The organism is Algibacter lectus (assembly GCF_004368925.1).
Classification (GTDB): domain Bacteria; phylum Bacteroidota; class Bacteroidia; order Flavobacteriales; family Flavobacteriaceae; genus Algibacter; species Algibacter lectus.
Genome location: NZ_SORL01000002.1, coordinates 1 through 55,657, shown reverse-complemented (window position 1 = coordinate 55,657; position 55,657 = coordinate 1). Strand labels below are relative to the sequence as shown.

Annotated in this window: 54 protein-coding genes and 1 pseudogene; 32 read left to right on the top strand and 23 right to left on the bottom strand. The window is 30.9% G+C overall.

Annotation, left to right across the window (positions count from 1 at the left end; translation table 11 throughout):
- Positions 1-560: 560 nt before the first annotated feature.
- From dnaN to DFQ06_RS00880, 4 genes are all read right to left on the bottom strand, one after another.
- Positions 561-1,679: a DNA polymerase III subunit beta gene (dnaN, locus tag DFQ06_RS00895; RefSeq protein ID WP_042501518.1), complete on the bottom strand. Its 1,119-nt coding sequence runs from the start codon at positions 1,677-1,679 to the stop codon at positions 561-563.
- A gap of 174 nt (positions 1,680-1,853) precedes the next feature.
- Positions 1,854-4,238, bottom strand: a complete 2,385-nt coding sequence (gldG, locus tag DFQ06_RS00890; protein ID WP_133965502.1) for a gliding motility-associated ABC transporter substrate-binding protein GldG — start codon at positions 4,236-4,238, stop codon at positions 1,854-1,856.
- 55 nt (positions 4,239-4,293) lie between these two features.
- Complete coding sequence (locus DFQ06_RS00885; protein ID WP_133965500.1) at positions 4,294-4,590, bottom strand: putative quinol monooxygenase; 297 nt, start codon at positions 4,588-4,590, stop codon at positions 4,294-4,296.
- Positions 4,591-4,644: 54 nt separating this feature from the next.
- On the bottom strand, positions 4,645-5,523 hold the full coding sequence (locus tag DFQ06_RS00880; protein ID WP_042506943.1) for an SAM hydrolase/SAM-dependent halogenase family protein: 879 nt from the start codon (positions 5,521-5,523) through the stop codon (positions 4,645-4,647).
- A 169-nt stretch (positions 5,524-5,692) separates the two neighbouring features.
- Between DFQ06_RS00880 and DFQ06_RS00875 the strand changes: the two genes are divergently transcribed.
- The 3 genes from DFQ06_RS00875 to DFQ06_RS00865 all read left to right on the top strand — a co-directional run bounded on the left by DFQ06_RS00875 (position 5,693) and on the right by DFQ06_RS00865 (position 8,426).
- Complete coding sequence (locus DFQ06_RS00875; RefSeq protein WP_042506941.1) at positions 5,693-6,646, top strand: PhoH family protein; 954 nt, start codon at positions 5,693-5,695, stop codon at positions 6,644-6,646.
- Positions 6,647-6,850: 204 nt separating this feature from the next.
- The gene (locus DFQ06_RS00870; protein ID WP_042501523.1) at positions 6,851-7,360 is read left to right on the top strand and encodes a hypothetical protein; all 510 of its coding nucleotides are present in this window, start codon (positions 6,851-6,853) and stop codon (positions 7,358-7,360) included.
- A gap of 121 nt (positions 7,361-7,481) precedes the next feature.
- A complete protein-coding gene (locus tag DFQ06_RS00865) occupies positions 7,482-8,426 on the top strand; it encodes a phosphoribosylaminoimidazolesuccinocarboxamide synthase (RefSeq protein WP_042501526.1) in 945 nt (314 codons plus the stop codon).
- A gap of 82 nt (positions 8,427-8,508) precedes the next feature.
- Here the strand turns inward: DFQ06_RS00865 and DFQ06_RS00860 are convergent, their stop codons facing one another.
- From DFQ06_RS00860 to DFQ06_RS00845, 4 genes are all read right to left on the bottom strand, one after another.
- Positions 8,509-9,156, bottom strand: a complete 648-nt coding sequence (locus DFQ06_RS00860) for an HAD family hydrolase (protein WP_042506936.1) — start codon at positions 9,154-9,156, stop codon at positions 8,509-8,511.
- Between the two features lie 20 nt (positions 9,157-9,176).
- Positions 9,177-9,962 (bottom strand): carbonic anhydrase, encoded by a 786-nt coding sequence (locus DFQ06_RS00855; RefSeq protein ID WP_133965498.1) that lies wholly within the window; start codon positions 9,960-9,962, stop codon positions 9,177-9,179.
- Positions 9,963-10,105: 143 nt separating this feature from the next.
- Positions 10,106-10,480: an RNA methyltransferase gene (locus DFQ06_RS00850; protein WP_042501530.1), complete on the bottom strand. Its 375-nt coding sequence runs from the start codon at positions 10,478-10,480 to the stop codon at positions 10,106-10,108.
- Positions 10,481-10,482: 2 nt separating this feature from the next.
- Positions 10,483-11,571, bottom strand: coding sequence for a heparan-alpha-glucosaminide N-acetyltransferase domain-containing protein (locus tag DFQ06_RS00845; RefSeq protein ID WP_074940579.1), 1,089 nt, complete (start codon positions 11,569-11,571; stop codon positions 10,483-10,485).
- 90 nt (positions 11,572-11,661) lie between these two features.
- Here DFQ06_RS00845 and DFQ06_RS00840 point away from each other — a divergent pair, with 90 nt between their 5' ends.
- The 3 genes from DFQ06_RS00840 (at position 11,662) to DFQ06_RS00830 (ending at position 15,174) form a co-directional block, all read left to right on the top strand.
- Positions 11,662-13,023 (top strand): alanine/glycine:cation symporter family protein, encoded by a 1,362-nt coding sequence (locus DFQ06_RS00840; RefSeq protein ID WP_074940581.1) that lies wholly within the window; start codon positions 11,662-11,664, stop codon positions 13,021-13,023.
- 185 nt (positions 13,024-13,208) lie between these two features.
- Positions 13,209-13,466, top strand: a complete 258-nt coding sequence (locus DFQ06_RS00835; protein ID WP_042506933.1) for a DUF4212 domain-containing protein — start codon at positions 13,209-13,211, stop codon at positions 13,464-13,466.
- Positions 13,456-15,174, top strand: a complete 1,719-nt coding sequence (locus DFQ06_RS00830) for a sodium:solute symporter family protein (RefSeq protein ID WP_174564439.1) — start codon at positions 13,456-13,458, stop codon at positions 15,172-15,174. Before DFQ06_RS00835 ends, DFQ06_RS00830 begins: the two co-directional genes overlap by 11 nt.
- Before the next feature lie 103 nt (positions 15,175-15,277).
- Here DFQ06_RS00830 and DFQ06_RS00825 read toward each other — a convergent pair whose 3' ends face one another.
- Together DFQ06_RS00825 and DFQ06_RS00820 are read right to left on the bottom strand one after the other, a co-directional pair.
- Entirely contained in the window at positions 15,278-15,862 is a 585-nt protein-coding gene (locus DFQ06_RS00825; protein ID WP_042506931.1) for a superoxide dismutase family protein, read from the bottom strand.
- 150 nt (positions 15,863-16,012) lie between these two features.
- Positions 16,013-16,930 (bottom strand): AraC family transcriptional regulator, encoded by a 918-nt coding sequence (locus DFQ06_RS00820; protein ID WP_042506928.1) that lies wholly within the window; start codon positions 16,928-16,930, stop codon positions 16,013-16,015.
- A 232-nt stretch (positions 16,931-17,162) separates the two neighbouring features.
- On the opposite strand from DFQ06_RS00820, the gene DFQ06_RS00815 reads away from it, so the two are divergent.
- The 19 genes from DFQ06_RS00815 (at position 17,163) to DFQ06_RS00715 (ending at position 35,843) form a co-directional block, all read left to right on the top strand.
- Positions 17,163-18,662, top strand: coding sequence for an aldehyde dehydrogenase family protein (locus DFQ06_RS00815; RefSeq protein ID WP_042506927.1), 1,500 nt, complete (start codon positions 17,163-17,165; stop codon positions 18,660-18,662).
- A 78-nt stretch (positions 18,663-18,740) separates the two neighbouring features.
- Positions 18,741-19,097: a DUF779 domain-containing protein gene (locus DFQ06_RS00810; protein ID WP_133965496.1), complete on the top strand. Its 357-nt coding sequence runs from the start codon at positions 18,741-18,743 to the stop codon at positions 19,095-19,097.
- A gap of 165 nt (positions 19,098-19,262) precedes the next feature.
- Positions 19,263-21,170, top strand: coding sequence for an acetate--CoA ligase (gene acs / locus DFQ06_RS00805; protein WP_133965494.1), 1,908 nt, complete (start codon positions 19,263-19,265; stop codon positions 21,168-21,170).
- A gap of 116 nt (positions 21,171-21,286) precedes the next feature.
- Positions 21,287-22,102 (top strand): hypothetical protein, encoded by an 816-nt coding sequence (locus DFQ06_RS00800; RefSeq protein ID WP_133965492.1) that lies wholly within the window; start codon positions 21,287-21,289, stop codon positions 22,100-22,102.
- A 163-nt stretch (positions 22,103-22,265) separates the two neighbouring features.
- Positions 22,266-22,661, top strand: a complete 396-nt coding sequence (locus DFQ06_RS00795; protein WP_133965490.1) for a hypothetical protein — start codon at positions 22,266-22,268, stop codon at positions 22,659-22,661.
- 499 nt (positions 22,662-23,160) lie between these two features.
- A complete protein-coding gene (locus DFQ06_RS00790) occupies positions 23,161-23,856 on the top strand; it encodes a hypothetical protein (protein ID WP_133965488.1) in 696 nt (231 codons plus the stop codon).
- Between the two features lie 155 nt (positions 23,857-24,011).
- The gene (locus DFQ06_RS00785; RefSeq protein WP_133965486.1) at positions 24,012-25,550 is read left to right on the top strand and encodes an RNA-directed DNA polymerase; all 1,539 of its coding nucleotides are present in this window, start codon (positions 24,012-24,014) and stop codon (positions 25,548-25,550) included.
- Positions 25,551-25,775: 225 nt separating this feature from the next.
- Positions 25,776-26,378, top strand: coding sequence for a hypothetical protein (locus DFQ06_RS00780; protein ID WP_133965484.1), 603 nt, complete (start codon positions 25,776-25,778; stop codon positions 26,376-26,378).
- A 164-nt stretch (positions 26,379-26,542) separates the two neighbouring features.
- Positions 26,543-27,010, top strand: a complete 468-nt coding sequence (locus tag DFQ06_RS00775; protein ID WP_133965482.1) for a type II secretion system protein GspG — start codon at positions 26,543-26,545, stop codon at positions 27,008-27,010.
- Positions 27,011-27,417: 407 nt separating this feature from the next.
- Positions 27,418-27,900 (top strand): hypothetical protein, encoded by a 483-nt coding sequence (locus tag DFQ06_RS00765; RefSeq protein WP_133965480.1) that lies wholly within the window; start codon positions 27,418-27,420, stop codon positions 27,898-27,900.
- Positions 27,901-28,063: 163 nt separating this feature from the next.
- Entirely contained in the window at positions 28,064-28,531 is a 468-nt protein-coding gene (locus DFQ06_RS00760) for a hypothetical protein (protein ID WP_133965478.1), read from the top strand.
- A 193-nt stretch (positions 28,532-28,724) separates the two neighbouring features.
- On the top strand, positions 28,725-29,231 hold the full coding sequence (locus tag DFQ06_RS00755; RefSeq protein ID WP_090841988.1) for a hypothetical protein: 507 nt from the start codon (positions 28,725-28,727) through the stop codon (positions 29,229-29,231).
- Positions 29,232-29,379: 148 nt separating this feature from the next.
- Positions 29,380-29,946 carry a hypothetical protein gene (locus DFQ06_RS00745; RefSeq protein WP_133965474.1) on the top strand — a complete coding sequence of 189 codons (567 nt, stop codon included), beginning with the start codon at positions 29,380-29,382 and terminating at the stop codon, positions 29,944-29,946.
- 193 nt (positions 29,947-30,139) lie between these two features.
- A complete protein-coding gene (locus DFQ06_RS00740) occupies positions 30,140-31,708 on the top strand; it encodes a hypothetical protein (RefSeq protein ID WP_133965472.1) in 1,569 nt (522 codons plus the stop codon).
- On the top strand, positions 31,701-32,357 hold the full coding sequence (locus DFQ06_RS00735) for a hypothetical protein (protein ID WP_042506707.1): 657 nt from the start codon (positions 31,701-31,703) through the stop codon (positions 32,355-32,357). Before DFQ06_RS00740 ends, DFQ06_RS00735 begins: the two co-directional genes overlap by 8 nt.
- Positions 32,358-32,550: 193 nt before the next feature.
- Entirely contained in the window at positions 32,551-33,531 is a 981-nt protein-coding gene (locus DFQ06_RS00730) for a hypothetical protein (RefSeq protein WP_133965470.1), read from the top strand.
- A gap of 144 nt (positions 33,532-33,675) precedes the next feature.
- Positions 33,676-34,695: a transglutaminase domain-containing protein gene (locus tag DFQ06_RS00725; protein WP_159140114.1), complete on the top strand. Its 1,020-nt coding sequence runs from the start codon at positions 33,676-33,678 to the stop codon at positions 34,693-34,695.
- Between the two features lie 152 nt (positions 34,696-34,847).
- On the top strand, positions 34,848-35,225 hold the full coding sequence (locus tag DFQ06_RS00720) for a hypothetical protein (RefSeq protein ID WP_128758811.1): 378 nt from the start codon (positions 34,848-34,850) through the stop codon (positions 35,223-35,225).
- A gap of 147 nt (positions 35,226-35,372) precedes the next feature.
- Positions 35,373-35,843: an SLC5/6 family protein gene (locus tag DFQ06_RS00715; RefSeq protein ID WP_133965466.1), complete on the top strand. Its 471-nt coding sequence runs from the start codon at positions 35,373-35,375 to the stop codon at positions 35,841-35,843.
- A gap of 375 nt (positions 35,844-36,218) precedes the next feature.
- Here the strand turns inward: DFQ06_RS00715 and DFQ06_RS00710 are convergent, their stop codons facing one another.
- The 12 genes from DFQ06_RS00710 to DFQ06_RS00660 form a co-directional block, all read right to left on the bottom strand.
- Positions 36,219-36,860 (bottom strand): DUF6266 family protein, encoded by a 642-nt coding sequence (locus tag DFQ06_RS00710; protein ID WP_115840013.1) that lies wholly within the window; start codon positions 36,858-36,860, stop codon positions 36,219-36,221.
- 137 nt (positions 36,861-36,997) lie between these two features.
- The gene (locus tag DFQ06_RS00705) at positions 36,998-37,438 is read right to left on the bottom strand and encodes a DUF6943 family protein (protein WP_133965464.1); all 441 of its coding nucleotides are present in this window, start codon (positions 37,436-37,438) and stop codon (positions 36,998-37,000) included.
- 249 nt (positions 37,439-37,687) lie between these two features.
- Complete coding sequence (locus tag DFQ06_RS19300; RefSeq protein ID WP_159140115.1) at positions 37,688-37,846, bottom strand: hypothetical protein; 159 nt, start codon at positions 37,844-37,846, stop codon at positions 37,688-37,690.
- An 811-nt stretch (positions 37,847-38,657) separates the two neighbouring features.
- Positions 38,658-39,086: a hypothetical protein gene (locus DFQ06_RS00700; RefSeq protein ID WP_133965462.1), complete on the bottom strand. Its 429-nt coding sequence runs from the start codon at positions 39,084-39,086 to the stop codon at positions 38,658-38,660.
- 1 nt (position 39,087) lies between these two features.
- Complete coding sequence (locus DFQ06_RS00695) at positions 39,088-39,528, bottom strand: Panacea domain-containing protein (protein WP_133965460.1); 441 nt, start codon at positions 39,526-39,528, stop codon at positions 39,088-39,090.
- A 181-nt stretch (positions 39,529-39,709) separates the two neighbouring features.
- Positions 39,710-40,585, bottom strand: coding sequence for an Abi family protein (locus tag DFQ06_RS00690; RefSeq protein ID WP_133965458.1), 876 nt, complete (start codon positions 40,583-40,585; stop codon positions 39,710-39,712).
- Between the two features lie 3 nt (positions 40,586-40,588).
- Entirely contained in the window at positions 40,589-43,201 is a 2,613-nt protein-coding gene (locus DFQ06_RS00685; RefSeq protein WP_133965456.1) for a DEAD/DEAH box helicase family protein, read from the bottom strand.
- A 10-nt stretch (positions 43,202-43,211) separates the two neighbouring features.
- Entirely contained in the window at positions 43,212-45,074 is a 1,863-nt protein-coding gene (locus tag DFQ06_RS00680) for a DNA methyltransferase (RefSeq protein ID WP_133965454.1), read from the bottom strand.
- 129 nt (positions 45,075-45,203) lie between these two features.
- Positions 45,204-46,100: a hypothetical protein gene (locus tag DFQ06_RS00675; protein WP_133965452.1), complete on the bottom strand. Its 897-nt coding sequence runs from the start codon at positions 46,098-46,100 to the stop codon at positions 45,204-45,206.
- Between the two features lie 5 nt (positions 46,101-46,105).
- Positions 46,106-46,390, bottom strand: coding sequence for a helix-turn-helix domain-containing protein (locus DFQ06_RS00670; protein WP_133965450.1), 285 nt, complete (start codon positions 46,388-46,390; stop codon positions 46,106-46,108).
- A 101-nt stretch (positions 46,391-46,491) separates the two neighbouring features.
- A complete protein-coding gene (locus DFQ06_RS00665) occupies positions 46,492-48,540 on the bottom strand; it encodes a hypothetical protein (protein WP_133965448.1) in 2,049 nt (682 codons plus the stop codon).
- Positions 48,541-48,543: 3 nt separating this feature from the next.
- Entirely contained in the window at positions 48,544-49,761 is a 1,218-nt protein-coding gene (locus DFQ06_RS00660; RefSeq protein ID WP_133965446.1) for a site-specific integrase, read from the bottom strand.
- A gap of 324 nt (positions 49,762-50,085) precedes the next feature.
- Between DFQ06_RS00660 and DFQ06_RS00655 the strand changes: the two genes are divergently transcribed.
- From DFQ06_RS00655 to DFQ06_RS00625, 7 genes are all read left to right on the top strand, one after another.
- On the top strand, positions 50,086-50,871 hold the full coding sequence (locus DFQ06_RS00655; protein WP_133965444.1) for a tetratricopeptide repeat protein: 786 nt from the start codon (positions 50,086-50,088) through the stop codon (positions 50,869-50,871).
- 158 nt (positions 50,872-51,029) lie between these two features.
- On the top strand, positions 51,030-51,521 hold the full coding sequence (locus DFQ06_RS00650) for a hypothetical protein (RefSeq protein ID WP_133965442.1): 492 nt from the start codon (positions 51,030-51,032) through the stop codon (positions 51,519-51,521).
- Positions 51,522-51,693: 172 nt separating this feature from the next.
- Entirely contained in the window at positions 51,694-52,470 is a 777-nt protein-coding gene (locus DFQ06_RS00645) for a hypothetical protein (RefSeq protein ID WP_133965440.1), read from the top strand.
- A 181-nt stretch (positions 52,471-52,651) separates the two neighbouring features.
- On the top strand, positions 52,652-54,115 hold the full coding sequence (locus DFQ06_RS19475) for a ligand-binding sensor domain-containing protein (RefSeq protein ID WP_194235719.1): 1,464 nt from the start codon (positions 52,652-52,654) through the stop codon (positions 54,113-54,115).
- 156 nt (positions 54,116-54,271) lie between these two features.
- Positions 54,272-54,691, top strand: coding sequence for a GCN5 family acetyltransferase (locus DFQ06_RS00635; RefSeq protein ID WP_133965438.1), 420 nt, complete (start codon positions 54,272-54,274; stop codon positions 54,689-54,691).
- A gap of 230 nt (positions 54,692-54,921) precedes the next feature.
- On the top strand, positions 54,922-55,149 hold the full coding sequence (locus tag DFQ06_RS00630; RefSeq protein ID WP_133965436.1) for a hypothetical protein: 228 nt from the start codon (positions 54,922-54,924) through the stop codon (positions 55,147-55,149).
- A gap of 8 nt (positions 55,150-55,157) precedes the next feature.
- Positions 55,158-55,484 carry a hypothetical protein gene (locus tag DFQ06_RS00625; RefSeq protein ID WP_133965434.1) on the top strand — a complete coding sequence of 109 codons (327 nt, stop codon included), beginning with the start codon at positions 55,158-55,160 and terminating at the stop codon, positions 55,482-55,484.
- A 48-nt stretch (positions 55,485-55,532) separates the two neighbouring features.
- Here the strand turns inward: DFQ06_RS00625 and DFQ06_RS19500 are convergent.
- Positions 55,533-55,657, bottom strand: a pseudogene (locus DFQ06_RS19500) (IS110 family transposase); the annotation flags it as partial.

The following is a 55,657-nucleotide window of genomic DNA, read 5'->3' as shown; positions in this document are numbered from 1 at the left end:
TTAAGCCCATTAGCGCCGATGGTACTGCATTTGTGGGAGAGTAGGTCGTTGCCTTTTTTAATCCTCAACATTTATTTGTTGAGGATTTTTTTTGTTTATTATTTATTGAAATAACGAATAGAGTAACGCTTAAGAGAACAATCTCCGTTATACTTCCGCGTAAGCGTTAGGATTTAATTTGTTATTTGAGGAGGTGCAATAGATATTTTGAAGCTTGGTTTAATCAAAAGAATTTGGTTTACATTCCATTGTGCCTCCTCTTTTATTTAAATTTAAGTAGTAGATAGGGTAAAATAATATTTGAGATCTCCTGAAAGTATTTAAATTTATTTAATATAGAATGTTATTTTGCGTGAAGTTGTTATAGTTAAGCCTAAATATGGCTTATTTTGTATTGTGTGCGTTGAAAGCTGGGCTTATTATATAGTTAGGTTTAATTATCAGTATATATCTATACATTAATACCATTTAAATATCTACTAAGCGAAAAAAGAGGTTATTTGAACTAAATCAAATAACCTCTTTTTTTATGTTGAAAATTTATTATTTTAATGTGTAAACTATGCGTTTAGCATAACTGGCATAACAAGCATAGTAATATGCTCACCTTCATCTAAACCATCAACAGGAGTTAAAATACCAGCTCTGTTTGGCATACTCATTTCTAGTTGAACTTCGTCTGAGCCTAAATTGTTAAGCATTTCGGTTAAGAAACGAGAGTTAAAACCAATTTGCATATCATCACCTTGATAATCGCAAGTTAAACGCTCTTCAGCTTTGTTGCTGTAATCTACATCTTCTGCAGAAATATTTAATTCTGCACCAGCAATTTTTAAACGAATTTGATGTGTTGTTTTATTAGAGAAAATACTAACACGACGAACAGAATTTAAAAATTGAGTTCTATCGATAGCTAATTTATTAGGATTCTCTTTAGGAATTACTGCTTCGTAATTTGGATATTTACCATCTATTAAGCGACAAATTAACTCTGAATTTTCAAAAGTAAATTTCGCATTACTTTCGTTATAGTCTATAGTAACTTCGTTTTCACTACCGGCTAAAATTCCTTTTAATAAGTTTAAAGGTTTTTTAGGCATAATGAATTCGGCTACTTGGTTAGCTTGCACATCAGCACGTGTATATTTTACTAATTTATGAGCATCTGTAGCTACAAAGGTTAAGCCTTCTGTAGAGAACTGAAAGAATACACCACTCATTACTGGACGTAAATCATCATTTCCCGCAGCGAATATTGTTTTGCTAATTGCTGTTGCTAAAATATCTCCGACAATAACTGTTTTACTTGGATCTTCTAAAGCTACAGCTTTTGGGAATTCATTTCCATCCGCATAAGCTAAAGCATATTTACCATGGTTTGAGCTAATTTCAACGGTGTTATTATCTTCTACCACAAAAGTTAGAGGTTGCTCTGGAAACGTTTTTAAAGTATCTAATAATAAACGTGCAGGAATGGCAACACTGCCTTCGCTGTCACTTTCAACGTCTAATGTCGAAGCCATAGTGGTTTCTAAATCACTAGCCGAAACTGTAAGTTTGTTATGGTCTAATTCAAATAAAAAATTATCTAAAATAGGTAAGGTGTTCGAACTATTGATTACACCACCTAAAACCTGTAATTGTTTTAACAAATAAGTACTTGATACTATAAATTTCATGTGTTGAATTATATTTTTTAGAGGTCAGGTGTTACATTTATTTTATAAGTCTAAAACAAGAAAAAAGTATGTTTAGTTATAAATGTTTCATCTATTAACTTAGTTAAAATTGTAATTATGCTACTTACAAATATATTCTTTAAGACTTATATTTGGAAACAAACTTATTAACATTTAAGCACTATATTTTTTCTTTCTATAGTAATTAAAGCTAAAGCCGAATATAGCCAACAAAATCAATGGTAGCGCAATGTTAATAAGTTGCCATTGTGTTTTTTCTGCTGATATTCTTTGTCTGTTTAAGAATGCTACTGCAATTTCTTTAGATCTAATGTTTATAAGTCCGTTATCGTCGAGTAAATAATTTACTGTATTCAATAAAAATTCTTTGTTACTGTAATTTTTTCCTGTCCATCGATCGAAGCCTAATTCTTGAGGTAAGTTTTTAATAACATCGTTCTTTATAACGTCACCATCAGCAATAATAACTATTTTGGTTGCTGTGCTTTTTTCTTTGCTATTTAATACTTTAAAAGGCTTAATTCTATTGCTATAAACGGATTGGAATTCACCTTCGAGTAGAATGGCTAAAGATTGTTTCCCTGAGTTAAATTCCTTAGGATTTTGTTCTTGAGTTACTACGTCTAAACTTATTTTTCTTGGTGTACCTTCTAATCGTGTTATTGGGGCTGTTTCTAAAAGAATGGTTTTTTCTATATCATTTTTTAGTGTATCAATTTGGTTTGCAAAATCGAATTTTACTAAATCTAAATTATTTACAATTGGGTGGTTGCTATTGGAACTACCAAATGGAGAATAAGGCCAACGTAAATTTTGAAATTGTGATTGGCTACCTTCACCTATGGCTACTGTAATTGGGGCAGAGTATATAGATGATACCATTACCGGGTTTATACGAATACCATATTTAAAGAAAAAATCGGTTAAATTTAAATTTCTTTTAATAGCAAAATTTTCTCCTAAAGTATTGTATAAACTATCTTTTTCAATAGAAACAGCATCGATAAGCCAAAGACTTTTTCCTCCATGCATGGTGTATTGATCTAATACAAGTTTTTCACTTTCTGTAAAAGCTTCGGTTGGTTTAGCTGAAATTATTAAATCGAACTCATTTAATTCGTTTAGTGTTGTTTGTGGTTTTTTTGCAACACTATCCAAAGTAAAAGGAGCTATTAAATAATATTCACCTAATTTTTTTACAAAATCGGCAATGTACTTATCTTCCAATTGCTCGTTACCTTTTAGAATTGCAATTTTCTTACTTTTAGGATTGGTAAGTTTACTAAACCCATCCGCGAAAGCGTATTCTAAATGCTGTACCGAGTTACTTACTAACTCTTGTTGGTTGGTGCCAATTTTGTTTTTAATTAACGGAATTGTCACCGTTTGGTTGTTATAACTAGCCAATGCCCAAGGAAAAATAATAGCTTGTGTTGAAGCTCCATTTTCTTGAACACTCATTTGCATGGGGGTTAAACCTCTTTGGGTAAGCTGTTCTATAATAATATCACGATTTGCTTCATCTTCCAACGGATTGAAAAAATTGAATATAATATTTGAATTTTCGGCTTCAAATTCTTCGAGCAATTGTCTAGTTTCAGTTTGTAAACGTCTAAATTCCGAAGGAAAATTTTCGCTTTCCAGAAACACATCAATTATTATGGGAGTGTCTACATTTTTAATAATATCTAAACTAGCCTCACTTAAGGTATAGCGTGAATCTTTAGTTAAATCGAAACGTTTATGTATTCCGTTAACAGCACTATTCAGGATAAAGAAAACAACAAAAAGACTAGCAATTTGTATCCACGATTTTTTCTGAAGTTTTTCATTTTTAATACCTTTTATGGATATAAAAATAAAAAAGGCCGTTATACTTATAAAATATAAAATATCGCGAGTATCTAGAACGCCACGACTAATACTTTTATAATGCGAGCTCATACCCAGCTGATCAATAAAATTGCTATAAGCAAAATCGGCAATACCTTCAAAACCAATATAAAACAAGAAACATAAAAATACTGAAGTTATAAAAGCTACAATTTGATTATCGGTAATTGTAGAAGTGAAAATGCCAATAGCTGTATATGCGGCAGCTAAAAAAAGTAAACCCAAATACGAGCCAAGTGTGCTACCAATATCTAAATTTCCGACAGGATTCCCTAACTGGTTTATAGTGTAAACGTATAGTAATGTTGGTGCAAGAGCTATTAAAATTAAAATAAAAGCTCCAAAATATTTACCTAAAACAATACGAGTGAGTGATGTTGGTTTTGTCAATAGAAGTTCTAAAGTACCTTGTTTTTTTTCATCGGAAAAACTTCGCATGGTTACCGCCGGAATTAGAAATATTAAAATCCATGGAGCTAACAAAAAGAAAGGTGATAAGTCGGAAAACCCGTAATCTAGGATATTGAAGTCACCTTTAAAGACCCATAAAAATAGTCCGTTTAGTAATAAAAAAATGCCAATTACTAAATAACCAATAGGCGATGCGAAAAATGAGTTTATTTCTTTTTTGAGTATGGCGAGCATATGTTTTACAAATGTAATCGCAATTATAAATTATTGCTTTATTATTATTTTACTATTAATCTAAAGTTTCCAATCTATCTAGACTCCAAGCCTCTGGTCTAGAACTAAAAAGCGGCTTTAAGGTTTTCCAAAGTGCTTTAAACTCTTTAGATTGTCTGTATTCTTGCAATTGGGCGTCACTATCCCAGTAGCTGTAGGTAAAAAGTATATTCGGATCGTTTTTATCACGATACAATTCTAAAAAAGTACAACCGTTAGAAGCTCTGATTCTAGTTTTATTATTTTCAAAACTTTCTAAAAAAACGTCGACATTCTGTCTGTAAAAAACCATTTTAACAATTCTAACTAACATATTTTACTGTTTTGGTTATTCCTCCAAAAGGATTGTATTGAGATGCTTTATTTTTTAAATACGACCATCTAGTGCAATTTGACTTTTGGCAATAACAGAAGAAGCACTAAAATTAACACTTACAGCATCCATAATGCCTAAACCTAATAAAGTAGATGCACTACCCACGGTAGATGGGTTACTTTTAAATACCGAAATTTCTAAAAAACCACCAGAGTTAAAAACTACTAACTTCCGCCCTTCGTCTTGCCGCTTTTCAGCAGGAATATCGAAGTTTACAATATCGCTATATTTTAGATGAATTTTTTTAAACTTATAATTTCTTGCCGAAATTTCAAAATCGCGTCCTTTTTGTACACTCTCAAAAAAGCTGCGTTTAATATTGGTAACCACGTTTCCATAATTATCAATATAAATTACACTACCAACAATTTGAGTTTTATCATCATTAACAAAAGGCTCAATATTTTTAATAGGCTTAATGCTATTTATGGTTTTTCCAACCACATCTAAAGTTCCGCCACGAGCAATATGGCAGGCTACTTTTACAAAAACATCTAAAACAGGGAAACTTGTTTGTATTTTATCGTGAATATTAATTTCAACAATTTTTTCAGGAACAATTTCCGAGCAAATCATACTCATAATCCCATTGTTGGCACAAATAAAATAATGCCCATCTAGTTTTACCGCAATATGTTTGTTTTCGGGGTTAATTTCTGAGTCAATACCAATAATGTGTATCGTGCCTTCAGGAAAACTACTATAAGCATTTTGGATAATATATGCCGCTTCTGGAATACTAAATGGCGATACATTATGCGAGATATCAACAATATTAACATCGGGCAACTCACTATAAATAGCACCTTTAGTAGCGCCAGTAAAGTGGTCTTTTAAGCCAAAATCTGATGTTAATGTTATTATAGCCATGAACGAAATTGTTGATATGTTTTTAGCGTTTTGTCCTCTAAAATTATGTATTTTTGAGATGAACACTTACGAGATACAAACCTACATAAATTTTTGTTTTCGTTTTTATATTTTAAATGAAAATTGAGAGGTTTTAATATCTAATTTAGTTAAAATTAAAACAACGCCTTTGAATGAAATCATCATTGAATTAGAAGAAATTACGCCTAAAGAGTTTTTTGGCGCACAAAATGTAAATATTGAACTTTTAAAAAAGTACTTTCCTAAATTAAAAATTGTAGCCCGGGGCAATCAAATTAAAGCTTTCGGAGAAGAGGAAATGTTAGACGAATTTAATCGTCGGATGACCATGCTCATCAAGCATTTTACAAAGTATAATAAGTTAGACGAAAACGTTATTGAACGTGTTTTAACAAGCCAAAGTAGCGACGATTATATTGCATCTGCTAAAGGAGGCGAAGTTATCGTGCACGGTGTAGGCGGTAAACTTATTAAAGCCCAAACTGCCAACCAACGCAAATTGGTAGAGCTTATGCATAAAAACGATATGGTTTTTGCCATCGGCCCAGCCGGAACAGGAAAAACATATACTGGTGTAGCATTGGCGGTACAAGCTCTAAAGAATAGAGAGGTAAAACGTATAATTTTAACAAGGCCTGCTGTAGAAGCTGGCGAGAATTTAGGTTTTCTGCCAGGCGATTTAAAGGAAAAGTTAGATCCGTATATGCAACCACTCTACGATGCACTTCGTGATATGATTCCTGCTGAAAAACTAGCACAGTATATTGAGAATGGTACTATACAAATTGCGCCATTAGCTTTTATGCGTGGTAGAACTTTAGATAATGCTTTTGTTATTTTAGATGAAGGGCAGAATACAACACACGCCCAAATGAAAATGTTTTTAACTCGTATGGGGAAACACGCTAAGTTTCTATTAACTGGAGATCCAGGACAAATAGATTTACCTAGACGAACTATTTCTGGACTGAAAGAAGCACTTTTAATTTTGAAAAACGTAGAAGGTGTTGGTATGATTTTTCTAGATGATAAGGATGTTGTACGCCACAAGCTCGTTAAAAAAGTAATTGAAGCTTATAAAAGTATTGAGAATATAGATTAATATCTATACCAGTTATTTAATACATAAAGAAAAAGCCAGTTTTTAACTGGCTTTTGTTATTTCAGCCCTTTTTAATTATAACATATTGACTTAGTGTTTCTAACAGAAATACATCCTATAATTCTATAAATATTACCTAAAATCCTGTAACTTTTTTGAGTATAAGTTTTGGAAATTTGCATATAATTATAAACGAAATATATTATGAAAAAAATACTTTTAGTAGCAGTGTTATTAGGTTTCAACTCAGTTTTTGCACAGGAAGATGTAGAAATAACATCGGATAATTCTTGGTTAAAGGCCGGAATAATAACAGGAATACCAGTAGGTGATGCAAGCGATGTATCTTCTTATTCTTTAGGTTTAGATTTAAGAGGGCAATATTTAATTAATCCTAATATTGCAATTGGAGTAGCATCAGGTTATAATCACTTTTTTGGAAAAGATAATATTGATGATTTTGGAGTAATTCCTGCAGCAGGTTTCTTCCGTTATTATTTTACACCAAATGGTTTGTTTTTAGGAACAGATGTTGGGTACGGTTTTTTAACGAATGTGGAAAATAATGATGGAGGACTATATGTTAATCCGCAAATTGGTTATCACAATAAAGATTGGAATTTCTATGCTTATTATCAAAATACGTTTGCAGAATATGATGTGGATGTACAAAATGTAGGCGTAGGCGTTACCTATAATATTAGATTTAAATAATTCAACATAGTTATTTAATAATACTTAAAAGGAGAAATGTATATTTCTCCTTTTTTTATTTAGATTTGTTTGGCGATAGTAAACAAATTACATTTGCAAAACAAACAACATTCTACTTCTAATGAACACAATTACTGATACTAATTTCAATTTTCCTGGACAAAAAAGTCTTTATAAAGGAAAAGTAAGAGCCGTATATAATATTAATGATAACGAGTTAGTGATGGTAGCTACCGATCGTTTATCTGCCTTTGATGTTGTTATGCCAAAAGGCATTCCTTACAAGGGACAAATATTAAACCAAATTGCTACAAAAATGATGGATGCCACTAAGGATATTGTCCCTAATTGGTTAACCGCAACACCGGATCCAAATGTAGCAGTAGGGCATTTATGCGAGCCTTTTAAAGTAGAAATGGTAATTCGTGGTTATATGTCTGGTCATGCAGCACGTGAGTATAAAGTAGGTAAACGCATACTTTGTGGCGTTGCCATGCCAGAAGGGATGAAGGAAAATGATAAGTTTCCAAACCCAATAATTACGCCAGCAACAAAAGCTGAAATGGGTGATCATGATGAAGATATTTCTCGTGATGATATTTTAAAGCGGGGTATTGTTTCTGAAGAGGATTATGTGGTTTTAGAAGATTATACGCGTAAATTATTTCAAAGAGGAACAGAAATAGCTGCTTCTCGCGGATTAATTTTAGTAGATACAAAATATGAATTCGGAAAAACTAAAGATGGAAAAATCGTCTTAATAGATGAAATTCATACACCAGATTCTTCACGTTATTTTTATGCCGATGGTTACCAAGAACGTCAAGAAAAAGGAGAGGCTCAAAAGCAACTTTCTAAAGAGTTTGTACGTCAATGGTTAATAGCTAACGATTTTCAAGGTTTAGAAGGACAAACGGTTCCTATTATGAGTGATGAATATATCCAATCGGTATCTGATCGTTATATTGAGCTTTATGAAAATATTACAGGAGAAACCTTTGTAAAAGCTGATGTATCTAATATTGAAAAACGTATAGAAGCTAATGTTTTGGCTTATTTGAAGTAGTGTAAAATATATTTAATAAAAAAGGTCTTATATTCTAAGGCCTTTTTTTTATCAATAATTTCACTTTAAGTTTTAGAGTAAATTATAACAACGCAACTAAATCCATTGGAGTATTTAATATATGTTCCGCTCCATTATCGATTAATTCTTTTTTGTCTCTAAATCCCCAAGCTACACCAACTGCTAGCATGTTTGCGTTGTTTGCAGTTTGCATATCAATATTAGTATCTCCAACAAAAATAGTTTCTTTAGGTAATGCATCTAATAACATACATATCTCCAATGCTACATTAGGATTCGGCTTTTTATCAGCTTCAATTTTTAATCCTAAAACAATTTCAAAATAGTCTATAAATAATGTGGACACTACTTTTTTGGTAAGTACGTCTGCTTTGTTAGATAAAATTCCTAATTTTAATTGTTTCGATTTTAAACGATTTAAAAGTTCAATGATATTCTTATAGGGCTTGGTTTTATTAGTACAGCGTAGGCTATATACCTTCATCATAGCTTCAAAACACGTGTTTATCTCTAATTCACTTCGATGATATTCGGGTAAAGCATTAACGACTAAATTCTTTATACCGCTACCAACTAAATTCTTATAGTTTTCGTAGCTGTGTGTGGGGTAATTGTAGCTTTTAAGAACAGTATTCATAGCATCGGCTATATCTTCTATAGAATTAACTAATGTGCCATCCAAATCAAATATTACTGCTTTATAGATCATTTAATTTTAAATAAATAAGGTTAATAATTCAATTTAACTTTACGATCGTTTAGGGGTTGCTCATTTCTATAATTGTTAATGGGCATATTATTTCTTAGTTTTAAAACTTCTTTTTCCGATAGTATAAAAGGTTGTTTAAAAACGAACCAGTTTACACCTTCGCTACATGGTGGCGTAGTTAAAGATCCGCCATATGAATAGTAGTTTTTATCTTCTAAAAACAGACTAGATAAATCTATTTTTTGATGAATAGCTTTTGTTTCTCCATTACTAATAGGTAAAAAACTTTCGAAAAATTCGAATAATTGACTGTCATTTCCTTCTTCTCCCATAATACCTAAAACGGCAATTCGGTTTGATTTGCTAATATGTACCAAATGCATTTCTATGGGATAGATTATTCCATTTATTTTATGTTCCGATGGTTCATGAAAATGAATTTGCTTTAAATAGAAATTTTCATTCTTGTAATTTATAGAATCACCATTCTCAAAATCGAACTGAACGGAATGTCCGTTGTTTATTACTTTACTGATATGTGTAGACGGCGTATAAAGTATTTTTAAATCGCCTTTTGTAGCCGATGAGTCTGCATCTTTATTAATAATATTTATAGGCGATTGGTGTTTGCCATTACAATCGGAATTTTTTTCAATCTCAATCCAATGTTCTGGCGAAGTTTCGCCAGCATAGCTCCAATGAGAGACTTTTGCTATTTCATTCGAGAGGTCTGTTTTATTATAATCTTTGCAGGATATAAAACATGCTAATAAGGCAAACAGAGGTAAAGAGGTTTTTTTTATCATTTTGCTAAGTTTTACCTTGCAAAATTAGATATGTATTTTTATATAAAACCTTACATTTATCATGTGTTTTTATGATTAAAGCTTGTAAGTATATCTTAGATGAATAATTTGGTTTATAGTGCAATGTTAGATTTCTGAATATACTAAAGCGGTTTTTTCTTTTTTGGCTTACTAGCTTTTGCCAAAGGATTATAGTTAAGGCATAATTGTATCCAATATTCTAAATCGTCTTCGGTATCAAAACCTTCAGGAGTTACATAAATATAACCTTTCATAGCGCGTCCTGTAAAATCCATAGATAAGCATTCTGGTTTTTTAAGCTCATCTAAATAAACACTTTCACCAATTCGTGCCATAATCAAACTATCTCCATAGTTTTTATTGATAAAAATTGCGCAAAGCATTTTGTTATCAACTTTAAAACAGAGACCACCCATCATTTTTAATTCAGAAAAATAGATTTGTTTATCATTTAGAACGCGCCGTATTCTATCGGCTAAATAAGCATCGTAAGCCATAATTAGTTTTTAAATTTTCCTGAAAGTTTTCTAATTAAATTATAAATGAAGGCGTTTGTTTTAGCATAATAGAAGGCAATAAAACAAACCACCATTATAAAAACAATTGCACCTAGTACAGCTTGCGTAGGGTCTAAAGATTTTCTGAAAAACCTATTTAAACCCAAGCCTGTAAAACTTCCGTAAAGAATTATAAAATGAATAACATAGATGGATAGTGTTTTTTCGCCTATTCTAGTAATTATAGATTGTCTTAAAAAACGCTCTAAACAGTAAAAAACACCAAATAAAATTAAGGTGTCGCCAAGTCTAGTAAAAAGATAATTATAATAGGCACTTTGTTTTAGTAACTCAATATCTGTTAAGAGATATAGTCTAATTAGCATTGGTGACGATTGAAATATAAGGAAGAACCCAGTAGCGAAAAAAGTTATAATCGCTATTAATTCAAAATGTTTACGATGTAGATGTCTAAAAAACACAGTAGACAAAAAAGCTCCAAAAAAGGAGTAGCCTATCCATGGTAAAATAGTGAAAACTGAACCGTTTTTTGTTGTAATGTAATTGGCTAAAACGAGTGGTGTATTAGGTAAATCTATTGATCGATATAATGGTTCTGAGATAAAACATAAACAACCTAGCGTAAAAAGTACGAACGAGAATAGGTAATTGTATTTTTTAAAAATTAAATGTAGTCCCGCTAAAGTGATTAAGGCAAGCCCGATACATTGCAACACATCAACTATAAAAAAGCGATTGTTGAAATTTCCGGAGAGCCAGTTAAAAATATCTAAGCGTAAACTATAGCCAATAAAAAGTAATAACAAACCGCGAAATAATCCTTTTTTAATTCTAGGTTTATCGTTTCCTTTAGCATGAGCACGTAATAGTAAATACGAAAAAACAAGCCCGGAAATTGTAAAGAATGTAGGTGCAGTAAAGCCACGGAAATAAACCCAAATATTATAAATAGTATTTGTGTCGCTTCTGTATGCTCGAGCGAGTAAATTATCAATAAAATGCCCTTGGAGCATCATTAAAATGGCAAATGCTCGAACGGCATCAATAAAATATATTCGGTTGGTTTGCAATAAAAATGAGTTTTGAAATATAAATATACTTTTAAAAAATGTAAAGGTCGTGTTTGTAAATTGATATATTTATAAAATCAACTTGAAAGCATGGAACAAATTATAAAAATATTTTCAGATTACGCCTGGGGTTTACCTTTGGTTTTGTTATTAATAGGTGGCGGTTTTTATTTATTAATACTCTCAAGGTTTTTACCATTTAGGTATATTGGTCATGCTATTCAGGTATTAAGAGGGAAGTATGATAATCCTGATGATCCTGGAGAAATATCACATTTTAAAGCCTTAACCACAGCATTATCCTCTACCATTGGCATGGGAAATATTGCTGGTGTAGCCGCAGCTATTTCACTAGGCGGACCAGGTGCTATGTTTTGGATGTGGGTAAGCGCCATTGTTGGTATGTCTACAAAATTCTTTACATCATCATTAGCCGTTATGTTTCGAGGTAAAGATAGTAATGGCGATTTACAAGGAGGCCCGATGTATTTTATCACCGAAGGTTTAGGTAAATCTTGGAAACCGTTAGCTATCATGTTTAGTGTGTTTGGTTTAATTGGGGCTTTGCCTGTGGTAAACGTAAACCAATTAACGCAGGCTGTAAACGATATTCTTTTAAAACCAAATGGTATTGAGGTTGGGTTAAAATCAAACCTTATTTTGTCATTAATTTTAGTGAGTTTAACTTCCGTTATTATCCTTGGAGGTTTAAAACGAATTAGTAATGCAGCATCAAAATTAGTTCCAGCTATGGTGCTTTTATACTTTGCTTTAGTGCTTTTTGTTCTAATTTCGAATTACCAAGTTGTTCCAAAATATTTTATGATGATTTTTAGTGATGCCTTTGCGGCGAATAATTTTAAAGGTGAACCCTTTTTGGGAGGTGTTGTTGGAGCCTTAATTTTGTTAGGTATTCGTCGAGGTGCATTTTCTAACGAAGCCGGAATTGGTACGGCTCCCATGGCACATGGTGCTACAAAAACGGCAGAGCCAATTCGAGAAGGGTTAGTGGCTATGCTAGGGCCAGCAATCGATACATTGGTGGTCTGTACACTTACAGCATTAGCTATTTTAGTTACAGGTGTTTGGCAAACTACGGAAGATAATGGAGTGAGTTTAACAGCTTCTGCATTTAGCGAATCTATGCCAATTTATGGTAAGTATTTATTAATGGTTTGTGTGGCTGTGTTTAGTATTTCTTCGTTATTCTCCTATTCTTATTACGGTTCAAAATGTTTATCTTTTTTAATAGGTGCTGATAAAAAACACTATTACAACTATATCTACATTTTAAGTATTGTATTAGCGGTAACCACACCTTTTAGCGTAATGCTTAATTTAATTGATGGAGTATTTGCACTTATGGCAATACCAACGATGTTAAGTACCATTATTCTTGCTCCTAAAGTTTTAAAGGAGGCAAAGGCCTATTTTAAGAGATTAGAAGCTTAGAAATAGTATTCATTTTTTTTAAAAACAGCGAAATGTGTAACTAAAAAAAAGCTAATTAATTGTTTTTGAAAGAGTCACGTGTTTTATATTAATTTTATGTGTAGATTTAGCGTTACCAACTGGTAGCATTTAACTTCTAAACGTGAATGTTACCTGCTCACTTTACCAACTAACTAAATTACACCATGACAGACAAAGACCGGGCGAAAGCCTATTGGAAAGAAAACATTAAATATGTGCTTCTGCTATTATTTATATGGTTTATAGTTTCTTTCGGCGCAGGAATTATTTTTAAAGATGCGTTAAACACCGTTAGACTTGGCGGTTTTAAACTCGGTTTTTGGTTTGCTCAACAGGGTTCTATGTATGTATTTGTTGTGCTAATATTCGTTTACGTTCGTTTAATGAATAAGTTAGATAAAAAATACGGGTATGATGTATAGCGGTTTTCTCGCGGGTTTAGGCGTTCAAAATTGGACATACATTTTAGTAGGTATTACATTTACTATTTATATTGGTATATCCATTTGGGCTAGAGCTGGTTCTACTAAAGAGTTTTACGTTGCCGGAGGTGGTGTTTCACCTTTAGCAAATGGTATGGCAACAGCAGCCGATTGGATGAGTGCTGCCTCGTTTATTTCCATGGCAGGTATTATTTCTTTTGCAGGTTATGATGGGGCTGTATATTTAATGGGATGGACAGGCGGATACGTGTTGTTAGCTCTATTGTTAGCACCTTACTTGCGTAAGTTCGGTAAATTTACGGTTCCAGATTTTATTGGTGATCGTTACTATTCTAACACCGCACGTTCTGTTGGTGTCTTTTGTGCACTAATTGTATCTTTTACTTATGTTGCAGGTCAAATGAGAGGCGTGGGCTTAGTTTTTTCGCGTTTTTTAGAGGTAGATATCAATACAGGTGTTATTATTGGAATGATAATCGTTTTATTCTATGCCGTTTTAGGAGGAATGAAAGGTATTACATATACGCAAGTCGCTCAATATTGTGTACTTATTTTTGCTTTTATGGTTCCGGCAATATTTATATCGATTCAAATGACGGGGAATCCTATTCCGCAATTAGGTTTTGGTAGCCAGTTAGCCGATGGTTCGGGAACTTACCTATTAGATAAACTTGATGGTTTAAGCACTGATTTAGGTTTTGCTGAATACACAGAAGGATCGAAATCTATGATTGATGTGTTTGCTATAACACTGGCTTTAATGGTTGGTACAGCAGGATTACCTCACGTGATTGTTAGATTCTTTACAGTGAAAAGAGTAAAAGATGCAAGGAAATCGGCTGGTTTAGCATTATTGTTAATTGTAATTTTATACACAGCAGCACCAGCAGTATCGGTTTTTGCGCGTACAAACATGATAGAAACCGTATCGAACCAACCATATGCAAATATGCCAGAATGGTTTACAAAATGGGAAACCACAGGTTTAATTGTTTTTAATGATAAAAATAACGACGGTATTATTCAATACGTCGCAGATGAAAGTAAAAACGAACTTATTGTCGATAACGATATTATGGTTTTGGCAAATCCGGAAATAGCAAAATTACCAGACTGGGTAATTGCTTTAGTTGCAGCAGGTGCATTGGCAGCAGCCTTATCTACAGCAGCAGGTTTATTATTAGTAATATCAGCATCAGTATCTCACGATTTAATTAAAAAAATGATTAAGCCAGATATTAGCGAAAAAGGAGAATTAATTGCAGCACGCCTTGCAGCAGTAGTCGCTGTTTGTGTAGCTGGTTATTTCGGTATTAATCCGCCAGGTTTTGTGGCGGCAACGGTTGCGTTAGCTTTCGGTTTAGCGGCAGCTTCATTTTTTCCTGCTATTATTTTGGGTATTTTCTATAAAAAAATGAATAAAGAAGGCGCCATTGCAGGTATGGTTGTCGGTATTTTTTCGATGTTGTTTTACATGACCAAGTTTAAATTTGGTTGGTTTGGTGGTGGTACAAAAGCCGATTGGTGGTTTGATATTTCACCAGAAGGATTTGGTACGGTAGCCATGGTAATCAATTTTGTAGTTTCTGTAGTTATTATGAAGTTTACCCCAGAGCCACCAGAATATGTTCAGGAAATAGTTGAAAATATTAGAATACCAAGTGGGGCGGGAGATGCGACACATTAAAATATAATTGTTTGCCTTACTACAAGAGTAAGCGTAAAAAAAACTGGTTGTATATATCTTTTAAAGATAAATGCAACCAGTTTTGTTTTTAATAATCTGCGAGTTATTGAATAATACCAGCACAGCCAATACGAGCACCGGCGTCGCCCGAGGGTTGAGATTTCATATCATCTACACCTAAATGTACAATAATAGCTTTACCCAAGATATCTTTAGTTTTATCACCACAGCCCATACACCATTCGTCTGTGGTTTTTGTAATGGTTGCAATTCCGTTCGCATTTGCTGTTAAGTTTCCTATATCACCTTTATGATAACCTGTGGAATCACCCCAAGCACCATGTGGTTGTGCAGTAGGATTCCAATGTCCACCAGAGGATTTCCCATCATCCGAAGAACAGTCTGCTTTTTCATGAATATGGATGGCGTGTTTACCAGCTTCCAGTCCAGAAATGGTACCGTTCATGGTTACTTGTCCGTTTTCTTCAGTAAAATTAAGTGTTCCTTTAATATCACTTCCGCTCTTTGGCGATAATAAAATGGATAAATCTTTATTCTCTACTATGGTGTTTTCAACGTTTTTAACAGCTTCAGTTTCTACAGTGGTTTCATTTTCTTTTTTAGAATTTTTACAAGAAATGGCAAATACAAGCGTAAATGCGAGTACTACTAATTTTAAATCTTTCATAATTTTTCTGCTTTTTAGTAAAGTTAAGAAGATAATTAGTCTATTACAAGTTGTAGCTTGTTTCTTTAATTATAACGTTTTTTGTGTTTTTTGGAGGCTAGACTTTTTTTACTTTGAAATTTTACGATTTTAAAAGAAGATATGGTAAACTTATTTACTTAATGACGCCTTGAATTGCTGAGGAGTTATAAGTTCTACTTTTTTAAATTGGCGGTTAAAATAACTCGTGTTATTAAAGCCAGATTTAAAAGCCACTTCGGCCATTCGGAAATCTTTAGATTCCTTAATTAGTTTTTTAGAGAACTTTATTTTTTCAGAATTTATATAATCGATAGGAGAGATGCCTAGGGTGTTTTTAAATTTCTTATGAAAATGAGATGTACTCATACATGCTTTTTTAGCTAGTAAATCGACACTAATATCCTTATTAGTCAGGTTGTTTTTTATAAACTTAATAACCATACCAATTCGGGTATCATTAAAAATAGATTCGGTATCGTTAAGTATAAAAGCCTTGGCTTTAGTTTGCAGTAAGCGTACCACAAGTTCTTGTATCATTAAATCGAGCAACACATCTTTAGAGGTGTTGTTATTAGTAAAGGTGTAAACTAAGCGTTCCACAAGGTGATTTACATCGGTGTTATTAATAAGGTGCGATGCATTTTCGTCTAGTTTCCAGGTATTGTTTTCATTTTCTATAGCAACATGGTGATTAAATTTTTGAACAACTTCGTCTATTTTACTACCATCAATGCCTAGAGCTAAACATTGCGTTGGGCTATCTAGGCTTGCTAAGGGGAAATCAATAACCATTTCTTTGTTGGTTGGCATGACTACAGATTCTCCGGGGAAAAAATCAAAAGACTCTAAACCGTCAATATGCATTATTTTCTTTCCGGTAAGCATACTCGCAATTATCGGAAAATCGAATTTAAGCGCTACTTTTTCCGCGTAAGCGTGTGTTTCGTAAATGTTTAATTCGGCATACTCCGCATTGTACGTGGTTCGGTTTTCAACTAAAGTTGTAAGTTTTCTAGTGCTTCGGTGGTGGTTTAGTAGCTGGCTCATAATCAATAATACAAAAAAAGATGCGTGTTAATGGCTATATAATAGATACGTTCAATGTTTCGATAATTATGTTCAACTCGTTCGTGATTTGATAATATAACTTTATCGAAACTAAGTATTAAGCAATTTATTAATAATAAAAATATGAATATGTTAAAAATAAAGTAAATTCATGTTAATTATTGAGAATTAAATTGATAGATGTTTAACCAACAACAAAAACTGAGAACAAATGAGTTATTCTAAACCAAAATTTAAGGAATCGTATTCTAATTTTATCAACGGAAAATTTGTACCACCAATTGGAGGTGAATATTTTGAGAATACATCGCCTATTGATAATAGTTTAATAGCAAAATATCCGAGATCGCAAAAAGAAGATGTAGACTTGGCGCTCGATGCGGCTAATGCTGCAAAAGAATCTTGGGGAAATACGCCAGCCGCAGAACGTGCTGCGTTGCTAAATAAGGTAGCCGATATTATTGAAGCTAATCTTGAAGAATTTGCCTTAGTGGAAACCTGTGATAACGGGAAGCCTATACGCGAAAGTTTAAATGCCGATATACCTTTGGCAATAGACCATTGGCGTTATTTTGCAGCTTGTATTCGTGCCGAAGAAGGTAGTGCCACCGAGCTAGACGCAAACACACTATCTATGAATATTAAAGAACCACTAGGTGTGGTTGGGCAAATAATTCCGTGGAATTTTCCTTTGTTAATGTTATCATGGAAAGTGCCACCAGCTTTGGCTACAGGGAACTGTGTGGTTTTAAAACCGGCAGAACAAACACCATCATCGGCTACATTATTAATGGAGAAAATTGCCGATGTATTTCCTCCTGGTGTTTTTAATATTGTACATGGTTTTGGCCCAGAAGCGGGAAAACCGCTAGCATCTAGTCCAAAAGTAGATAAGGTTGCCTTTACAGGGGAAACCACAACGGGGCAATTAATTATGCAATATGCTTCAAAAAATCTAAATCCGGTAACCATGGAATTAGGCGGAAAATCTCCAAATGTATTCTTTAATTCGGTAATGGATCATGATGATGCCTTTTTAGACAAAGCTATTGAAGGCGCTGTTTTATTTGCTTTTAATAGTGGGGAGGTTTGTACGTGCCCGTCTAGAATATTAGTGCAAGAAGATATTTATGATGCTTTTATGGAACGTGTTGTGGCTAGAACAAATGCCATTATTCAAGAGAATCCTTACGATGTGAATACCATGCTTGGTGCACAGGCATCTAATGATCAATATGAAAAAATACAGGCTTATTTAAAAATTGGTAAAGAAGAAGGTGCAAAGGTGTTAACGGGCGGCGATGCTAAAAAGCTAAGTGGTGAATTTGCAAACGGATTCTACATTCAGCCAACTATTTTAGAAGGGCATAATAAAATGCGAGTCTTTCAAGAAGAAATTTTTGGTCCTGTTGCTTGTGTTACAAAATTTAAAGATGAAGCCGAAGCATTGGAAATTGCTAATGATACACTTTATGGTTTAGGTGCTGGGGTTTGGACGCGAGATGCACACCAATTATATCAAATACCGAGAGCTATAAAAGCTGGTCGTGTTTGGGTGAATTGTTACCATGCTTACCCAGCGCATGCTCCATTTGGAGGTTATAAAAAATCCGGCTTCGGTCGTGAAAATCATGTGATGATGATGAATTATTATCGTCAAACAAAAAACATGCTCATTTCTTATGACAAGAATAAGTTAGGTTTCTTTTAGAATGAAATTAATAGTTTAAGACTTAAAAGGTTGAACCATGCAGTGTTCAGCCTTTTTTGTAAAATTCAATTTAAAATTATGAAAAGAGTAGAAATCACAAAAGAAGCAGCAGTTGTAGTAGAAGCGTTGAAGGCAAAGCATGGCGAACTTATTTTTCATCAAAGTGGTGGTTGTTGCGACGGATCGGCTCCAATGATTTTTGAAAAAGACGATATGTATCTCGATGAAAGCGATATTTTGTTGGGTAGCGTAGCAGGAGTTAATTTTTATATGAATCAAGATCAGTTCGAGTATTGGAAACACGCCCATTTAACAGTAGATGTCACTGAAGGACGAGGCGCAAGCTTTTCTTTAGAAATACCATTAGGTCTCCGTTTTTTAATTCATTCGCGTTTATTTGATGAAGCAGAACAAGCGTTTTTTAAAACCGTTTAAAATTTAATTGTTTTAAACACACTTATTTTGTTAACAAAACCTAAAAACAAAGTCAAATACATATTATTTTGCTATTTTAGAAGTCAGAACTGAATAGCTTTTTTAAAAGTAGAATTTAGTAAAGTATTTCCACTTTTTTTGTTAAAAACCAACTAAAAACATATCATGAGTAATTATCACATAAAACATTTAGAAGAATATTATCAAGTCTATAGAAAGTCGGTTAGAGAACCCGAAAACTTTTGGGAAGAAATTGCTGAAGAGCATTTTATGTGGCAAAAAAAATGGGATAAAGTTTTAAGTTGGGATTTCTCGAAGCCAGAAGTAAAGTGGTTTGAGGGTGCACAATTAAATATTACAGAAAACTGTATCGATAGGCATTTGCCAACACGAGGCGATAAAACGGCTATTTTATTTGAGCCTAACGACCCGAAGGATCCAGCTGAGCATATTACGTATAACCAATTGCACGATCGTGTAAATCAGTTTGCTAATGTTTTAAAAAATAGAGGTATTGCAAAAGGCGATCGCGTTTGTATTTACTTACCAATGATTCCCGAATTGGCTATTGCCACTTTAGCATGTGCTAGAATTGGTGCCATTCACTCGGTGGTATTTGCAGGTTTTTCTGCTACAGCATTATCAACTCGAATTAACGATTCCGATTGTAAAATAGTAATTACTAGCGATGGTTCTTATCGTGGCTCAAAAACTATCGATTTAAAAGGTATTGTAGACGAGGCTTTAGAGAGTTGCCCTGGAGTTAAAGATGTTTTGGTTGCTAAACGAATTAATACAGATATCCATATGGAAGCTGGGCGTGACCAATGGTTGCAACCACTTTTAGATGCAGCATCTACCGTTTGCAAAGCTGAGGTTATGAATGCTGAAGATCCGTTGTTTATTTTATACACATCAGGTTCTACCGGAAAACCAAAAGGCATGGTGCATACCACAGCCGGATATATGGTTTATACAGCTTATACTTTTAAAAATATATTTCAATATAAAGAAAACGATGTGTATTGGTGTACTGCCGATATTGGTTGGATTACTGGACATAGTTACATTCTCTACGGTCCGTTAACAAATGGGGCTACAACTGTATTATTTGAAGGTGTACCAAGTTATCCAGATTTTGGACGCTTCTGGGAAATTGTAGAAAAACATAAGGTAAATCAGTTTTACACCGCACCAACAGCAATTAGAGCGTTGGCAAAACAAGGTGTGGAAATAGTAGAAAAATACGATTTATCATCATTAAAAGTGCTTGGTTCGGTAGGCGAGCCTATAAACGAAGAAGCTTGGCACTGGTATAACGATAATGTCGGGAAAAAGAAAAGCCCTATTGTTGATACTTGGTGGCAAACAGAGACTGGCGGAATTATGATTAGTCCAATTCCATTTGTAACACCAACAAAACCAACTTATGCCACGTTGCCGTTTATTGGTATTCAACCGGCTTTAATGGATGAAGAAGGGCAGGAGTTAAAGGGTAATCAAGTCGACGGACGGTTATGTATAAAATTCCCTTGGCCAAGTATGGCTAGAACTATTTGGGGAAACCACCAACGTTATAAAGATACCTACTTTTCGGCTTACGAAAACAAATATTTTACAGGCGATGGCGCCTTGCGTGATGAGGTAGGTTATTACAGAATTACAGGTCGTGTAGACGATGTTATTATCGTTTCTGGTCATAATTTAGGTACCGCTCCTATAGAAGATGCTGTTAACGAGCATCCAGCAGTTGCAGAGTCTGCTATTGTTGGCTTCCCACACGATATTAAAGGAAACGCACTTTATGGTTATGTTATTCTGAAGGATTTTGGTGAAACTAGAGACCATAATAACCTAAGAAAAGAGATTAATCAAATGATTACCGAGTCTATCGGGCCAATCGCGAAACTAGATAAAATTCAGTTTACCGTAGGATTGCCAAAAACGCGTTCGGGTAAAATTATGCGACGTATTTTGCGTAAAATAGCAAGTAACGATACTAGTAATTTAGGTGATACAAGTACATTATTAAACCCAGAGGTTGTGCAGGAAATAATGGATAACGTACTGTAGTTTAATTTATCAATCATTTAAAAATAAATCGTTAATAACACCTTTTTCTAAAGGTGTTATTAACCCTAAAATAGATATATAGTTAGTACTAACTATATACAATTGTTACCCAACATTTGAGAAAAACGATTTTCATATTAAACTTTATTTTCAGCACATTAATTTTTGCTCAAAATCCTGAATCTTCAACTCTATTTGAAAAAGAGTATTATGATTTAGTAACTTATATTCCAGAAAATTTAAAATCTGATTCAATTCATCAACTCGAAAGTCCTCTTTTTAAAGGAAGTTTAAATACAATTGGAAGTCTAAAACTCTACAATGGATTTAGACAAGATTTTAATCTATCTGAAAATGATATTAAATGGTTGGAAAATAGAATTGGCCAAATGGCAACCGAACTATTTATTGACGGAAAAAGAATTTTGATAAGTGCAGTTGGAGGTTATTCTGGTTGTCCCGAAAAAATGATTGACACCATTAAATTAAACAATATTAAGATTACTAATTTAAAATTTTGCCACAGTTGTACTGACTCTTATCGAGACGAAAATTTCATCGAAAAATTTAATAATAAAATGTATTCTTTGATGGGAATTGAACCACCAAATAGAAAAACACATAGATTCTACGGAAAATTTATTGGTTACGGCAAGAATAATAATGGAATTGAATTAGTTTTAACCGACGACAGAACATTCAAATTTTGGAAAAGAAAAGGGCACAGTTCTGATTTTACCGAAGGTTTATGGAAAAATAGAAATGATACGCTTATTTTAAATTCTAAAACTTTGACCAAAAATGATAGTTTGACATATGCTTTGTCTAGTGCAAAGTGGGTTGAATTTAATGATTTAGTGTTTAGGTTAAAAAAAGAAAAACTGACTGAATTGAATAACGGAAAGCAGAAATTAAAAAAGATAACCGAATAAAAACGTTGGGTAACACCGTATATAATTAATGGCTAGTTTCAGCTTACTTACGAAAATCCTCGCGGATTTTCTATCTGGTTTTTATTTGCTAAATTAGGTGCTTAACCACGCCACTAATCATATACAATCCCGTTGTAACACATTGCCAAAAAAACTACTGAATTTGAGGGATTTAATTTTATTTTTTACGACTGTTTTATTAATTGGATGTAATAATAATGAACTTGTATTTGACTCTAAAAAGTGGAAATCTGACAAAATAGGACATAAAAACCTGAGATTAAAAATGGTAAAAGATTTAGTTGATTCTGAACTCTTAATTGGAATTAAACTAGACTCAGTAGTCGAATTATTAGGCGGAGAATACTATCCTCAAAAAAGTGAACTAAATAATAAAGTTTCATTTACTATAAAAGAAAGTTATGGATTTGACATAGACCCAAAATACTGCTCACATCTAATAATTGAAACAGATATATCAACAAAAAGAGTTTTGAAAGTGGAATATATAGAAACAGAAGACAGACGAACATTAATTGAAAAAATATTTACTGAATAAAAATGTTTCCAACAGACAACGAATTTACAATCCTATACATTACATATTTTACAATGTTAATATTTATGATTTTTGGTTCTTTAAAATCAAAAAACAAGGAATTTTATAAATGGAATTTTGTTGTTTTCGGAATTTATTTAACAATAATGATTTATCTATTTTCAGATTCAGAAAATTTCAAATATGGTAATTCACTTGTTATTCTATTTTATGGAGGTTTATTTGTGATTTCACATTTTATAATAATCGGACTGATAAAATTATTTAAATCAGTTACGAAAAAATAAAACGTGTTACAACAAGGGCTATAATTAATACGGGGTTTGTTACTTAATCCAAAGTTTAGTGTATTTTTATAAAATCCGCCAAATCTTTTTGATTTGGCTTTTAAAATGAAAAAATTAAAACAAAATAAAAAGTTTTGGCTAACTGCTTAATCGAAAGTTAACTACTTTTAATTCCCGTACTAATCATAGCCGAGACGTTGTAAAACATACGAATGAACAAACTGCTAACATTAAACATTCTGATTTTATTACTTGTTTCTTGCGTTAATAAAGAAAAAAGTGAATCGGAATTTTATGCAGAAAATAAAACCTCATTTTTCGATTTAAGAAACTCTGATTGGACAAAAAACACGTGGATTAGAAAACCCGAAAATTTAAGAACAATTCACGAATCATTTAAAAAATTTGGTTACGAAAAACTCGAAAACCTGATTTTTAAAAGCGAAAATAGTTTTCTAATCGAAGACATTTACATAAAACGAAATTTCGGAAATTTAATGGACAGTTTGCAACTGACTTACAACAAACCTGAAATACAAACCAAATATTACGCTGAATTTTGGAATCGCAGAAAAGTGGAGAAAAATGACTCAATCGTTTATGAAATTCTTAAAGAATTAAACTCTGTGAAATTGGACAAAAAACGACTGAATTATGAAAAGCAGTTTGTAAATGACACTTTAGTTGACCTTTTAAAAATTGAATTTGACAACGACAATCTGAATACCGAAATAGCAAACTCGGATTTTGATATATTAAAAAAATACGGATTTCATCAATCAGCTTATAACCTACTTTTTGAAAGAGCAGAATATTCTGAATTGAATTTAGACCGAGAAAAATTAAAAAAGAAATTGACCAAAACAAAGGAATTTAAGCAACCTTGGTTAATTGATAATGAAAAATAAGTACGTTTTACAACACCGTATATAATTTATTGCTTGGTTCTCGCCTACTTACGAAAGTCCTCGCGGACTTTCTTGGTTGGTAATTATTTACTAAATTAGTTGCTTAAAACACGCAACAAACCATATACAAAAACGTTACCACCAATTAGAAAAAAATGCAACTACCAAGAAAACACTTCTTTGAAACAAAAAAGCTTTTAAAAAGTGTTCCTACTGAAAAAGTTGCAAAATGGTTATTAGAAGAAGGTTATTTTCCAGAGCAATATATTGTTCCTCCAACATTTAAAGTCTCTAAATTTGACTTAAATCCAACTCCATACATCGAAGTTGACACAACGGGAGCACATCCAAAATTTGAAGTTGTTAAAAGTGAATTAATAAATGTCTCATTTCCTAAAACACAATTGACAGATAGGACATTTGGAATTATTGAACCAAAAATATATCACGATATCGTTTGGTACTTAATGAACGAATGGAATTTAATAATAGACCATTTATTTAACTCAAAAAATAAAATCTATTGTTACAGCTTCCCTATTCCTGTTACTAAAAAAAATGAAGGTGAATTAGGTCATTTAAGAGCTGGAAGAATGATTTATGAGTTTTTAGAAATGGCTGAAAATGATTTAGTAGCAGAAGCTTTTAATTACAAATACATTTTAAAAACAGACATTAAAAACTTTTATCCTTCTATTTACACACATAGTATTGCTTGGGCAATTCACACAAAAAAAGTTATTAGAACAAGTGGAAACAGAAGTGCGTATCATAAATTTTTAGGATTAAAACTGGATAAACTAATACAATATGCAAATGATGGTTGTACTAATGGAATTCCTATTGGTCCTGCAATTTCAGATTTAATTGCAGAAATAATTTTAACAGCAGTTGACACAGAAAGTTCAAAAGAGATAGAGAAACTAAATATTGATTTTTTAGCAGTACGATTTAAAGATGATTATAGAATTCTATGTCAATCAAAAGAAGACGCAAATAAAATAATACGAATACTTCAAAAGAAATTAAAAGACTTCAATTTATCACTAAATGATGACAAATCAGTAGTGAATGAATTACCTGAAGGTCTATTCAGAGAGTGGACAGCAGATTACCAACAGTTTTCATTGCGCTATAAGAACAAAATCACTTATAATAGATTTGAAAAATCATTAAGAGGAACTTTAAAGGTAGACAAGCAACATAAAGGAACTGGTGTAGTTGACCGATTTTTAAGTGAACTTTCTTCAAACAATTTCAACTTAAAATTAGACTTCAATGAAAAGAATTTGATGAAAGCAATTAGCCTTTTACTTTTATTGAAAGAACGCAGATATAAATCATTCCCTCAAATTCTTGCAATAATTGAAAAAATAGTTGATAAATACTCTACAAATAAGTCAGTAATGGCTAAAATTGAAAATGCAATTGAGAAAATATTCAATGAGAAAATGAAGAATATTGAGGGCAATCAATATGATTTAATATGGTTAATTTACTTCATTAAATCGAATGAACTTTTTACAATTAAGTTTCCTAAACAAATTAAATCTCCACTTATAAAATGTTTAAAAGCCAATCGAAGTGAATTTTTTAAACCTTTACCAAGTGGTATAAAAATATTTGAAATAATTAAAAAGAAAGGTAGTAATAAATCTATGCTTGAACATTTAGCAGTATTCAAAAAAGAATAACTGGTGGTAACACTATATAAAAAACATAGGGCGTTTGTGCTAAATCGAAAGTTGGTTGTCTATTTGCGAGGTCGCCAAATATAAAATTTGGCATTTATAGCCGAAAAGATAAAAGCAAAATATTTATATTTGGCTCAGTAACAAACCGAAACGACAGTACTTTTAACCGCCCTACGATTTCTTATATTTAACGTTGCCATTAATACCCAAAAAACCTAAAAACGAATGCAGAAATTTTGGAAAATAAGTGATTCTAAATCTAATAAATTGATTTTCATAAAAGATAAAACTATTTACAAAGGAAATCCGAAACAAGAAGAACTTAATAGACTAAATTCAGAATCAACCAATCTATCTTTTTTAGAAAATATTTTTAGCATTCCATATTCTTATATAAAAGAAATTCAAAATCAAAGCGGAAAAAATGAAATTAAAATATTTTTCGGAAATGATTCTGAAGAAGAATTAATAATAAAAGATAAGAATACTAAAAACGAAATATTTGAATTTATAAAACAAGATAATCCGAATTTTAAATATAGTTCCGAATTACCAAGTGTTCTAAAATATGCGAAACCACAATTTTTTGCCTTATTATTTATGACAGGGATTTTTTTATGGTCTCTTTATTTAGCAATTCAAATGGAAAGTGGAGTTGAATACTCAATTATAGGAAGTGGTCGCAGTATAACGGGAATTGTTTTGTTTTTGGCAAACTTTGGCATCGTCAAAAATATTATTGGTTATGTTATAATTCTATTAATTATAATTTTCTCTTTGACTAAAAGGTTGAAATCAAGGAGTGAAATGGAAATATTAAAAAGATAAAGTACTAATGGCAACACCGTGTATAATTAATTGCTTTGGCAAGTGCTTATCTGGAATATTCCTTCGGAATATTCTCTAGTCCGTATTTGTTTACTAAATTAGTTGCTGAACCACGCAACTAACCATACACAAGACCGTTGTAGCACATTTACCAAAACAACCGAATGATTGAATTATTACTATCGACTTTAGCTGAATTTGGACTCATTCGAGAAGATTTTAAACATCATAGAAAAATCTCGAAAATGGAAAAAGCTGATGGAAAGAAACGACATTTCCAAAGATATTTTCTACAGCCGAGTTCAATTATGGTTATTTCTGTTTTAGTCATTGGGAGTTTAAGTGCTATTCTGTTTTTTACTTATCAAAGAAAATCTGTGTTTCCCGAAAAAACAAAACAAGAAATATCGGAAATGAGTGACAGAATGGATAATTGGAAAGAAAATTTAGGAAAATATCCAACGGAACTGAATGAATTAATCGGAAATAGTCCTTTAAGACAAGATTGGAAAAAAGACGCCTGGAATCGAGAATATGAATTTACGATTACGGAAAACGGAAAAGGATTTTTAATAACGTCTGCTGGTTCAGATGGAAAATTTCATACTGACGATGACATTAAATCGGAATAAAAGAAAATTTCAAATTATAAGACTTTATGTAATTAGTTTAGTCTGTATTGCCTGCTTCTTTTTGTTAGAGAATTCTAACATCATTTCTGAACTTGTTCAGATATCGGAAAAAGGTCGTTATGGTGGATTTCCAACATTTTTTTTAAGTGGATTATTTAAATACGGATTACTAATAGTTGGAATAAGTATTATTACAATTATGAGTTTTCTGTTAATCAGAGAAAGAACAAAAAAAACGATTGAATAAATAAAAACGTGCTACAACACCGTATAAAATTAATTGCTAGTTTTAGCCTACTTACGAAAGTCCTCGCGGACTTTCTATCTGTGATTTATTTGCTAACTTTAGTGCTTAAAACACGCAACTAATCTTATACAAAACCGTTAGCACCAATTTGAGAGCGACAATGAGAAAACCAATATTTTTAGTTTTGATTTTAATGATCTTTTCTTGCCAAAGTAAGAAATCTGAAAAAACGCAGAATGCGGAATTGAATACTGAAATAGAGATTATTAAACCTGAAAGTTTAGTGCTTAACGATACAGTTGTCTATTTAAGTGGAGATAACGATTTGGCTCTTATAAAGCTGACTTTAATTCCGAATGGAACTTTTGACTTTTATATGAGCATTTATCCCGAACCAATGCAAGACGCTGAACCTGAATCTGACATAATAAACTCAAACGGAATTTGGAGCGGAAATGGAAAAACTGTGTTGCTGGACTTTGCGGAACGAAAAAAAGATACGCTGAATTTAAATGACCTTTTTGACTCAAACTATAAAGAAGGAAATGAATTTAAAGTTATTAATCAAAATACGGTTGAGATTGACTATTCTTTGGACAAATTAAATATTTGGGGAATTAGTTGTCATAAATCGGGAAAATAAAAACTGGTGCTAACACTGTATATAAAAAATTGCTGGTGTTAGTCTTAAACAAAGGTCGTTGCACGTTTGCTACGTCTGAATTTCCTTCGGAAATTCCTCGCACGCAAACCCGCAACTTTCCATATACTAAACCGTTGTAGGTAATGTAAAAAACAGAACGCAAATGAAAAATAATTTGATTTTACTCTTTTTAACTTTCACTATTGGATTGTCTTTTGGACAAACTAATAAAGTGACTGAAAAATCTTTTCCGACAAACTTTGACCAAACAAAATTTAATAAGATTAAAAAATTTACGAATAGAATTATTGCGTATGACGCGAATATTCTTGAAATAAAAAATAGCAGAAATAATACACCTTTTTACAAATTAGAGTTAGGAGAAGGAAATTATTTATGGACTATCTTAATGTTCAAAAATGAGGAAAATGTGATTGGAGATAAGATTAGAGTTGTTGGCTATTTAAATAAAATTGACTCAAAAAATACTGATGAGGAATACTTAGCAGGAGAAAAATATATGGTTATAGCATTAGGTTTAGTTGATTTTGAAAAAGAGAATTTTCTTTTTGTCAGTTCTGGCTATAAACAGAAAGAACAATGGATTAAAGGCGAAATCCCTAGTCAATGAGAAACACTACCTACAACACCGTGTATAATTAATTGCTTGTTTAAAGCCTACTTACGAACATTCCTGCGGAATATTCTATCTGTGATTTATTTGCTAACTTAGTTACTTAAATCACGCAACTAACCATACACAATCACGTTAGCATACATTAAAACCGAATCGTAATCGAGAACCAAAATTGAAATATTAAAAAGTGGAAAAAGAAGAAATTAGAATTGCTTTTAATGAAATTAAAGGATTTCTCGATAAATATTTTCCTGACAATTATAACGAATCAGAAGAATATGAGGAATGTTACCACATTAATGTTTACTCCCAAGACGAAGAAGATTCATCAGTTTGGTTTGAATTTGATATTGGAAATTCGGAATTAATTGTTGGTTATGGAATTAGTCATATTCATTATGGTAAACAATACGGAATAGAAATATCAGAAGGACTAAATCGACTTTTAGATTTTTTTACCACAAAAATGAAAAGGACTGATTATTATAAAGGCAAGGTGAATTTTAAGAATGTGTATGAAATGAAAAGAGAAAATGGAACTTATGAAAATTTAGGAACAAGTTCTATGCTATTTCTCTATCCTTTTTGGAAAGAAACTACTAAAAAAGTGACTGAACATTCTGAATTAATAAAAGACGAAAATATTAAAACGGAACTTGGAAAAATAAGAGACCGAATAAATAACGTATGCTAACACCGTATATAAAAAATTGCTGGTGTTGGGCTTAAATAAAGGTCGTTGCACGTTTGCTACGTCTGAATTTCCTTCGGAAATTCCTCGCACGCAAACCCGCAACTTTCCATATACAAACACGTTGTGTTTAATTTGACAGCAGAATTCAATGAGAATAAAATCTAATGCCTCACCAGACGAATTATCCTCACCTTTTTTCAAACTAAATGAGGAATTTTGCTTTGATTTTGAAAGTTTTGTTGCAAATAAAAATGGAAAAGTAAAAGGAAATTACAATGCTTGGTCATATCTGATTTTCGGTAAAATATCAAATCCTACAAATTGGAATTTGACTTATAAAAAATCAACCTTTACTTCAACTGGAAATTTATTGCTTTCATCAAAATATCAAAGTTTACTTGTTTTGGCGGAATGGGAAACTGAAAGAAAAGGAACTCATAATTCGGAATTTACAATACGAAAAAAAACACGAACTGACTTTTTAAAAAAAATGGTAAGTGTATCATTGTCTGAACTCGATTTTTCTAAAAAGTATATGCTTGAAATGAAAAATGAGAAACCAAAACTGATTTTCAAACTGACAGAAATATTAAAACCACTTTTCCAATCTGGAGAAATATATAAGATTGAACATAAGAATGATAAATTGAAAATTGAAATGAGAACTGAAAAACATCATTTTGAATTATTTGACAAATTAATAAGCGAAATATAAAAAACTAAACACAACACCGTATAAAAATAATGCTTAGTTTAGTGCTTAATCAAGAGTTCGTGCGCTTTTGTTACGTCTGATTTTCCTGCGGAAAATCCTCGCACACAAAACCGCACTATTCTTATACATAACCGTTGTGGTTTATATAACTAAACAACAAACATTATTACTAACTTTAAAACTTTAACGGTTTATGAAAAAAATTAATGCTTATTTTAACATCGGAATTCTAACATTACTAACCTCCTTTATGTTTACCAACTGTGAGAAAGAAGAAAATGAACAACTGGAAGTGAATACTATTTCTACACAATTACTAACTTATTTTAACCAAACCGATTATAACGAACTTATTCCATATGATTATACCGTAGATTGGAGCAGCGCAATAAAACAATACTCAGAAGAATTAGAATTATCATATTATGAAGTCCCTATTAACTATACTAATGCGTTTAATCCAAATGAATTAAACAAATTTAAAAAAGAAGGATCCTATTATATTAAATATAAAATTTTGGCAATAGAAAATAATGACGAATCATTTAGTTTTTATGCAGCAAAATTTTATCAAAACGTCAATCCCTTAAACAATGTCTTAATTAATTCCGATATTTCATTTAGCTACCTCAATAGTTTTACCGGAATCGTTCATTTAATTAACAATCAAAAAAAAATAGTGTATAAAAAACAATTGAGCGAAGGCATGCTTATTATGTCAACCAAGTTTAATAACAAAAAAGGAAGCAATACTAACAGTTCATCTTTATATGGAAGATCCTCCGCATCTTGCCCAACAATTACAGTACCCATGTATACAGATTGGTATTCCAATAGTGGTCCTGGTGGTTCTTTCGTTTATACCCATACACAACTTACAGGCTATAGAACCATAAATGTTTGTGAGGGAAGTAGTGGCTTACCCGAAATTAACAAGTATGGTTCAAACGGAGAAGGTATTTATGTTAAGAGAAAGGGTAATGGTGGGGTTTATGATGATGATGACTCCAACGAAGACGACGAAAATATTGTTTTAATTGAGGATGAAATTAGTAATTGTGGCCCAGGATTATTTCCCAATGCAAATGGAGATTGTGTTGCTGATTTGCATGATGATAAAATTGACTCTAGTGAACTTACTGGGAAAGATAAATGTGCTTATGAAATTTTAGAAAAAACAAATGGAAACCTTTTCAAAAAAACTATAGGTTTATTTGGAGTCCCTGGATCTAAATATGATTTAAATTTTACTTATGATTCTTGCAGTACTGATGGTGAAATGTGTACAAGCGCTAAAGATTTAGCAAATAACAATATAACTATAAAAATAAATAATACTTCAGGTTTGTCAATTCTTGAAATAGCCACTAATTTTTTGCATGAGGGCATTCATGCAGAAATATATAGATATGTCCATGAAAATGGCGGAAATGTAGACCCTAATGATAGAATTAATTTATATAATTCATACATAGCAGCAAAAGTAGAATCTGGAAGCCTTGCAAATACAGACGAGGCCCAACATCAACACATGGCAGATAGATATGTTTATCCAATAGCAAGAGCCATAAGAGAGATAGATAACAAAAGGTTTAGTGTGGAGCACTATTTACCATTTGGCTGGATAGGGTTAAGCGCCTACGGGAAAGATGGTTACTATAATGAAAACATAGACTATGTTTTTTTCGATTTAAATGATATGTGGGCTAAAATAAAACAAATTGCAAATACTTCAAACGCAGAAAATGGTTGTAATGAATAAAACATATAGAACTTTAATTGGCTTATTAGCGTTAATAACTTTTATTGGTTGTAACAATAAAAAAACGCTGCCAGTAACCAATAAGAGCACTAATACTAGCGAAATAATTAGTAAAGTTATAGATAGTGTGGCGGTACGTCTATCCCCTAGAAATTTATCGCCAATTAATACTAAAGGTAGATTTACAGTTAAAGATTCCATTAGAGTCCATGAAAAACTAATAGACTACATTAATGAATTCAGAACCATAGCAATAGACACAAGCTTAGCATTAAATATACCCAATTTTGAGTTGATTGAAGATATGTTTTTTGAAGATAAGTTTTCAGGTTTTACAAAAGTTTATGACAATAGTAGAAGCATACATATTGATATAGATAAAATAAAAATAAAAAGAGTAACTAACACTTTTTATTTTGATTCCATAGTATATTTAAACCCTTCTGACCATATTGGAAAATATAGAGATTATAAAAACATTGATTACAGGTTTAATTTTTCAAAAATTGTATATAATGACAAAAAAGATAAAGCTGCTATTCGATGTCAGTATCGATTTGAAGATAGATCACCTAATATGTCATTATTTTATTTAGAAAAAACGAACAACATTTGGGAAATAAAAAAATCATATCATTTTATTTTTTAAATCTAAAACACATTTAAATTATCCTAGCACAAATTAAATACAAACCACAACACGTTATATAAAAAATAGCAGTTAAGAGCTAAACCAAAAATTTGGTTCTTTTCTGCTATCTTTATATTTTAATTAAAAATAGGCACATACAAATCTGCTACTTTTCATATAACCAAACGTTGTAAAACATTTGACCAAACCAATGAACAGACTATTAATCATCATATTTTTTGCCTTTAATTTTTCTTTTGGACAATCGATTCAACACGAACCAAGAAAATTATTTGTAGCGACTTTAAACGTTCCTCAAAATACAAGGAATATGAATATAGCTTTTACTGACTTCGCACAAAATAATAACATAAAGCGACTTCTTTGCTATAGAAATGGACTGACTTCATCCGACATCAACTTTGACAAAAACGGAAATGTAATTTCCAAAATTGAGAATGATAACACAATTATCAACAAAAGCGAATATCAATACGATGAAAAAGGGAGAGTTATCAAAACATCACATTATTCTCCAAATGGAAATTTCAAATATGGTTATGAATATGAATACTTGGAAGACTCAAAACTGACTTATGAAAATCCTGGAAGAATACTTAAAAACAAAGACGTTTTTTTAAAGGACAAAAACCAAAAAATTTCCATCGATTACGGAACCGATAATGAAATTGTTTCTAAAAAAATAGAAATGTTTAATGAAAATGTAGAATTAAAACAAAAACAGGAGTTTTCCAACGGCAGATTAAACCGAGAATTTATTTATTATTCAAAAGACGGAGAAAAATACGAGGACAAAATATTCTACCCTGAAAACAGAGAAAAAACTATCGAGACAAATAAAATATTAGACAATGATGTGCTTGACAAGAACGGAAATACAATCATTAACTATTTTGGTAATTTTAAGGTGTCTGAACACAAATACAATTCTGCAAACCGATTAATCTCATCTGACTTTTATTCAACGAAAAATGGACATTGGAAAAATGAAACTTACGAATATAAGAATGATACGATTTTAATAAATAATTCAGAAAATTACATATTAAAAGGCAAAATCAAATCTTATCAATTCATTTACAATAACGTCGGATTTTTAGAAAAAGTAATTAAAATTGACGGAACTGAAAAACAAATATTTGAGTATAAATATCAACTGAACGAAAAATAAAAACGTGCTACAACACCGTATAAAAATAATTGCGGTTTAGTGCTTAATCAAAGGTCGTTGCGTGTTTGTAACGTCTGATTTTCCTTCGGAAAATCCTCGCATACAAACCCGCAACTATTCTTATACATAAACGTTACCACATATTTGAAAAAAACAGCATTCTACATATTGACAATCTTGCTTTTAGTAGCAACAAACGGATATTCTCAATCGGATTTTACGAAAATAGATGAATATGCGCGAAGTATAATTTATAATTCAGATAAACCATTAGCAAAAGAACTCACTAAAAACTTAAAGACGGATTTAGAGAAAGTGCGTTCAATTTTTGTTTGGATAACTGATAATATCAAATATGACGTTAAGCGTTTTAGAAATCCAGAACTTTATAGTAAATCGAAAGATTCAACAACTGACATTATTAAAAATACATTAGACACAAATATGGCAGTTTGTGGCGGATATGCTAAACTTTTCAAAAGCCTTTGTGATGACGCTGGAATTGAATGCGTTTATATTGTTGGTCTGTCAAGACAATATTTAGAAAGCAATGAAGAAAAAACAGTTCCCGACCACGCTTGGAACGCTGTTAAGATTAATGGAAAATGGTTTTTGTTAGATACAACTTGGGCGAGTGGTACTGTATTCGGGAATCGATTTGAAAAGGCTTTTGACGAATATTGGTTTCTTACGAATCCCAAAGAATTCTTTTATTCCCACTATCCAACTGAACAAAAATGGACTTTGCTAAACGAAAAATATAATCGTGAAAAGTTTTATGATTTACCTGCGACAATTTCCCATAATCTCTTCACTCAAGGAATAACTGTGATAAATCCCGAGAATGGAACAATTAAAATTGGAACTGATAACAAATTTGTATTTGTTGTAAAAGTTGATAATATCGAAACTGAAATTTCACTTTTGGGTTCGCCTTGGGAAACTTATGCTTCTCTAAATAATTTACCTAAACCAAGTAACGAAGAATATCTAAATGACATTGACAAATACAGTCTGTTAATTCCGTCAATTGAATTGACCAACAAAACAATAAAAGGAAATATTATAACTTTAGAATATAAAGTAATACATCGAACTTTAGAAAATATTTCATTATCTGTTAACGGAACACAGACAGCGGATTACAAAGTAGAATGGAAATAAAAACGTGTGGTAACACCGTGTATAATTAATTGCTAGGTCAATGCCGACTTACGAACATTCCTGCGGAATATTCTATCTGTGATTTATTTGCTAAATTAGTTGCTTAACCACGCAACTAACCATACACATCAACGTTGTAACCAATTTGAGCAATGAAACGCATACTATTCGGAATTGGAATAATCTTAATCGTCGGAATTTTAATATTGCGATGTAATATTCCTATGACGAAAAATAGTGTAGTCGGAATTTATGCAAATACCAATTACAGAAACGAACCTTGCTGTGTTGAAACACCTCATAAAGCGGACACTCTGAATTTAAAATCTGACGGAACTTTTTCGAGCGAATTTTACGGAGACGGAACTTATGATGTAAACTACGGATTGCTAAACTCTGAAATTGAACTACATTATGAATATGAAATGGGAAAAGCAGGATATCATACGTACTTCAGCAATAAGATTTTTGAGAAACCTAAAATTATTTTGAATTACGATTTGAATCATTACTATGAAAAAGTGGAATAAAAAACTGGTTACAACAATGTATAACCGCAATTACGGCGGATTCGACTACGTCCGAATCCACTCGGAATTGCTAAAGTCAGTGCTTAACCGAAAAACATTAACTTTAAATCCGTAACTGACGGTTATACGAGACCGTTGTAAACAATTATGAACGAACGCGAAGACTACTTTAGGATTTCCAAAAATGGACACGTTCATACGTTGAGTGACCGAATTCCTTTTAAGTGGAAAGAGTTAATTGTTTGGACTTCTGCTTCATTCATATTGTTGATTTGGTTGCTCGGAATTGGAATCGGAATTTTTGTGGCGATTTTGACTTTAATTGGATACACTCTTTATCGATTTGCATCTTGGATTTATTACTCGGAATTAAAAATTGACGAGAACAGCGGAAAAATAATTCGACTAAAAAAAATACTCGACCGAACTCAAAAAACGGAATTGATTGCCGAAAAATTTGACCCAAACCGATTTGAATACTCGGAATTGACTCGTAGCGGAAAAACGAAATTCCTAATGAATTATCGGACTCATAAAAACAATGAACTTCTGATTTTAAAAAATAAAACGGACAAAGAACTGATTGAAAAATATATCGCTGAACAAATAAAAATTTAATTGACAACAATGGTTTTTACCAAAGAATCAAAAGACAACGAACTATATGTGCATATGAATGGAAAGCTCATTTATAAAAGATGGTTAAAAACTGGACAATCGAAAGTTTTTGATTTAATTGCTCATGACAAATACACAGAATATTCAATTAATGAAAACAAAAAATAACTGTTTACAACACCGTGTTGTGTAGATAACACTCTGTATGTATTGATTTTATTGACTTATTTGTAAATAAATTAAAAATGGTACAACATAGGTACAACTTTTTAAACTATATATTTGATAAGTAAAAATAGTGATCTATAAGCATAAAAAAACCGTTACAAATATACTGTAACGGTTTCTTTTTGAATGTATTTATGCTTAAAGTTATTAAGCTGCCGTACCAGAGCCTAAATACACACTATTCGATACTTGTGTACCATCAGCAGAAACAAACGCCATAAATAGCTCTACTGTATCTCCTGCATAAGTGCCTGGTATGGTAACCACTTGAGAACCTACAGTTCTATCAGCACCATCAAGAATAGAAATTGATTCTTTCTTACTTGGATTATAAACCAATACCATTGCTTTATCCGTTGCATTTGCATTTCCTTCTGCTGAGTTGTCACCCCAACCAAAAGAAACTTGTCCTGCATTGGTTAAATCAGTTGTACCATTTAAAACACCAGACAAACCACCTCTACTTAATAAAGCTAAAGAATAATCAATCGTGAAGTTAGGTGCAATACCGCCTACTGCATTATTTAACACATAAGACATCGCAGCATTAAATTCCGTTTTCTTGGTTGCAAATGACTTATAACCGATTTTAATAAAATCTTTAGTCGCTTGCAAATACTCCAATGTAATGGTAAATTTATTACGCTGATTCACTTGTCCCTCTGTACGAGGATTTGCCACACTTGCTGGCTTAATTCTGATGTAGTCGATACCTTTCCAACTACCTCCAATAATACTACCTACCTTACCCGATAAGCTTCCTAAAATACCCTGTGGAATTTTTCCCATCTCTATTACAATTTAAAATTAATATTTGTTCGGATTTGGTACGGACTTGATATTGCTTTTAAACTTTGTTTACTCTTCTAATATAACTAAAATAATGCCATTTTGTTACTGTTTTAAGGCTTTACGATGCCTTTGCGTTAGGCTTCTTTGCTTTGCATCAAGTTGAAACAATTACGTATATATGCGACCTTTAAAACTGCCATTTTTTCAATGACATTTTGTAACTCTTTTTCTTTTTTACTGATAACCTCAACCGCTTTAATATGTTTTTGCATCATATCGTCTACATTACAATTTGATTTTAAACTACTTTTAAGCGTTTTTCTGCAATCATCTATTGAGATAAACGGAATAACACTTCCTTTTAAATAATAAGCGTAAAAACCGCCTATTTGTAGCATCATAGATAAATGAAAAAGCGTGTTTTTTTCTTTTTCGGTTGAAGTTTGCAATACAAAACAATTAGGACAAGGATTTGAGAGCGGTTTTCCGCTGTTAAGCCCTTTGTTTAGGATGAAAAAATGAGGGTTTGAGTAAGTTTTTCCTGTACGGTGTGTTTTCAGTTCAAAAGTTGACATAGCTATCCAATTTAAAATTGCTCGCTACGCTTCGCTACATTATTTTTTTTGAAAAGAATAAAAAGATAGCCATAGTTGTTGTGGCGTGGGTAAGGCTGTCAAGGTTTTTGGATAAAAGTTTTTTGAGTTAAAATGTTTAATGAAAAAGAAAAAAGTTTGTAAAAAAAGTTTTATTCAAAACCCGTAGGGCTTGACCTTTATAGCCTTGTGCGGCTGGCAGAGGAAGCCACATATATTTGCTACCTTTTTTTATTTTAATCCTATAAATGCGAATATTACTATAATTATCAGCATAACTATTGTGAAAACTTTTGTTGTATATGAATCGTCGCCTTCAGGATTTTCAATTTCAATACCGTTTTCATCTATATCTTTTGGAAAGAATAAATCAAATAAATCTTCAATCATTTTTTTCATACTATAAATTTAACTTTTCTGGGGAATTAACACTTAAAAAAATAGGTTTTAATCTTTTACTGTGCGGTGGATGAAGCGTTTGTATGGGTATTGGTTTAAATAGTTGTTTGATAAAACAGCATTTAAATTAATACTTATACAGGACTTTTAGACGATAGCTTTTTGTTTTTTTGAGGTACGAGAAAAAGCAATATGCTATGGCGTAGTACTAACTTTCTTAAACCTATTTTTTTATATCCTATTACTTGGGTGGTGGGGAAAAGTGGACTTTAATATTTGTTAGTGAAATGAAACAAACAAAGACTTGAGTTAAGGAATACTTGGACTTAATGATGGTTTTGTGCAGTTGAATGAGATAACGAATATTATTTTCAATTATCTTAATCCTTTAATTGTTCGATTGTTTAATGTTTGTTCAAAATGTGGTTATATGTTCGGATGTGAGCGTTGGATGAGCGGATATTTTACATAGTAGTAGTTATAGCTACGAAAACATAAAAACTTAGCGTAGCGTACCATTGAAAAGGTTTTTGCTACTATAACTTCTATTATGTAACTTAGCTTTGGGTTGGTTTTGTGGCGGAATAGTTGTTTTTAGCGTTGGCAATAGCTCTTTGCTTTTTTATTGTACTAATTTATTAAAATAGATACTTTTAAATAAAACAAGCAATGTGCTATTATAGCTTTGGCTACAACTATTGTGACATAAAACCAACTAAGTGGTGGCGCGCGGAACAACACAAAAGACAGAGGATTTTGAGGTACGAAAAAACTGGGTTTTGGGTTGTGGGGAAATTATAAACTAACCGTGATTATATGCTGAAAAATTATAATCAATAGCAATAATATGAAGTATAGCACTATTTGGTCTACGATAGGCTAAAAAGGGATTCTTTTTACCATTGTATCTAAAAGCATAAAGAAAATCTACATCATCAGTTATGAAATTTGGAAGTTTAAAACTTAACGAATTTTTTGCTATTTTTTCGCTACCATATTGATGTCTACCAGATTTATTTATTTCTTCAAAACCTAATGCGGTTAGTTTTGTAAGTCTTGTTATAAATTCTTTTTTATGCCTATTATCGCACTTATCTAAACAATACTTTTTATGTAAGTGTTTAAAACAAAATATTGGGTAGTCAAAATCATATACATTATCTGAAACTGGATATTTAAAGGATTGAGAATCATTAGACTTGCTCTTTTTCGAATAATCAAATTCGTTCATCTTATGCAGTTAAAAATTTCTCAAAATGATTTTTAAGTTTATCTAATGTTATTTCATTAGTAATTTGAGTAGAAATCCAAGGTTCTTCCGAATGAGTCATATTCATTAGTTTAATTGCAGAAAACTGATTAAAATAATTAAAAACCTCATCAACCATTTTCATTTCATTTACAGTAAGAGTAGCAATCTTATCAACTACAGCTAAAGGAATACCGTTTGAACCAAAATTTTTAAAACTATGATAGACATCCTTTACAACAGGACCATACTGCCAAGCATAAATATTGTCTTCAAAAAGTTTTTCGCCGAATTTTGCATAATAGAAACCTTGGCAATAATAAAGTAACTTTTGAAGTTTCATATTACTTAATAGTTCACCTCCTTCTTCTGGATTAGTTTTAGAAATTAAGTATTTTGATATGTCTAATGCTGAATATGGCATTACAGTTTTATTTTTTACAAATATGTTATAAATGAAACATTTTTTTACCTAATAACAAAATATATATCAAATAAAAAAACCCCAGATAGTATCTAGGGTTGTTTATTTTTTTTAAGTGCACCATAAATGCAAATGAAGTATAGGACACTATTATTCTGCAAATATACAAATAAAAAACAAATTAACAGCTATATGTGTACCCTAATTTATCTTCAATAATAGATTTTATGGTATGATTTGCTTTGAATTTATCAAACAATTTGTACAGTTTTAACTCTAATTCATTTTTCCTATCTAATGATATAAATTCCATAACATATAATAGAGCTTTTATTGCTGCATCTAAACTATGACTATAATCATTACTAAATTTGTATGATGACATTTCTACCACACCTTCATCTATATGTAAATCATAAATAACACCACTATGAGCACAACTATTTCTTACAAAAACAAGCGTATCAAGTATATTTTGAAGTTTATATGGTTTTTTAATGTTGTACTGTAAAGACACTTTTTTTCTTACGTCATCATCAATAATATGCTCATAAACTTTAACGATTGAACCAAAAGTATAATATTCAAAAGTTTTCCAACAAGGTGCAAATCTATCGTCTGGGTTATTGATATGATGTTTATTAATTAATAAATTCTTCTTTTTAAAATTTTTATTATAATGAGATTTTATATCTTTTAGATAATCTCCTGACATAATTTTTGCATCTGTATACCAAATTGGATTATTATCATAATGAGTAGAAACCCAATAAATTAAATTAGTTCTAAAATTCAATTCAAGACGATTTATATACTTTATTAAAATATACCTCAAATCGACATCTAAATAATACAAATCTATAACGGTAGAAAACTTTGTGCCTTTTTCAAAATTATGATCAGCATCAACTTCAAAAGGATACCAATAAAAGCCTAGTCTATAATAACCAATATCTAATAAGTGTTCTTTTACTTTTTCAACTTCAATATCCAACTCCATACCTCTTGAAAGAAGTTTTTCAATTTGAACATCAACTGTAGTTGCTTTATCTCCCATAAACTACAAAGAATTTAATTTCTCAATAAATGCATCTTCTCTATTAGCTTTATTATAGAAAGGCATACCAATTAATTTATATTGTTGACTTTCGTATAACTCTATAACTGCTTCTTTTTCTATCTCTTGAAGGAATTGTTCTTTCCATTCGTCATTGTATAGTAGGTGGTCTCCTTTAGGCTCTATGAATAGTTGATATACTACTTCTTCATCTGAATTTTTATCTGTCATATATAAGACAAAGTCTGGTTCTGTTGCCTTTGCATCACTAAATCTATAAAGCTTGAAAAACCTTTCGTTTCTTAATAGGTATATCTCTTTGAACTTTTCTTTTAAATCGTCTATGTTATCGTGGAAATACTTTACTAAAAACTTTTCTTCGGATGAACCAAAATTCTCGTTATAAGCATACCAATCTGCTTTATTAAGGTCAACAAAATACTTTTGATCTATATCATTACGCATTGTTGGTTTTCCTGTTTCTGCTGTTGTATTCGTATTTACAGAAAATGATAGCTTCTTGTTTTTAAAATACTTTCGTAGTGGTTCTCTGTAGAATGATTTTGTACCTCTATAATCGCCAAACTTAGTTGATATTTCATTAGCTATTTTGGTTGCTACACTTATAACAATTTCTAATTTTTGGTGTGCTGATAAGTTATTAGTGTCCTTTTGTAAGCCTGTTACCTCTACTACTATACCACCAAAATATTTTTCATCTGTAATAAAATCATTCATAGATTTTACACTAGGAAAAAAACGTCTAATATTACTAAAGTGATAGAAAGGTATCTTGTTAAGACCTTTTTGAATTAGGTTATTATCCCAAACAGAAAACAAATGCTTATTAGCATAATTAGCTTGTACTTTATTTTGTTTAACAGATTTGTTGTCTAAAATAGTTGTTGAAGCTGAACGATTTGTTCTTAATGCGTATGTATGTTTTTTTACTATTGTTGGTTCTTGATATTCTAATAGTGTTTTAGGATTGTTCTTTACCTTTTTATTTAAAAATATAAAACCACTTCTGTATAATGCAGTTTCCTTAAATTCATCTTTTAAAATTAAATCTACTTCTACTTTTTCTTCAGGAAACATCCCTATTTGACGAAGTGCATTATTTAATTCTGTAATATATCGTGGATTATGAGAACAATGATAATGTAAGGTTTCACAATGACGCATTATATTGTCTAAATCACTATCATACTTGCGCTTATCTAACTCTTGATTATCTTCTAATTGAAAAGGATAATATCTTGCACCTCTACCAATTAATTGTGCTTCTGCTACTGTTGTTTTACCTGGTTTATTTCCTGTTGCATCCCTTGTATCATATAATCTAACAATATCATACAAGTTTAAAACATCCCAACCTTCATTTAATTTATCTACTGCAAAAACTGCTCTATATTCATTATTATTATCTTCAAGACTGTTTATTACAATTTGTTTATCGTCTGTATCATTTTTAGAGTTTACAGATATTATTTTGTCTTCTGAAAAATCTTCTTTTATTTCATCTATTAAACCTTGTAATGATATATCTAATTCTTTAAAATAGGTTATTGCTTTATCTAAAATTGCATTGTCTAACTTGATTAAGCTTTCTAATTTAGAAACTGTTAAGCTTCTAATCTCATCAATAAAAGCCTTTTCCATTATAGCACTTTCAGCAGTTGTTTTAGATTTAAACATTACTACTGGTTTTGCTAAAATACCTTTAGAAGCAAATATTTTCTTTTTGAATTGACTTATTAAAATAGCAACAATTGCTCTTTGAATAGGTTGATAATCTACTTGATTTGTTTGTACTTCTTTAGAATAGCCATCTTCTCTAAATTTAGCTAATGAATAATCGTATAATAATTTATTAGCATATTTTGAAGCAATGTTAGGATGATTAAGCTCTAATGTAGCTGTAAACTCCATCATTATATTTTCTGGACTAGAATCTAAAATACGACGTACTGTATATTCCCAACTTGTAAAGTTTTCTTTTTCTCCTTTGCTTAATTTCTTTTTAGTAAGCGTGTTAATATGATGTGCTTCATCACTAATTAATACAATTTCTTTACCTATAAAATCATCAAAGGTTATGCTGTTTTCTCTTGGTGCATTTAATCTTGTATGTAACCCTTGAATGGTAGAAAAATAAATACTAATATCATCTGCATTGGTGCTTTCAAAACTTTCAACTTTTGTGATATTTACATTTACACCATCTATATTAATTTGTTCTTTAAAAAGATATTTAGAGCTGTTAGGATTTAAGAAGTTTTCTTTTGTTTTACGAATAATAGTATCTGTATTTACAAAGAATATAAAATTGCGATAGCCCATTTTATATAACTCCAATATAGCTCCTGCCATTACTAACGTTTTACCAGAACCTGTTGCCATATGAAACAACACTTGTGTTGGTTTTGCTCTTAAACGTGGATTGTTTAAATAGTAATTAAGTGCTGTAAATGCTTCTTCTTGATAAGGTCTTGGTGTAAATTTTAGGTTGTTTTTTATTATTGGTGATAACTCTACCAATAAATCTCCATCATCTATTTTGGAAGCTATACGTTTGTCTAAACGCTGTATAGTATCTTGATTGAATAAGCTCATAAACTATTTTTTATTGTTTATTATAAAATGAATAGTTTAATACTTTATCTTCTTCACTTACATTGAAACTTGTATCCTCTATTTCACTAAAGTTTACGTATAGTTGATTTTTATCTAATACTTCAATTAAATATTGTTGCATTGTTTCTAAAGAAGCTGTTTTAAAAGCATCTAAACTTTTATTAAAAATATCTTTATCAAATTGGTAAGAAATAAATGCTTTGGCTTGCATTTCTTCCCAGACCTTTAATATATCTTCTTTAGATTTTGCGTCTTGTATTTTATTAATAAAATATTGATTGTATTCCATTAATTCTGCATACACAAATGAACCACCACCTTGCCAATTAACATCATTACTTATGCCTCCTTGCTCGCCTTCAATTACTTTTTTAAGTCTTTCAGTCGTAACTGTATCTACATAATCCATTTGTTCTGTAGTAACAAATTTCCTATTCATTTTATGAGCAACACTTGCTGTCGTACCGCTACCAGCGAAGAAATCAAGGACTATATCCTTTTCATTTGTAGCTATATGTATTATTCGTTGCAATAACTTTTCAGGTTTAGGCGTATCAAATACAGATGCCCCAAAAAGTTGCTTTATTTCATTATTTGCAGTTCTAGTTGTACCCACTTCGTCTGCGAACCACATTGTTTCAGGAACTCTCCCGTCTTGGTCTTTAAGATATATTTTATAAGCAATCTTTGTTTCATCTTCATTAAAGTAAACTTGTCCTTTGTCTATCTTCTCCTGCATTGTATCTTTACTAAAACGCCAACCTTTTGATGGTGGTGAGATAATATTACCAGAAGGTGTTTTTATATCATAGATCAAATTTTTTCTATATAAAGCATTCCTAATATCCCCAGAACGCCACCTACCATTTGGGTCATTATCGGGATTTTTATAATTTACATTATGTTTTTCTGTTCTTTCCATTTGACCTAATGAAAATTGTTCAGATTTAGAATAACAAAGTATGTAATTATGATGTAATGAAAATTTTCCAGCATAACCCTTTCCTTGAATACTATGTTGCCATACTACAGAGCCTACAAAATTTTCCTTTTTAAAAACTTCATCAGCTATAACTTTTAAATAATGACATTCATAATCATCTATGTTTATCCAAATTGAGCCATCAGGACTTAATAATTCTTTTGCAATTTCAAGTCGATTTTTAATAAATGTTAACCAAGCAGAGTGATTAAAAGAATCGTTGTAATTAAAATCATCATTACCAGTATTATAAGGTGGGTCAATGTATATTAGTTTTATTTTACCTCTATGCGTTTTTAGTAATGAAGATATTACTAACAAGTTATTACCTTTTAAAATAAGATTTTCATCTCCTTTAAACTCTATTACTTTATGCTCTCCATCTTTATCATATTTTTTGAAATTAGTAAACGTCTTTGCGTCTAATAATCTATCTACACTATCTGGTGCTAAAGTTTCATTCCAAAATATCTCATTTCTTTTTTGGTCTTCTTTAGTTTGCCCTCCCTCTAATACACAATCTTTATGAGGCCATACCAATACAACATCATTTTTGGCTTTTATAAAATTATCTGTAGTATCATCATTAACTGCTAGACCTATTTTATTTTTAAATGCTGTATAGCTATCCGGTAAGAAAGATTTATTATTTACAAACCTTTGAAACTTAATTTTATCGAATACTAATACATTTTCTACCTCCTGAAAGAAATGCCTTTTAAAGGTTTCATTCATAATTAATAAACGGATAAGAAAAGGCTCTACTTTTAAAGCTGCTTCTATAATCTTATTTTTATTTAATTGGTTATCTACTACTAAATTATCTTCGTTTTTAAGTAGTTCTATAAGGTCGGTTTGTAAATTCTGCATTCTATATGATGATGTTAACTATCTGTTATTTTGAAATGTTAAAAATATAAATATATATTGATTAAATAATACGGATTGTCTCATTTACTTTTTACCCCTGTTTTAGGGTATATTACAAGCTGAAAAACATTAGTGTTTTTTGCAATAATTAATTTGCTCAATTATTTTATTTCTAATGTCTTTTTCTAACTCAATATCAGCGATGCTACTTAATAATTTAGAATAGTCTTTTCTTAACAACTTAAAAGAGTGTTTATGGTATTTTTTCAACCCATTAAAACTGTCTTTATCTTTCATAGCACCTAACAATAATATTTCTTTAGGTTTTAATTCTTGATAATTAATTATTGGTTGCTTTTTAATAGTATCGTAGATATTTAATAATTCATCTGCCAAAGTATCAAACTTACTTTTATTTATTAAATCTGCTACTGTATAAATACCAAGTGGATGTTTACGATTATTAAAATGCCTACTATTTGCTTCTAACTCAAAACGAATTAAGCTTTCAGGTAACTTTGTGTTACTTTCTACCTTTGCTTGATACGTTTTATCATAACCTTTAATATTATAGTTTGTACCTTTAAAATGAGCACCATATATTCTTGTGCTATTACGCATCAATATTGGCTTATTACCTTTGTATTCTATCCAATTTTTAAAGGTATTGTCTTCATTTTCGCTTATAACTACCGCTACTGCTGTTTTTTTTACTTCAGCACTATATAAGTCAAAATCAAAATAGGCATCTAATTTTGTAATTGCATCTTGTACTTGACAATAAGTAAATGCTTGATAATTGTTTTGCATATAAAACTTTTGCAAACTATTACAGATTGTTAACTCTGAACCTCTTAACCATAATTTCAAATTGACTATATTAGATTCATAGGTAGTTACTTCACCATATTTATTAAAACGTGGTAACCATAAACAATTATTCCAATGAAAAGGTTCTTTAGCTCTGGCAACAGCTTCTTTAGGTAGTTTGTCTATAAGTTTTATTATTTTAGTAGTATCATACAAAACGACTACCTTTTATTTTTAAAGGCTTTATTGTAGTTTTTATCTAGTAAGACTTCTACATCTTTCATCTTGTAGTAAATTTTACTGCCTATTTGAGAAAATGATACTTTACCTTCATCTCTCCAAGTTTGAGCTGTACGTTTGCTAATATTCATTAGCTGGATAAACTCTTGGTTATCGAGAAAGGTTTCGTGTGATGGTATTTGATTAGATTCTAAAGTAGAATTTAATTTGTCTAATCTTGATACTAAATTGTTGTACTGTTCTGCTGTTAAAATTACTGCTTCCATTTACTTAATTTTTAATGTTACTAATTATTTCTGTAACAAATATTAAGCTCTGGATAGGTACTTATAAGGCTGACCTTATAAGACCTTTTATTGACTGTATTTTAATGAAGTGGATTGTCTTTTATGTATTGTTTTGCTTTTTTATGATAGTCATCTGATGTATTTGACCAATCTAATTTTGATTTTAATTCTAAATTAATTTGATTCGCTATTATATCACATAATCTTTTTAAACTCAATTTTGGAATGATATGCTCTTCTCTTAATGCTTCTATTACACCTCTTACTGTGCCTTTACTTCTGTCACCTAAATTATACACACCATCTTTTGTAATTGCTAAGTCTTCAAGTATTTTAAGAATATAATCTTGCTTTTCTTGATTTACAAATGTTTTAAAACTATCTGTTTCTTTTTCTAACAATAAAGAATCTGTTTGATTGGGTAATAAAGTGACAGGAAATATTTGAACTGTTTCTTTTATAAAGTCTGCTTCTATAGATAAAAACTCTTTAAATAAATCTGGGTATTTATCTTCTTTATCTTTGAAATTACTCTTTCTATCAGTTAAGTTTCTAAATTTTAATTCGCGATGCCTTAACTGTTTTAATCTACTTTGTATATATAATACTTTATTGTTTGGTTCTGCATTATCTAAAACATCTTGTAAGCGTGATATACTTTTCTCAAATATTCTGCTATACTTTTCACGATGGTTATAAAAATGCATATCTAATGGTAATGACGTACTATGCATTTCTTTAAAAAAAGAATCCATTGCTTTATCTAATTCAATTGACAACTCTTTATCTAATACCATATCGTTAGTTAATGATAAAATCATTAAATGTGAAGTCGTATCTTTTTTGAAGTAGATAGTTTTAGAATCAAAAAATTCATTAAACGTTAAAGAAATATGCCAACTGATATTTTGTAAAATATATGCTTCTTTTAAATTCTTTAAATATTCTGCTTCTTCATTATTAAATAATGCATTTATCTTAAAATCTGATATAAGCGCATTTCTATTTTCATCCCTTAATAGATAAAAAATTTGCTTGTTCTCAATGGTGTTATACTTATCTATTTGTTTTTCAAACTCATTTCTTAAATACTTACGAATCTCTTTTTTGCTTTTAGCTGAATCAAATACAAAATCTTGTATATCATTAATTATAGGTTGTAGTTCTTTCTCTGCTTCTGCAATTTTTTGTTTTAATAAATCTTCCCAAATAGGATATTTAAAAGGCTCTTGAATAGATTTACCTTTAACAATATCTTTTAACCAAGACAAGAAGACATCAAGCGCATAAAACACCATATATTCATTACTAAACAGCGTTTTTGGCTCACTTGACAACTTAGTTAACACTTTGCCTACTGTTGATGGATTTAATCGTCTAAACTCTATTCTATCGTTAAAAAAAGATGGGTAATTATATAATAACAATTCATCATTAAAATTATCTATATCAAAACCTTTAAAAGCAAAAAGTTTAGATAGTATTCTTTTTATTTCTTTAGCATCATTTAATGACTCTATTAATTCTTCTTCAAGTATTTGAATTTGCTCATTAATAAACTCTAAAGGTTCATTTATTTTAGAACAATATTCTTGATGATTTTTTACTAATAATTCAACCTCATAAGAAACTACTTTTATAAGTCTATCAGATTGCCAAGTAACCATTTTATAATAGTCCTCTTTTTCTATATTATACTGGTTATCGTAGGTAATAAGATATTTACATTCTTTACCAGATAAAAAATCATTATAAGTAAACTTTGGTATTTGCTTTCTTAAATCACGAACCCTTTTATGTATTAAATAATTAATCTTACCTAAATAAATAGCTTCTTTTAATTCGGCAAATTCATCTACATTTAATAAAAAATGCCTACTTGAAAATTGTGAAAGTAACCAATCTTTAGAGCTATGATTTTTCACATAATATGGATGTTTATTTTTATCAATTAGAGCTTCAATTCTGTTTTCTTCAGATATTAGAAACTTAAATTCGTCAAAGTGCTCGAGGTTCTCAATCTTATTTAAAACGTTAGTTTTAAAATCTTGTTCTGCTGTTAGTACTGCTTCAGAATGAATGGTATCAAATTGAGCCTTTAAAATAGTATTGATTGGTTTATTAAACATATTCTAATTGATGTATTTATCTACTGCATTATCTAATTCACTACTTATAATTTTTGCATATACTTGTGTTATTCCAATATCGGAATGATCCATTAATTTAGATACGTGTTCTATACGCATACCATTATTTAATGCTCTGGTAGCAAATGTATGTCTGCTAATATGAAAGGTTAAAGAAAATGGTAACTCTAAAGTTTTACCCATTTTGGTTAAATACATATTGCTTAACGCTATTGCTTGTCTTACTACTTTTGCTCTTTGTTCTCTGTCTGTAAAATAATCGTTATCAATATTTGCGAAAGGAAATATTATATCGTCTTGATTTACATTTTCAGTTTTATATTTTTCTAAAATATCTATTGCAACTTGCCCAATTCTAATACTATGCTGTCTGTTTGTTTTACGTATTGTCTTAGTTATTTTATGTGTTTTAGCATTGTAATTATTCCACTTTAATTCTATGATATCGCCAAACCTTAAACCACCTGAAAAGACAGAAAACAAAAACATATCTTTTATGATTTGTGCCTTTGCTTTATCTGAAACCTCTAATTTAATAAAAGCTTCTAACTGTTCTGCTGTTAAAAAACGTTTTGTGCTTTTTGCTTTCTTGACTTTAAATTTACTAAAAGGAAAATGATTTAACGGTATTAAATCCTCTCTCTGCGCTTCTTTAAACATTAGGTTAAGAATCTTTAAAGAAAAATTTATAGTCGTGTTATTATTACCTAAAGTGGTGCTACAGTAACCTGCATAGTCTTTTAAAGTAGTTACCGTAATATCATCGAACATCAATTCTTTATGGCCTATAAACTTTTCAAACTTTTTAAGGTAGTTTTTATAGTTGTTATATGTTGATAGTGCTAAAGTGTCTTTTTGTTTTTCGCAACGGTTGTATGCATACTCAAAGAAATTAACTAACGGTTTCCCCTTTATAGCTTCTTTTAGTTTTCTTGCTGATGTAGATTGATTTTTAGTTTCTAAATCTGCTATTTGTCCTTGTGCATCTGCAACCTTTTGAGAAATGTATTTATTTAGGCGTGTAGAATTACTATGATTTTTCTTTACCTTTTGCTTATCCTCATCCCATTCGTTAGGCTCTAATTTTAAGCTTAAAGAAATGAATTTAGTTTTTCGGTCTTTTATCACTCTTAAATATAAAGGTGCTTTTCCAGACTTATCTACTTTTGATTTTTTTAAAATTAGTTTTATTGAAGCCATAACTTATTGGTTTAGAATAGGTGCAATAGGATGCAAACGAATACTAAGGTACAACAATAGGTACAACAAACAATGCTTTTTATTGTATTTTATTACATTATTTTGCATCGCACAAAACAACAAAACCCTTTATTTATAAGGGTTTAAGTGAAATTAAAAGAAATTAGATATAATAGTTAGACAACACCGTGTATAATTAATTGCTTGTTTAAAGCCTACTTACGAACATTCCTGCGGAATATTCTATCTGTGATTTATTTGCTAACTTAGTTACTTAAATCACGCAACTAACCATACACAATCACGTTAGGCAACATTAGAAAAATGAAACAAACATTAATACTTCTTATTGGAATTTTAGTTTCCACAACAGCTTTTTCACAGAATAAAGCGACTGAACTATATACTTCTGGAAACTCGAATTTCAAATCGGGAAATTTTCAAGAAGCCATTTCAAATTATACTGAATTGATAGAAATAGTCGAAGAAAAAAGTGTCCAAAAAACTTGTTTCATAAATCGTGGACTTTCGTACGATCGAATTAAAAAATATGATTTAGCAATTTCTGACTTTACAGAAGCAATTAAACTAGACAGTACTGATATGGCTTCATTCATTGACAGAGGACTTTCTTTAATGCATGCTGGAAAATTAGAAAGAGCAAAAGAGGATTATAATTATGTTGTCCTAAAGAACAATAACAATGGAATGATGGAAGCATCTCTTTATTGGCTCGCGCGAATTAATTACTCTCAAGGAAAATTTGAAGATGTAATTAAGAATTGTGATAAATATTTTACCATAAATCCAAAAGACCCAGAATTGTATTTCATTCGCGGAACTGCAAATGATATGTTGCGGAATTTTGAGCAATCAATAATTGATTATTCAAAAGCAATTGAATTGAAACCAAATTATGTGGAATCTATCGCGAATCGTGGAACTGCCAAAGTAAATCTTCTGATTGGAAACGGAAATTTGCAACCGAGCAAAAAAGAAACAAAAAGTGCGTGTAAAGATTTAAAGAAAGCGAAAGAATTAGGAGATAATGCTGTCGAGGATTTGATTTACATTTATTGTGGTAGAAAAGAAAAAAAGAAACGGAATTAATAACGTAGCCTAACACCGCGTATAATTAATTGCTTGTTTTAAGCCTACTTACGAACATTCCTGCGGAATATTCTATCTGTGATTTATTTACTAACTTTAGTGCTTAAACCACGCAACTAACCATACACAATAACGTTGTAAGCAAGCTAAAGAAACGAATGGCGACATTATTAGAAGATATAAAGAAACAAACTGATTGGACAGTAAAAGCGTTCAAATCTGACGGAATTGAATTAGACTATTCGATTAGTAGTTTATTGGAAATAGATAGGTTTATCCAAAAATACACGAAAGATGGACGACCAATTAAAGGTGGTCGACTTTCAAAGAATTTAGGAGGAATTATATTTTCAATTTCTGCCTATATTGGAGAAACATTGATTAAAAACGTTCCGAATTCTAAATGGATAACGAACGACAATGACCCACAAGGAGAAATAAATATTGCGGTTGAATTTGGAGACGGAACAACCTGTTGGCCTGGACAAAGAATAATTAAGAGAATTCAAAATGGATTGGAAGACGGAATTTATCCTTACGGACATAATCTGACTGAAAAAACTCTGAATGAAAAGTTTGATAAATCCTTTTGGGAAATAGAAAACGAAATAAAACCAATGGAACCGAAAAAACCTTGGTGGAAATTTTAAGAATATAAAAGCCAGCTTACAACACCGTATATAAAAAATTGCTGGTGTTGGGCTTAAAGAAAGGTCGTTGCACGTTTGCTACGTCTGAATTTCCTTCGGAAATTCCTCGCACGCAAACCCGCAACTTTCCATATACAAACACGTTGCCAGTAATTAACAAATTGAACCCAAAATGAATAAAAATTTAGTTCTAATTTTCATCTTTCTTTCTAATTTTCAGTTTATAACAGGACAAAATATTTATTCTGCATTACATCACGATGACAGATTAGATTTACGAAAAATTAAGAGTGTAAAAAAAATTATTAAACACAGAACTTTTTTCAATAAGAATGATACAGAAATTGAAACATCTACAATAATATTAAATGATAGTAGTCGAGTTATAAAAGAAGATAGGTTTAATGAAAAATATAATCGAAAAACTCGTTTTACTATTACCTACGATTCAACTCAAACTCACTCATTAACAAGAAGAGTTGAATTGACTCAACCATATGTTAGAAATTCAACCACAACTTATTATGAATATGATGAAAATAGATTTTTAACTAAAATAATAAACAAAAGAAATAATAAAACTTATAGAATTACGAATATTATAAATAATGAAAAAGGTCATCCTATCGAACTAAAAGTTATTGAAAATTCAATTTCTTATGGAAAAGAAACAGCAGAATATGATTATGAAAATAATTTAACGAAAAGAACTGTCTATAACGAATTAGGAGAAATTAAATCAATCAGTTCTGGGAAAATTGATTTTTCAATATCAGACAATAATGACTTAAGGAATGAATATGGTGATTTATTACAATCTAAACTTTTTAAATTTGAATACAAATATGACAAATTTGGAAATTGGAAAAGACAAAAACGCTATATGTTGAAAAATGGAAAATGGTTGAAAAATGCCATATTTAAAAGAACAATATATTACAGGAAATAAAAAAACTACTGGCAACACCATATATAATTTATTGCTAGCTTTTTGCCTACTTACGAAAATCCTCGCGGATTTTCTTCGTCTGTAATTATTTACTAAATTAGTTGCTTAAACCACGCAACAAACCATATATAAACACGTTGCCAGCAATATGAAAACAGCATCCAAACAACAAACGAAATAAATGAAAATACCTTTTTTTGTACTATTAACCATCTTTACATTCTCATTGAATGCACAAAACCTATTCCCTGTTAAATTAGACAACTGTAAGACTGAAAAATTTTGTCTTGATTGTGGAGATACTAAAGCTGGATATGATGAATCAGAGTTTCTAAAACTTCAAGACAAATTAAACAAAGGTTTAAATTTACAAGGAATTAAAGGGTCTGTAAAATTTCAAGTTCTTGTAAACTCTAAAGGAAAAGCTTGTGTTTTAAGTCATACAGACCAATCGAAAAGTGCTATCTCTCAAAAAATAATTAAAGAACTCAATAAATTTAAAAATTGGACTTCTGCAATAACGAAAGGTAAAAAAGAAGAAAAATCTTCTATCAACCTAATTTTCACAGTTAGTGACAATAAAATTTCAGGTAAAATTGAACGTGTTGATAAAGAAGCGTTCAAGAAATCTTTTGATAAACCAAATAGTCCTGAAATCTATAATGAAAATTACGAATACAAAAACGAAAATTTAGAGAATTACAAAATGACAGTTTGGAATTCTAAAAACTCAAATTTACCAAACAATTGGAATGACCATATTTCAATTGACAAAAATGGTTTGATATGGCTAACTGTCAGCCAAGGTTTAGTAACTTTTGACGGTAACGAATTTAAAAATGCTGAACAAAATATTTCTGATAAAGGAAAATACTTTGCTTATTACGAATTGGCAACAGATAATAATAATGTTAAATGGGTTTATGCAAAAAAGAACATCTACAGTTTTGATAATGATAAATGGATAAAATATGACTCAACACAAATTGGAATAAAATCAGTTTACAATATAGTTAACAACACAAAAACGGGAGAACTTTTTTTCTGCTCGAAAAATGGAATAACAATACTTAAAGATGGTAAGTGGACTAAAATTGATAAAAACCAATTTAAAGATTTACCAGGCGATAGAGTTTCGTTTGCCAAAAGAGATTCTAAAAATAGAATTTGGATTGGAACGTATGACGGAACAGCAATGATTGATGAAAATAATCAGGTTACAAATTTTGAAAAATCCTCTACAGTTCTGAAAGGAAAGTGTATTACATCAATGGACGAAGACGAAAATGGAAATTTATACTTTACACTTTACGAATTTGACAGAAAAAACAAAAAGCAAGTTAATAATGATGAGGGCATTGTAATACGTGATTCTAATGGAAATTTCAAACAATATACAACTGAAAACTCTGGAATGCCTTTTAACCATACGAATTGTGTGCTTTATGACAAAACTGAAAAGGTACTTTGGATTTCGACTGACAGAGCTGGATTAGTGAGATATGATTTAAAAGGTGGTTGGGAGAATTATCATAATGAAAATTCAGACATACCTACTTCTTACATTTCAACAATGACTTTTGATGTTAGTGGAAATTTATATTTAGCAACAAGACAAGGATTAGTGAAAATTGAAAGAAAATAAAATACTGCTGGCAACACCGTATAAACTTTATTGCTAGTTATTGCTCACTTGGGAAATTCCTTCGGAATTTCGCCGTTCGTGTTTTATTTATTAAATTCACTGCTAAAACCACGCAACAAAGCTTATACAACAACGTTAGGCACAATTTGAGAAACAATGTACCCAAAAGTAAAAGACATAAATGAAATTGGAAATTATCCTGCTCTTGTAAAAGCTGGTGGTGGATATGTTTGGGATGAAGTTCTTGAATATCGAGTTTGGTGTCATCCTGAAAACGGAGCTGAAAATATTGAAAATGGAGATGATTATTTCTATGTTTTCGGAGAATATAATGAAGCGTTGGAATTTTCAAAAGAAACAAACGGAGCAGAAGAGCCAATTGCTTTGATAATTCAGAATGAATATATTGACGAATCGGAATTCGGAAAATATACTCACGTGAAAGAAAAACGACTGACTGAATGGCCTGTTGAATTTCTTACTCGACCGAAAAGGAATGAAAATACGATTCCTGACTTTTTATCACCAAACGCGCCTAAGAACCGATTGGAAATATTAAGAGGAATTCAAAAATAAAAACTGTGCCTAACACCGTATAAAAATAATTGCGGTTTAGTGCTTAAACAAAGGTATTTGCATGTTTGCCTGCATCTGATTTTCCTTCGGAAAATCCTCGCATACAAACCCGCAACTATCCTTATACATAAACGTTGGCAGTAATTTGAGCAAAGCATTTCGAAAGAACATCCTGAACTATGAGAAAATGGATTTTTAGAATATTAAGCTTAATAATCGGACTTCTTATTATGTTAACTATTTACATTAATTCGGAATCATATATCGAAAATCAAGATTGGAAATTTGCAGAAGGAACTCATATTGGAGATTGGTTAGGAAAGAAAAATTTTGAAATTAAAGACGGAATAATATACTCAAATGGCGGAAAAGCGAAAATCGTTTTCTCACTCGGTCTTAAATTAATAATTGAGGATATAGAAACACAGCAAAAAGGGTTTTATGTAAATAAAAGCTGATTTAACTTATGACTTCGGATATAATAAATATAACTGCTAAACTTACACTCTACACAAAAGAAAATGGTGGACGAGAAACTGGAATTGGAACTGGTTATAGACCAAATCACGTAATGGAATATTTACCAAACTCAACTGACTTTCCAACAACCTATATTGGACAAATTGATTTTGAAAAAGATAGAATTTATCCTGGAGAAACTGAAAACGTGAAAATTATGTTTTTAAGACATCAGAATATTGAAGAGTTATTAAAAAAAGGAAGAATTTGGTGGATTCACGAAGGACCAAGAAAAATCGGAGAAGCTGAAGTAATTGAGATTTTATCGGAATAAAAAACTACTGCCAACAAAGTACTGTGCTAAAAAACAAGTAAAATCTTATTAATTTTTCACTAGCGTACTTTTATATTTCTTGTCAAATATTAAACCCGATTTTGCGATAGCAAAAGCTTGTTTTAGTAACTTATTACATACCGCTATTAATGCTAATTTTTTACTCTTTCCTT

Bases quoted from the DNA above. Each gene is read 5' to 3' on its own strand.
- dnaN (WP_042501518.1), bottom strand. From the start codon at position 1,679: ATGAAATTTATAGTATCAAGTACTTATTTGTTAAAACAATTACAGGTT.
- gldG (WP_133965502.1), bottom strand. From the start codon at position 4,238: ATGCTCGCCATACTCAAAAAAGAAATAAACTCATTTTTCGCATCGCCT.
- DFQ06_RS00885 (WP_133965500.1), bottom strand. From the start codon at position 4,590: ATGTTAGTTAGAATTGTTAAAATGGTTTTTTACAGACAGAATGTCGAC.
- DFQ06_RS00880 (WP_042506943.1), bottom strand. From the start codon at position 5,523: ATGGCTATAATAACATTAACATCAGATTTTGGCTTAAAAGACCACTTT.
- DFQ06_RS00870 (WP_042501523.1), top strand. From the start codon at position 6,851: ATGAAAAAAATACTTTTAGTAGCAGTGTTATTAGGTTTCAACTCAGTT.
- DFQ06_RS00865 (WP_042501526.1), top strand. From the start codon at position 7,482: ATGAACACAATTACTGATACTAATTTCAATTTTCCTGGACAAAAAAGT.
- DFQ06_RS00860 (WP_042506936.1), bottom strand. From the start codon at position 9,156: ATGATCTATAAAGCAGTAATATTTGATTTGGATGGCACATTAGTTAAT.
- DFQ06_RS00855 (WP_133965498.1), bottom strand. From the start codon at position 9,962: ATGATAAAAAAAACCTCTTTACCTCTGTTTGCCTTATTAGCATGTTTT.
- DFQ06_RS00850 (WP_042501530.1), bottom strand. From the start codon at position 10,480: ATGGCTTACGATGCTTATTTAGCCGATAGAATACGGCGCGTTCTAAAT.
- DFQ06_RS00840 (WP_074940581.1), top strand. From the start codon at position 11,662: ATGGAACAAATTATAAAAATATTTTCAGATTACGCCTGGGGTTTACCT.
- DFQ06_RS00835 (WP_042506933.1), top strand. From the start codon at position 13,209: ATGACAGACAAAGACCGGGCGAAAGCCTATTGGAAAGAAAACATTAAA.
- DFQ06_RS00830 (WP_174564439.1), top strand. From the start codon at position 13,456: ATGATGTATAGCGGTTTTCTCGCGGGTTTAGGCGTTCAAAATTGGACA.
- DFQ06_RS00825 (WP_042506931.1), bottom strand. From the start codon at position 15,862: ATGAAAGATTTAAAATTAGTAGTACTCGCATTTACGCTTGTATTTGCC.
- DFQ06_RS00820 (WP_042506928.1), bottom strand. From the start codon at position 16,930: ATGAGCCAGCTACTAAACCACCACCGAAGCACTAGAAAACTTACAACT.
- DFQ06_RS00815 (WP_042506927.1), top strand. From the start codon at position 17,163: ATGAGTTATTCTAAACCAAAATTTAAGGAATCGTATTCTAATTTTATC.
- DFQ06_RS00810 (WP_133965496.1), top strand. From the start codon at position 18,741: ATGAAAAGAGTAGAAATCACAAAAGAAGCAGCAGTTGTAGTAGAAGCG.
- acs (WP_133965494.1), top strand. From the start codon at position 19,263: ATGAGTAATTATCACATAAAACATTTAGAAGAATATTATCAAGTCTAT.
- DFQ06_RS00790 (WP_133965488.1), top strand. From the start codon at position 23,161: ATGAACAAACTGCTAACATTAAACATTCTGATTTTATTACTTGTTTCT.
- DFQ06_RS00785 (WP_133965486.1), top strand. From the start codon at position 24,012: ATGCAACTACCAAGAAAACACTTCTTTGAAACAAAAAAGCTTTTAAAA.
- DFQ06_RS00780 (WP_133965484.1), top strand. From the start codon at position 25,776: ATGCAGAAATTTTGGAAAATAAGTGATTCTAAATCTAATAAATTGATT.
- DFQ06_RS00775 (WP_133965482.1), top strand. From the start codon at position 26,543: ATGATTGAATTATTACTATCGACTTTAGCTGAATTTGGACTCATTCGA.
- DFQ06_RS00765 (WP_133965480.1), top strand. From the start codon at position 27,418: ATGAGAAAACCAATATTTTTAGTTTTGATTTTAATGATCTTTTCTTGC.
- DFQ06_RS00760 (WP_133965478.1), top strand. From the start codon at position 28,064: ATGAAAAATAATTTGATTTTACTCTTTTTAACTTTCACTATTGGATTG.
- DFQ06_RS00745 (WP_133965474.1), top strand. From the start codon at position 29,380: ATGAGAATAAAATCTAATGCCTCACCAGACGAATTATCCTCACCTTTT.
- DFQ06_RS00740 (WP_133965472.1), top strand. From the start codon at position 30,140: ATGAAAAAAATTAATGCTTATTTTAACATCGGAATTCTAACATTACTA.
- DFQ06_RS00735 (WP_042506707.1), top strand. From the start codon at position 31,701: ATGAATAAAACATATAGAACTTTAATTGGCTTATTAGCGTTAATAACT.
- DFQ06_RS00730 (WP_133965470.1), top strand. From the start codon at position 32,551: ATGAACAGACTATTAATCATCATATTTTTTGCCTTTAATTTTTCTTTT.
- DFQ06_RS00720 (WP_128758811.1), top strand. From the start codon at position 34,848: ATGAAACGCATACTATTCGGAATTGGAATAATCTTAATCGTCGGAATT.
- DFQ06_RS00715 (WP_133965466.1), top strand. From the start codon at position 35,373: ATGAACGAACGCGAAGACTACTTTAGGATTTCCAAAAATGGACACGTT.
- DFQ06_RS00710 (WP_115840013.1), bottom strand. From the start codon at position 36,860: ATGGGAAAAATTCCACAGGGTATTTTAGGAAGCTTATCGGGTAAGGTA.
- DFQ06_RS00705 (WP_133965464.1), bottom strand. From the start codon at position 37,438: ATGTCAACTTTTGAACTGAAAACACACCGTACAGGAAAAACTTACTCA.
- DFQ06_RS19300 (WP_159140115.1), bottom strand. From the start codon at position 37,846: ATGATTGAAGATTTATTTGATTTATTCTTTCCAAAAGATATAGATGAA.
- DFQ06_RS00700 (WP_133965462.1), bottom strand. From the start codon at position 39,086: ATGAACGAATTTGATTATTCGAAAAAGAGCAAGTCTAATGATTCTCAA.
- DFQ06_RS00695 (WP_133965460.1), bottom strand. From the start codon at position 39,528: ATGCCATATTCAGCATTAGACATATCAAAATACTTAATTTCTAAAACT.
- DFQ06_RS00690 (WP_133965458.1), bottom strand. From the start codon at position 40,585: ATGGGAGATAAAGCAACTACAGTTGATGTTCAAATTGAAAAACTTCTT.
- DFQ06_RS00685 (WP_133965456.1), bottom strand. From the start codon at position 43,201: ATGAGCTTATTCAATCAAGATACTATACAGCGTTTAGACAAACGTATA.
- DFQ06_RS00680 (WP_133965454.1), bottom strand. From the start codon at position 45,074: ATGCAGAATTTACAAACCGACCTTATAGAACTACTTAAAAACGAAGAT.
- DFQ06_RS00670 (WP_133965450.1), bottom strand. From the start codon at position 46,390: ATGGAAGCAGTAATTTTAACAGCAGAACAGTACAACAATTTAGTATCA.
- DFQ06_RS00665 (WP_133965448.1), bottom strand. From the start codon at position 48,540: ATGTTTAATAAACCAATCAATACTATTTTAAAGGCTCAATTTGATACC.
- DFQ06_RS00660 (WP_133965446.1), bottom strand. From the start codon at position 49,761: ATGGCTTCAATAAAACTAATTTTAAAAAAATCAAAAGTAGATAAGTCT.
- DFQ06_RS00655 (WP_133965444.1), top strand. From the start codon at position 50,086: ATGAAACAAACATTAATACTTCTTATTGGAATTTTAGTTTCCACAACA.
- DFQ06_RS00650 (WP_133965442.1), top strand. From the start codon at position 51,030: ATGGCGACATTATTAGAAGATATAAAGAAACAAACTGATTGGACAGTA.
- DFQ06_RS00645 (WP_133965440.1), top strand. From the start codon at position 51,694: ATGAATAAAAATTTAGTTCTAATTTTCATCTTTCTTTCTAATTTTCAG.
- DFQ06_RS19475 (WP_194235719.1), top strand. From the start codon at position 52,652: ATGAAAATACCTTTTTTTGTACTATTAACCATCTTTACATTCTCATTG.
- DFQ06_RS00635 (WP_133965438.1), top strand. From the start codon at position 54,272: ATGTACCCAAAAGTAAAAGACATAAATGAAATTGGAAATTATCCTGCT.
- DFQ06_RS00630 (WP_133965436.1), top strand. From the start codon at position 54,922: ATGTTAACTATTTACATTAATTCGGAATCATATATCGAAAATCAAGAT.
- DFQ06_RS00625 (WP_133965434.1), top strand. From the start codon at position 55,158: ATGACTTCGGATATAATAAATATAACTGCTAAACTTACACTCTACACA.